Source organism: Methylobacterium terricola, from assembly GCF_006151805.1.
Taxonomy (GTDB): Bacteria; Pseudomonadota; Alphaproteobacteria; order Rhizobiales; family Beijerinckiaceae; genus Methylobacterium; species Methylobacterium terricola.
In genome coordinates, this window is record NZ_VDDA01000029.1 from 1 (window position 1) to 52,650 (window position 52,650).

Consider the following 52,650-nt stretch of genomic DNA (forward strand, 5'->3'; position numbering starts at 1 on the left):
GCGGCGCCACCGCGGCCGCCAGCGCGGCGCGGCACGACGCGGCCGCCGCCGCCCGGGGCGTGCCCGGCCGCGGCCGCGTCGCCGGGGCGATCGGAGGAAAGACCAGAACCAGGGCGGTCTCGGGCGGCAGGCGCTCGGCGAGGGCGCGCAGGCGGGTGCTCGCGGGAAAGCCGGGACCGCCCTCCCCCGGATCGGGCCCGTCTGGGGCGGCCTTCGCCCGGGAGGCGACGCGGGCCGGCATGTCGGGATCGCCGAGGCGCAGGTAATCCGGCTCGTAGTCCCAGTAGCCGTCGGGCGCCGCCCGGCGCGGGGCGGAGCGCAGGGCCCAGCCGATCCGGTTGACCACCTCCTGGGCGACGGTGATGCGCAGGAGGCCGCGCAGGTAGCTCGGCCAGTCCGCGGCCAGCAGCCAGGACGGGAACGGCCGCTGCGGCGGCAGGGCGGGGTCGCCGGTGCACCAGAACGCATCGGCCCCGATCACCAGGGCCCGCGCCTGCGGGTGGTGGCGCAGGAAGTAATCGGCGACGAGCAGTTGCTCGCCCGGTCCGGTACCCGGCACCGCGAGCTGCACGAACGGGATCCCGGTCGCCGCCCGCAGGCGCTCCGGCGCGATCAGCTGGATGTGCGAGTTGCCGACGATCGCCGCCGTGAAGGCGGGATCGCGGCCCCGGCTCGCCGTCGCGGTGCGGGGTCCCTGCGGGCGGACGCCGTCGCGGGCGAGGAGCCGCGGCCGGCCGGTATCGTAGGGATCGACCGCGAGCGCCAGCGCCAGGTAGCCGGCGAGCAGCCCGGCCGCCGCGGCCACGAGACGGACGGCGAAACGCCGCCACGCGGCGTCCGAGCTCGGGGGGTCGGCGCGCATCGATCGGCTCCCCTCAGAACTGGAAGTAGATGAACTCGTAATTGGCGTCGTCGCCGATGCGCAGCAGCACCGCCACGAGGAGCACCGCGAAGGCGATCGCCAGGGCCGGCCGCGGCGGCAGGCGGTGGACCGCGCCCCAAGCGGTCGGGCCGACCAAAGCCACCAGGGCGGCGGGCACGAAGGCCCGCCACTTGAAGCCGTGGCCCACCGGCGCGAGGCCGGCGAGCCCCTTGAACACGGTCAGCGCCGCCTCGAAGCTGGTGGCGCGGAACAGCACCCAGGTCAGGGCCACGAAGGCGAAGGTGAGGGCCCAGCCGACGAGCGCCGGCATCGGCAGCCCGGCCCGGCGCCACAGCAATCCGGCCCCGAGCCCGGCGCCATGCGCCGCCCCCCAGGCGACGAAGGTGAGGCCGGCCCCGTGCCACAGGCCGCCGAGGGTCATGGTGGCGAAGAGCGCGGCGAGCTGGACGCTCAAGCCCCGACGGTTGCCGCCGAACGGGATGTAGAGGTAGTCGCGCAGGAACCGCGACAGGGTCATGTGCCAGCGCCGCCAGAAATCCTGCAGCGAGGTGGCGCGGTAGGGCACGTCGAAGTTCTGCGGCAGCACGATCCCGAACAGGAGCGCGAGGCCGAGCGCCATGTCGGTGTAGCCCGAGAAGTCGAAGTAGATCTGGAACGTGAAGGCGAGCGTACCCTGCCAGGCCTCGACGACGCTGACGACCTTGCCCTCCGCGGCGGCCTGGAACACCGGGTTGGCGTAGGCCGCCAGCGGATCGCCGAGGAAGACCTTCTTGGCGAGCCCGAGGCAGAGCAGCATCAGGCCCCGCCCGATCCGCTCGGCGGCGTCGGGCCGGGCATAGGGCTTCTCGTCGAACTGGTGGAGGATCTCGCTCCAGCGCACCAGCGGGCCGGCGAGCACCTGGGGGAAGAACGCGATGTAGAGGGCGTAGCGCGTCAGGTCCATCTGCGGCGCCCGGCCGGCGCGCAGGTCGGTCAGGTACATCACGTGATGGAAGGTGAAGAACGAGATGCCGAGCGGCAGCGCGAGGCTCGGCTGCGGCAGGTCGGCGAGCCCCGGCAGGAACGAAGCGAGGCCGGCGAGGAACCCGGCATACTTGAACAGCGCCAGCACCGCGAGGTTCGCCGCGATGGCGAGCGGGATGAGGAGTGCCGCACGGCTCCGCCCGAACCACCGGGCGACGAGCCAGTTCAGCCCGATCGAGGCCGCGAGCAGCGGCACGAAGCGCGGGTCCCACCAGCCGTAGAAGACGAGCGAGAGCCCGACCAGCAGCGGCAGCCGCCAGCCCGGCCGGTGCAGGGCCACGACGGCGTGGAGGACGAGGGCGACCGGCAGGAAGCCGAGGAGGAACGGGAAGGAGTTGAACAGCATCGAGGCCGGGGTGACGCGGGTCTTGCGGCGACACCAGGGCCGCCCGTCTTCGAACGGGCGCCGTTGTGGGGGAGCGAGGGTGACGCGTCAACGGCCGAGGGTGGCGCCCCTGTCAGCCCCCCGCCATCCCGAGCTTGGCCAGCTCCACCTGCGCCCGCAGCTCGATATGGCCGATCAGGTCGTCGAGGCGCGGGTCGCCGGTGCTGCCGTTGCGCTCGGCGAGGCGGCCGGCGATGGCCTTCAGCTCGCTCGCGGCGACGCGGCCGCCGAGCAGGGCGGCCTTGAGGCGGTCGAGGGCATCGAGGAGGTCGTGGCCGCGCTTCGTCGCCCGGCGGCGGCGGTCGGCGGAGATCTCGTCCTGGCTCTGGAGGGTCAGGATCGCGCTCAGGCTCGCGAGCGGCATCGCGCTGCCGGCGCTCACCGGCCCGCGCGCCGCCTCCATCCCGAGGGTGAACACGCCGCCTGCCGGCAGGGTGCGCGATCCGGCCCCCGACAGGGGGGTAGCCGCGAGGCGGGTGTCGACACGCATGGGATCGGGTCCGGGTCACGGGGTTCGCTGGTCTCGGCCCAAACCTCGCCCGGGTATGGTGAATGCGCCGTAAACAGGGCGGCAGAACTTGCCGCGGGGCGAAAACGACCGGGCCCGGATCGTCCGCCCGCGCTCCGGCGCCGAAACGAAGCGGTAACCTTACCAGACACTTACGCTCGTCGGACGGGCTGGCACGGTCCTGGCAGTCCTGTGTCTCGAGTTTCGGGACCCCGTCATGCGCCTCCGCCTCCTCGTCCTCGCCTGCTGCACGGCCTTTCTCCTGGCCCTCCTCCCGGCCCATCCCGCCCTTGCCCTGTCGCGGGTGAAGGACCTCGCCAGCGTCGAGGGGATGCGGAGCAACCAGCTCATCGGCTACGGCATCGTGGTCGGGCTCAACGGCACCGGCGATACGCTGAACAACGCGCCCTTCACCAAGCAGTCGGTGCAGGCGATGCTGGAGCGGCTCGGGGTCAACACCCGCGGCGCGACCATGCGCACCGCCAACCTCGCCGCCGTGATGGTGACGGCGAACCTCCCGCCCTTCGCGGCGCAGGGCACGCGGATCGACGTCACGGTCTCGTCGCTCGGCGACGCCAAGTCGCTCCAGGGCGGCACGCTGCTCGTCACGCCGCTGCTCGGCGCCGACGGCGAGGCCTACGCGGTCGCGCAGGGCTCGCTCGCCATCGCGGGCTTCCAGGCCGAGGGCGACGCCGCCAAGATCACCCGCGGCGTGCCGACCAACGGCCGCATCGCCAACGGCGCGGTGATCGAGCGCGAGATCGCCTTCAAGCTCAACGAGCAGAAGTGCCTGCGCCTGTCCCTGCGCAACCCGGACTTCACCACCTCGAAGCGGATCGCCGCGGCGATCAACGACTTCATGGGCGCCGACACCGCCGAGCCGACCGATCCCTCCACCGTCACCCTGCAGGTGCCGCCGCGCTACCAGGGCAACATGATCCGGCTGCTCACCGAGATCGAGCAGCTCAAGGTCGAGCCCGACCAGACCGCCCGGGTGGTGATCGACGAGCGCTCCGGCATCATCGTGATGGGCCGCGACGTGCGGGTCTCCACCGTGGCGGTGGCGCAGGGCAATCTCACCGTCACCATCACCGAGCAGCCGCAGGTCAGCCAGCCGGCGCCGTTCTCCAACGGCGAGACCGTGGTGGTGCCGCGCACCGCCCTCAAGGTCGATGCCGGCGAGAAGAACAAGCTCGCCCTGGTCAAGGAGGGCGTGACCCTGCGCGAGCTGGTCGACGGGCTCAACGCGCTGGGCATCGGCCCGCGCGACCTGATCTCGATCCTCCAGGCGATCAAGACCGCCGGCGCGCTCCAGGCCGACATCGAGGTGATGTGAGGCCGCCCTCCCCCCTTCGCTCAACTCCCGACGAGGTTCACGCCGATGTTTCCCCTCGCTTCCCTCGCGGCCTCCGCCGGCCTGGCGGTCGGCCAGGCCCTCGCCGGGGCCGTCGGCTCCAGCCTGTCGGCGGCAGCCGACAAGACCGCCCCCGCGGCGGCAGCCGACAAGACCAAGATGCAGAAGACCGCCAGGGACTTCGAGTCGATGTTCCTGGAGCAGAGCCTCGACGTGCTCAACCGCTCGCAAGGCACCGACGGGCCGCTCGGCGAGAACGGCACCGGCGGCGGCGTCTATCGGTCGATGCTCAACAAGGAATACGCCCAGTCGATCGTGCAGAGCGGCGGCGTCGGCATCGGCGACCAGGTGATGCGCGAGATGCTGCGGCTGCAGGGTGGCGCCCATGGCTGAGGTCGCCCGCCCCGCCCCGGTCGCCGATGCCGGCGCCGCCGAGCGCCTGATCGCCGACACGCTGTCGACGATGCGCGACCTCGAGGCCCTGCTCATGCGCGAGAGCGACCACGTCCGGGTCGGGCGCCTCGCCGAGGGCCTGTCCGAGGCGCCGCAGAAGACCGCGCTCGCCGGCGCCTACCTTCAGGGTTTGCAGGCGGTGAAGGCCAACGCCGTGGCGCTCGCCCGCTTCGCCCCCGAGGGGATCGCGGCGCTCCGCGAGGCGCATGGCCGCTTCTCGCACGCCGTCGCGGCCAACCAGGCGGTGCTGGCGACCGCCCGCTCGGTCTCGGAAGGATTGCTGCGCAGTCTCTCGGCAGAGATCACCCGCAGCGGCGAGCCCAAGGGCTACGGCACCGGCTATGGCGGCCGCCCGGCCCCCTCGCCCTACGGCCGGACGCGCAGCGCGCCGCTGGTGCTGTCGCGCAGCCTGTGAGACGCGTCAGTGCCCGGTGCCAAGCCGGATATAGGCCCGGGCCGGGCCGTACTCGGTCTGCGTCCGCGTATCGATCGCGACCCGGCCGGAGCCGCTGACCACGCCCCGCGCCGCCCCGTCGAGCCCCGCGCCGGGCCGGGCGGGGACCGGCGTGCCGGCCTCGGCCCGCACCCGGCCGCTGATCCGCGTGCAGGGTCCGCCGGGCGTGAAGCGGACGAAGCCCGGCCCCTCGTGCGGGCAGGTTTCGGGCGCCTTGGCGATGGGGAGGTCGCGCACGTCGAGGGCGTGGGCCGGCAGGGAAGCGGCGAGGGCGGCGGCCGCCAGGATGATCGATGTGGTGCGCAATGGCCTGCCCTCTCGTTCGGGGTGGAGAGAAGCATGGCGGGGGCTGGTGCGCCAGGGCGTGGGGGACACGGCCTCCGGCGCGGGGTCGTGCGGGATGCGCGGACAGGGGTCGAAACCGATCGAATCGGCGATACGGGCGGCGGCTTGCGCCGCTCATAGCCATTTTGGGTATACGCTCGGATGTCGGGAAACAGGTGAGAGCGGCGTTCCAAATGAGGCATCATGCATGAATGAAGCTATCGGCACCTTTGAGCAGATCATCGGGCTAGAGCCCCAGCATGGTGTGCTTCTTCGCGCGTTGAGGGCGCTGGCCCTAGAACTGCATCCCGGCCTTGTGGAGGTTGCACGGCCGGGTGATCGGGCGGTGAGCTGGGGTTGGGGTCCGAAGAAGATGAGCGAGGCTTATGCTTGTGCGCTACCCTATAAGTATCATGTAAATCTCGCATTCTACCAAGGTGCAAATCTAGGCGATTTAACCCGCCTGCTCCAAGGTACAGGCAAGGCTATGCGCCATCTGCCGCTGATGCAATTAGAACAGCTTGTCGATCCGGCCGTCCGCGAACTGCTGGTAGCGGCACGTATCGAGCGACGGCGAGCCCTGAGGCTGCCGGCCTGACGTTTTCCCGGAATTCGATCCCGATCGAGACGGGACCGCATACCTTGGGGTGTCATTCCGCCCCAAACCGCACCGGCCACCAGCGGTGCATTTTTCAATAGCCCCATGTGTTTGCCGTCAGGCGCCGCGCCCATCCAGCCGCGCGCCAGACTTCGACGTGGAAACCGCGCGACAAGCCCTATCGGATTGACGCTGTGTGCGGAAACGGCGCCTGGAGGGTTTTCCGTAAAGGCTGATCGGGTTCCAGCAACGCATCGGTCCACCCGTCACTGAAGACCACTCGCTTGACGCTGAACGATCCGCTCGAGCAGATCGGCCGGCAGCAGCCCGCGAGGGAAGCGGGAGAGCCCGACAAGGCCGCTCTCCGCCAAGCGAGGACAATGGGAACCGAGGTCCGTGATGCTCAAGCCCGGGACCTGCTTTCCACCCTGAGCACGCCTCGACTCCGCCGGATGAAGCGCCGGCCGTCTGCCGCGGGTGCGTTGAGCAGGCGCACCCGCTTCGGGGCAGTCCCGGTCTCACGGCGGAAAGCTCACCCCACGCAAAGCTCGAAGATCTCCTCCGCCTGCTTCACCGTCATCTTGCGCGCCGCCGGGCTCGCGATGATCGTGCGGTCGTGGGCGCTCGCCGGATCGAAATCCTTGGCGGCGATGCCGGCATAGAGGCCCGGCACGGCGCGCAACGCCATCTCGCGCACCCGCTCGCGGGGCAGTTGCTCGGGCGTGAAGCGGGTGGGAAAGCCGATATCGGCGTAGAGCGCCCGGATCGCCTCGGCGCAAGCCGCGATCGTCTCCGGGCGCGACAGGCCCGCGGTCTCGACCTCCAGCGCCTCGGCGAGGGGACGCACCTTGGTGGGCAGCACCGCGAGGTTGAAGGTGACGACGTGCGGCAGCAGCACGCCGACGCCGTAGGGATGGGGCAGGTCGAGATGGCCTTCCAGCGGCAGCGACAGGGCGTGGCCATGGCCGAGCCGGGCGTTGCCGCAGGCGATGTTGGCCATGCAGGAGGCCACCAGGTTGTCCTCCCGGGCGCGGTCGTCGTCGGCATTGATCGAGGCGCGCAGGGACGCCGCCTGGAGCCGGACCGCGGCCAGCGCCACCGCGTCGGTGAGCGGCGAGGCGATGCCGCTGAGATACGCCTCGACGCCGTGGGTCAGCGCGTCGACCGCCGGCAGGGCGGCGACGTGCATCGGCAGCGAGCGGAGGGTGACGGGGTCGAGGATCGCGGCGTCGGGGAAGCTCAAGGGCCCGCCGCCGAGGAGCTTCAGGTGGCGCACCTCGTCCTTGACGATGGTCCATTGCGACACCTCCGAGCCGGAGCCGGCGGTGGTCGGCACCATGATCATCGGCAGCGCCTTGCGGTCGAACTGCCCGACGCCGGTGCACTCGGCCATCGGCTTGTGGTTGGTCGCCACGATGGCGATGCCCTTGCCGGTGCACATCACCGAGCCGCCGCCGATGCAGACGACGCCGTCGATCCCCTCGCGGCGCACCCGCTCGCCCTGGTCGTCGATATGCGAGCAGCGGGCGTCGATCCCGCACTCGTCGAAGCGCGCGACCGCAATTCCCGCATCAGTGAGGGCCGCGAGCGCATCGGCGTGGAACCCTTGCGCCGAGATCACCGGGTCGGACACGACCAGGACCCGGGTCATCCCGAGGTCGCGGGCGAGCGTGCCGATCGTGGCGAGCGCCCCGCGTCCGGAGACGATCCGGGTCGGCATGTAGAAGCTGGTGATCATGCGGGCATCTCCTCGGGAAGCGGGGCGCCTGTCTCGCCGGGCCCTCGCGATCGTGCCGGCGGTGTCGCCCGGGCAGGGGGGCGCCGTCCAATACAAAGATCGGGCGCGAGCCATAGCCGGCGACGATGACGGCGCGCCGCACCGCGCATCACGCCCTGCCATATCGGGAAACGATGACGGGGTGGTGCGCAAACTATTGGACGGCGATCGAAGGGCCCCGCAATACCCTCGGCAGCCATCCCGCATCGCCCCGACGCCCGAGAACGGGCGCGAGACCGGCCGATGCCCGCTTCGAGGAAACGCCCATGTCCTGCACGTCCTGGACGCGACGCGCCGCCGTCGCCGGCCTGCTCGCCACGACGCTCAGCGCACCCGCGCTCGCTGCCGAGACGCCGCTGCGCATCGGCGTGATCGAGGACCTGTCGGGGATGTATTCCGGCAATGGCGGGCCGAACATGGTGCTGGCCGCCACGATGGCGGCGGAGGAGTTCGGCGGCAAGGTGCTGGGACGGCCGATCGAGGTGATCGGCGTCGACCACCAGAACAAGCCCGACATCGGCTCGGGCCTCGCCCGCCAGCTCGTCGACCAGCGCGGCGTCACCGCCTTCGTGCTCGGCGGCGCCAGCTCGGTCGGTCTCGGCGTGCAGGCCTACGCCCGGGAGCGCAAGATCACCACGATGGTGACCGGCGGCTACGCCTCACAATTCTCCGGCCCCGGCTGCTCGCCCTACGGCACGCAATGGGTGCCCTCGACCGGCGAGCTCGCCAATGCCGTCGCGGGCGCCGTGGTGCAGAGCGGCGGCAAGAAGTGGTATTTCATCACCGCCGACTACGTGTTCGGTCACGGCCTCGCGGCGGATGCCGGCAAGGCCGTGAAGGCGGCGGGCGGCACCGTCGTCGGCGAGATCCGCCATCCGCTCGGGGCCACCGACCTGTCGTCGCAGCTGATCCAGGCGCAGTCGTCGGGCGCCGACGTGATCGGGCTCGCCAATGCCGGGCCGGACCTCGTCAACACCATCAAGCAGGCGCGGGAATTCGGCATCACCTCGAAGGTGGTGGCGATGCTGGTCTTCACCAACAACACCGTGGCGCTCGGGCTCGACGTGGCGCAAGGGATCCGCATGGCGGTGAACTTCTACTGGGATGCCAACGACGCCAGCCGCGCCTGGGCCAAGCGCCTGATGGCCCGCAACGGCAACGTCGTGCCGACCATGGGCCACGCCGCCGCCTACTCGTCGGTGAGGCATTACCTGAGAGCCGTCGAGAAGGCCGGCACCGACGAGGCCGGCGCCGTCAACAAGGCGATGAAGGACCTGCCGATCGACGACGGCTTCTACGGCAACCCGCGCATCCAGGCGAACGGCCGGGTGGTGATGGACATGATGCTGGTCGAGGTGAAGAGCCCCAAGGAAGCGAAGAGCAAGGCCGACCTCTATCGCGTCATCGAGACGATCCCGGGCGACAAACTGTTCACCCCCGCCGACAAGAGCGGCTGCCCCCTGACCACCGCCGGCTGACCGGAGCCCGCCCGATGAAGCTCTTCGCCAACCCGACCTCGCCCTTCGTGCGCATCGTCCGCATGGCCCTGATCGAGAAGGGCCTGAACGAGACGGTCGACACCACCTTCGTCGACGCCTGGGCCGACGACCCGGCCTTCCTCGACGCCAACCCGGCCGGCCGCGTGCCGACGCTGGTCACCGACGATGGCACGCGGCTGACCGAGGCGCTCCTGATCCTCGCCCATCTCGACGCGACAGGATCGAAGCCGGCCGTGCTGGCGGGCGGAGCCGCCGCGCTCTCGGCGGCCGGGGTCGCGATCGGGGTGTTCGACGCCGCGGTCGCGGTCATCATCGGCCGCAAGTCGGCACCGGATTTCGATAGCGGCCTCGTCGGCACCAAGCGCTTCCGCACCATGCGGGAGGGCCTGCGCCGCCTCGATGCGGCGTTCGAGACGGTGCAAGAGCCGTTCGGCCTGCCGGCGATCGCGGCGATCACGGCTTTGGACTACCTGGTGTTCCGCTTCCCCGACCACGACTGGCGCGGGCTCTGCCCGACGGTCGCGGCCTTCCGGGATGCGCAAGCCGACCGGCCGTCGGTGCGGGACACCGTGCCGCGCGGATAAGCGGGCATTCCCTCGCGCCCCATGCGCTCCCCCCGAACCTCGGCTATCGTAGGGCAGACGGACGTGAATCCGGCGGTCGCGGCGAAGGCCGGGGATCAGGGGGGAACCGGCGCGATGGAGCTTCGCCATCTTCGCTACTTCGTCGCGGTGGCCGACGATCTCAGCATCACCCGGGCGGCGGAGCGGCTCAACATCGCGCAGCCGGCGCTCAGCCACCAGATCAAGAGCCTCGAGACCGAGGTCGGCACCGCCCTGCTCCAGCGCCTGTCGCGGGGAGTGGCGCTGACCGAGCCGGGTCGCGCCTTCGCGGACGATGCCCGGGCGGTGCTCGCCGCCGTCGATGCCGCCAAGACCCGGGCTCTGCGCATCGCCACCGGCGATGTCGGCCAGATCCGCATCGGCTTCACCTCGTCCGCCTCGTTCCATCCCCTGGTGACCGGGGCGATCCGCGACTACCGCAGCGCCTACCCGGACGTGCAGGTCGAGCTTCTGGAGGAGACGACCGCGAGCCTGCTCGCCGCGTTCCGGTCCGGCCGGGTCGACGTCGCCTTCATGCGCCCGGACGAGGGCGAGGTCGACGACCTGTGGGCCCGCCACCTGTTCGACGAGCCGATGGTGGTGGCGTTGCCGGCGACCCACTGGCTGGCCGCCGAGCCCGGCCCGATCGGCCTCGCCGACCTCTCGGACGAGGGCTTCATCGTCTATCCGCGCCGCAACGGCCGGGCGCTCTATGACGGCATCATGGCGGCCTGCGCGGCGGCCGGGTTCTCGCCCCACATCGCCCAGAACGCGCCGCAGCTCGCCTCGGTGGTCAACCTCGTCGCCACCGGCATCGCGCTCGCCATCGTGCCGCGCTCGATGGCGCGGCTCGCCACCGAAGGCGTGCGCTACCGCGAGATCGCCGGCCCGGCCCCGGTCGCCCCGATGACCCTGGTGCGCCAGCCGGCGCCGGAGATGCCGCATGCGCGGACCTTCACGGATCTGGTGCTGGCGCGGGTGCGGGGCGGCGGGGAGTGATCGGCACCCGGCTCGGCGCGTGACCGGGTGCGCTCAGGCTTCCTCGTCCATCGACCGCGGCCTCTCGTCTCCGGCGGGAGAACGCCGCCTTCTCGCCGGAAGAGGCGGAAGGAACTGGCCGCCGCGATCTCCACCGCCGTCCAGGACAACGTTCCGGCGACATCCGCGACGGCGGCCGGGTCCACGTCCGCGTGTTCCGCGATCGCGATATCCGCCCGGACATGAAGCTGGAATCCGCCGTCCGAGCGGAGAGGAGGCTGCTGGAGCACCCGACCAGGCTCGGGGCGATGCTCGCGGCCTTGGCCGGCATCCTGATCGCTGCGATGCGGCTCCTCATCCACCGACGATCGGCACCGCAGAGCTGATGTGAGGAGACCGTCCGAATTCGGGGTCTCATACTCTCGCGCCTCGGCATCGACACGGCGATGCCGAGGCATCCAGCGCATCAGCACCGACGCCCGTTCGGGCTTGCCTTGCGCCGTCGAACGGATCCGTTCGACGGCGCGGCGGCATGAGACCGGGACGACGCCATATCCTTCAGCTCCCGGTCCGTCGGCTTACATGTAATTCGTCAATGACAGCTTCGACAGCATCGAGGTCGTCTGGTAGCTCGCCTGCAACTGATTCTGCAGCGTCAGGAGCTTGGCCGCCGCCTCCTCGGTCGAGACCGTTTCGACGCCGTCGACCGTCTTCTGCAGCATGGCCTTGGTGGCGGTGTTCTGGTCCTTCTGGGTGGCGATCTGGGCCGAGGCCAGGCTCAGCTCCGCGGCGACGCCCTGCACCGAGGGCTGGCCGTCGCCGGGCTTGAGCAGGGTCTGGATCCGGCTCGAATAGGCGTCGAAGCGGGTGCCGTCGGCATCCGTCGCGTCGAACGGCGTCGTGGCGAGGACGGCGAGGCCGCTCAGCACCGCCCGGAACGGCGCCTCGTTGGCCTGGACGCCGATCGCCACCGACTGGTCGCGGGAGACCGGGACGGTCGCGGTCCGGCGCGGGTCGGCGGACGTGTCGTCGCCCTTGTACCAGATCAGGGTACGGCCGCTCGGATCGGCGACGTAGCCGGTGGCATTGCTTGCGGCGTCGGTGGCGACCCGGCGCGGGCTCAGGCCCGGCGAGGACGAACCGGCAAAGAAGTCGCTCGCCGCCCGCGTGGCGGAACTCGCCGCGAGGTCGGTGGCGGCGGTGGTATCGAGCGCCGTCGCCAGGGCGGCCCGCAGGTTGGCGGCGGTCTCGGCCGGGCTCGCGCCGATCGCAAAGGTGCCGGCGGTGCCGCCATCCGCGGCGGCCTTCAGGCTCAGGGTCTTGCTGGTGCCGTCGCGCAGGCCGACCGTCACCTGGACGCTGTCGCCGGCGGCGAGGCCCGTCCCGACCGTCACGGTCATCGAGGCCGGGGTACCGCCGGCGAGCACGGCCGTCGCGCCGGGCGCGCCCGCGCTCTGGACGCCGAGCACGGTCTTGCCCGCGAGCGCCGCGGCGAGGTTCCGGGCGCTCGCCTCCGCATCGGCACCGATCGCGAAGCTGCCCTCCCCGCCGGTCCCGGCAGTCCGGGCGGTGACGTCGACGAAGCCCTGGCTGCCATCGGCATTCTGCACCGTCACCCGCACGATGTCGCCGTCCTTCGGCTGGCTGGCGAAGGACAGGGTGGCGTCAGGCGGCGTGCCGGCCTGGACCGCGACCGCGAGGCCGGCCGGGTTCGAGCTGACCGCATGGGCGAGGGTGAAGCCGAAATTTGCCCGCACGTCGGGCGACGCGCTCTCCGACAGGCTGACGCCCGCGCCCACGCCCGCGAGGTCGAGCCGCCCGGTCTTCGGCGTGCCGAGGCCGAGATCGGCCGACTGGCGCTCGGCGATCACGCTGCGCACCCCGTCGAGACCCGCGGCGGGATCGCCATCGAGGATGCGGTCGATGCTCTCCACCGGCGCCCGGTCGGTGACCCGGCCGCCCAGGACGTACTGGCCGCCGGTGCTCTGGTTGAGGGCGTCGAGGGCGCCGCCGAGCTGGCCCGAGGCGCCCTGCTGCAGGGTCGAGCGGGACGAGGTGCCGGTGCCGGTGCGGGCGCTGACGAGGCTGCTCCACGCCGCCGAGGACAGGGTCGCGACCTGCTGCACGCTCGCCGAGGCGAGCGCCACCCGGGTCGTGCCGGTGCCGGCCGCCGCGATGTAGCCGTCGAGCGCAGAGATCTGGGCATGCGCCGCGAGGCTCTGGGTGCGCCCGCTGCCGAGGCCGCCATAGGTGTCGGCGGTGCGGCCGCTGGCGATCTGGTTCGAGAGCGTGCCGAGCGTCGCCTTCATGTCGACGAGGCGGCGGGTGTTGAGGTCGGCGGCGGCGGTTCCGGCCGCGAAGGGGGCGATGGTCATCGCGGGCGGTCCTCTTAGAGCCTGAGCAGGGTATCGAGCATGTCGCGGGCGGCGGTCAGCACCCGGGCATTGGCGCTGTAGGCGGTCTGGAGCTGGATCAGCTTGGACATTTCCTCGTCGACGCTGACGCCGGATTCCTTGCCGAAGCGGCTCTGGGCCGAGGACAGGGCGATCCCCTGGCCCTCGTCGAGCTGCTGCGCCTCGGCGCTCGCGGCGCCGCGCGCGTCGATCACCGACTGGGCAAAGCCGATCACCGTGGCGGAACGGGGCGCGCTGACGCCGCCGATGCCGCTGCCCGCCGAGAAGGTCAGGTTGCGGCCGGTGAGCGCGTCGACGAGGTATTGCGGCCGCGCCGTGTCACCGGAGGTCGTGGTCCCGGCGTAATTCACCAGGGCCGAGGTGTCGGCGACCACCGCCGGGTTGACGGCGAGGCGCTGGGACAGGCCCGTCAGGTGCGAGCCGCCCTCGAACGAGCCGGTGAACACCGTGTTGCCGTTGCCGCCATCGACGAACAGCGCGAGCTGGCCGCTCCCGGTCTTTGTGTCGGCGGCGCTCGTCGGCACGGTGACCGAGGCGGCGGCGCCGGTGAGCGCGAGGGTCGCGGGGTCGGTCAGGAGGCGCACCGAGCCCGCGGCCCCGTCGGGCGTCGCCGACACGGTGAAGCCGGGGCCGAGCGCCGCGCCGATCGCGCCCGCGAAGGTCGCGGGCCCACCGGAGATGTCGACCGGCACCACGAGGGCGGTCGGATCGTCGGTGAGCCTCGGGTCGATCGGGTCGGGCGCCGCCCCGTTCGTCGGCATCAGGATCAGGTTGCGCCCGGCGCCCGCGGCGTTGCGCACGCCGAGGGTCACGGCATTGCCGGCCTGGAGCCCGGTGAGGTCGATGTCGAAGCCGGTGAGCCCGTTGGCCGCGGCCGCCGTTCCGGTCGCCGGACGGTCGCTGATCGCCCGCGACAGGCCGCCGGCCAGGTCGTCGAGCTGGCGCTGGGCCTGGACCAGGGTGTCGTCGCGCAGCGAGACCGCGGCGGCGATCGAGCCGGAGCGGATCGCCCCGGTGGCGATCAGGTCGATCCTGGCGCCGGCCGGCGTCGTCGCCGTCACCGTGCCGACGCCGCGTGTGTCCGGGTCGGTCGTGTACTGCACCGCGGCGTTCAAGCTGCCGCGGCCGTCGAAGGCGAGGGTCGCCGCCGCGCCGTGATCGACGAGCGTCGCGCCCGAGGCGGTGAGCAGGGTCGCCGAGCCGTCATGCTGCTCGCTCACCTGGACGTCGAGATACTGCGACAGCGTGTTGATCGCCTGGTCGCGCTGGTCGAGGAGTTCGGCCACGCTGGTATCGCCGCTCGAATTGCCGGTGGCGCCGACGACCTTGGTGTTGAGCGCGGCGATCTGCGACAGCAGCGTGCTGGCCGACGCGACGTCGGCGCCGAGCTGCGCTTCGAGGCCGCTGCGCAGATCCTGCACGCCGTTCGCGATGCCGGAGATCGTCGTGGCGACGGTCCGGGCCGCGCCCACCGCCGCCGCCCGCGAGGCGGCGGAGGTCGGATCGGTCGTCAGCCCCTGCAGCGCCTGGGTGAAGCCGTTCATCACCCCGTCGAGCGCCGCGGAGCTGCCGGGCGTGCCGTAGAGCGCGTCGAGCTGGCCCTGCACCTTGGCGGTGAGCCCGGTATAGGACGCGCCGGCGGTCTCGAGCCGCAACTGCTTGAGCGAGACCGCGTCGAGGGTCCGGGTGATCGTGCCCGTCGCGACGCCCGAATTGCCGAGCTGCGCCACCGGGGTGAGGACGCGCTTGACGTAGCCGGCGCTGCCCGCATTGGCGACGTTCTGCGAGACGAGGCCGATCGCCGCCTGCGTCACCTGCAGGCCGGCAGTCGCGGTGTTGAGGGCGTTGAGGGACATCGGGCGGATCCGGGTGAGCGGGTGAGGGCCGGGCCGTGCCGCCGCGTCCCTTCGGGCCGCGCCGCGCTCCGGCGTCTCGGGATGGGCCGGGTCCGGGACCGCCGCGTGCGGCCGACCGGGTCCGGTGGAAGCGGCGGGGCGGTCCGCGCCGGCGCCGGGGCGCCCGGCGGGGTCCCGCTCAGCGGATCACGTTGATGAGGTCGGACATCATCTGCTGGGCGGTCGACATCACCCGCGTGTTGGCCGAGTAGGCCTGCTGGGTGACGATGAGCTTCGAGAACTCGCCCGCCGTGTCGGTGTTCGACTGCTCGACGTTGCCGCCGATGATCGTGCCGCCGGAGAGGCCGGCGAGCGGCTCGCCGGATTCCGCCGTCTGGGCGTAGTTGCCGCCCGAGACCGCCTTGAGCGCGTCGGGCGCGTTGAACCGCGCCACCCCGACCTGGGCCAGGGCCACGCTGTTGCCGTTGGAATAGGTGCCGGTGAGCTTGCCGTCATTCGTCACGGCGAGCGAGTTGAGGGTGCCGGCGGCGTAGCCGTTCTGCTGCAGGGTGGTGGTGGTGACCTGGCCGCCGGACGAGCCGTACTGGGTCAGGCCGCCGGTGCCGAAATTCACCGCGAGCGCACCGAGGCTGGTGCCGTTCACCGTCAGGTCGGGCAGGGTAAGGCTGTTGATGCTGGGCGAGGTAAGCTGGCCGCTGCCGTTGAAGGTGAAGGCCACCCCGACATTCTTCCAGGTGGCGGCCGTCGTGCCGGAGCCGGTCTGGTTGGCGTAGTACAGGTTCCAGGTGTCGCTGGTGCCGGCGGCGGCATCGGCATTCGCCACCTTGGCCCAGCGCAGCTGCACGCTCACCGGCGTGCCGGTGCCCGAATAGGCCGTGAGCTCGCCGCCGGCGAGGCTGGCCGCGGTGAAGGCGGCGGTATCCGCGGCAGCCACCGCTGGCGGGGCCGCCGCAACGCCGGACAGCACCCGGGCATCGCCCCCGGGGAGCGCCGCCAGCAGCGCCGTGCCGGACGCCGTGGTCGGGCTGCTCGGCAGGTTCGCCTCGTAGGAGAGGCTGGTCGTGGGCTTCGCCGGCAGAGCCGCGTCGGAGACCTTGATCGGCCCGGAGCCGGTCGGCTGGCCGGTGGCCGGATCGAGGCTCTGCCCGGTGAGGTAGGCGCCGGCGCCGTTGACGAGGTAGCCGTCCCGGTCGACCGAGAAGTCGCCGCGGCGGGTATAGAGGTTGGTGCTCGAGAAGACCGGCGCGCCGGCGGCGTCGCCCCCCTTGGTCTGCACCGTGAAGAAGCCGTTGCCGCTCAGCGCCATGTTGGTGGCGATGCCGGTCGCCGCCACGTTGCCCTGCAGGCTGTTGGTCAGCTGCGAGAAGGCCGCGACCGAGCCGGCGGTCTGCTGCTTGGCCGGCTGCTCGGCCAGCATGTCGACGAAGTCGGTGTCGATCCGCTTGTAGCCGACGGTCTGCGAGTTCGCGATGTTGCCCGAAATGTTCTCGAGGCTGAAGGCCTGGGCCTTGAGACCCGAGACCGAGGTCTGCAGAGCGCTGAAAACGTCCATCTTTCCTGGGACTCCATCTCGAACCCGATCACCCGGGACAGGGGTCCGCAAGCCGTGTGCCAGGGCCAAGCCCTTGATTTCATTGAATGCTGCGCGGCCGGAGCGGCAATTCCCGCCGGGCGCGGGCCGCCGCGCGCGGCAAAATCTGCCGGATGCGGCCGGACGCCGTTTACGCGGTGTTGAACCTCTTGCCCTTAGCTGCACTCCTGGACCGGCGCTGGACCCAGGGATATGCGCACGAGCAAGCGAAGCAGCCTCATCCACTTGATCTACTTCTCGCGGGCGCAGCTCTCCGCCGAGCCGATGGTCCGCATGCAGCAGATCAACGACATCGCCCGGCACGCGCAGAAGAAGAACGAGTTCTCGGTGATCACCAGCCTGCTGATCGTCGATCAGGGCTATTTCATCCAGATCCTCGAAGGGGAGCGGATGTCGGTGCAGGAGACGTTCCAGCGGATCTCCGGGGATCCCCGGCACCGCGACGTGCACATCGTCGAGTGGCGGGAAATCGCGAAGCGCGAGTTCGTGACCTCGTTCGCCGCGGTCCTGCGCACGCCGACCAACGACCCGCTGTTTCAGAAGGCCAATCTGGGGCCGATGCTCCAGCGCGGCACCCCGAAGGCCAGCACGGTCTATGCGCTCGCCCAGGCGCTCCAGGCCGACACGATGGCCAAGCAGGGCATCGACCACCTGTTCGTCTAGCGCATCGCCCGATCGCGCGGCGATCGATCGAGGCGCTAGGCTCTTGAATGTGCCGCATTTTCCACGGCGAACCGGCATCCGCCGCGTCGGAAAATGCCGTGGGAACCGCCGGGAGCCCCCGGTGATCCGTCACGAAACTTGAAACCCCTGGCTGGTTCCGATGAGCGAAGCACCTCCGATCCTGATCGTCGACGACCAGGTCAAACTCGTCCGCCTGGTGACCGAGCTGATGAACCGCCTCGGCTTCCCGGAGGTCGAGGGCGTGACCGACGGGCCGCAGGCGCTCGAGCAGCTGCGCGCCAGGCGCTACGGCCTCGTGATCTCCGACCTCGACATGGAGCCGATGGACGGCATCCAGCTCCTGCGCGAGATCCGCGCCGACGACGCGCTGATGAACACCCCGTTCATCCTGACCGAGACCTCGTTCAGCTTCGAGGACATCAACGTCGCGCACCTGGCCGGGGCCGACGCCTTCATCCTCAAGCCGTTCGACCTGTCGCTGCTGAAGACCAAGCTGAAGCAGGTGCTGAACGGCCGGCCGCGCAAGCGCGAGACCCCGGTCGGCCCGGTCTCGAGCCTCAGCGTCGACTTCCCGCTGCTCGGCAAGTTCTAGCTCCCGGCGCCGGTCCCGGCGCCGGGCATCCCCGCGGCCTCACGCCCGCCGCTTCTGGTAGTCCTTGACGTCGGTGAAGCGGATCGCCGGCGCCCGTTCCTCCTCGTAGCGCAGCGAGAAGCCGGTCGTCGCCATGTAGACCGGCGCACCGTCGAGGTCGCTCGCCATCGACGAGCCGTGCGAGCCGATGAACTTGTCGAGCTCGACCTGGTCCTCCGACTCGATCCAGCGGCAGATCGTGAAGCGGGTCGGCTCGTAGTCGATCGGCAGGCCGTACTCGGCCTGGAGCCGCTCCTTGAGCACGTCGAGCTGCAGCGCGCCGACGACGCCGACGATCGCGCCCGAGCCGTCCTGCGGCAGGAAGAGCTGCACCACCCCCTCCTCGGCCATCTGCTGCAAGGCCTCGCGCAGCTTCTTGGCCTTCATCGCGTCGGTGAGCTTGATCCGGCGCAGGATCTCGGGCGCGAAGCTCGGCACCCCGCGGAAGACCAGCTCCTCGCCCTCGGTGAGCGTGTCGCCGATGCGCAGTGTCCCGTGGTTGGGGATGCCGACCACGTCGCCCGCATAGGCCTCGTCGGCGATGGCGCGGTCCTGGGCGAAGAAGAATTGCGGCGCCGAGAGCGAGATCGGCTTGCCGGTCCGCACCAGCCGGGCCTTCATGCCGCGGCTGAGCTTGCCGGAGCAGACCCGCATGAAGGCGATGCGGTCCCGATGGTTCGGGTCCATGTTCGCCTGGATCTTGAACACGAAGCCGGTCATCTTCGGCTCGGTCGGCGAGACGGCGCGGATGTCGGCGTCCTGGCCCCGCGGCGGCGGCGCCACCTCGGCGAGTCCGTCGATCAGGTCGCGCACGCCGAAATTGCGCAGGGCGCTGCCGAAGAAGACCGGGGTGAGGTGCCCCTCGCGGAAGGCCTCGAGGTCGAACGGCTTGCAGCCGCCTTCCGCCAGCTCCGCCTCCTCGCGCCAGGTCGCGGCGTCGCCGGCCTCCGGCAGCAGGGTGTCGAAGAGCGGATCGTCGAGGCCCGACACCGGCACCGTGCCGGCATCGTCCGCCGCGTCGAGCCGGCGGACGCGCCGCCGCAGCAGGTCGTAGGTGCCGGCGAAGCTCCGGCCGCGCCCGATCGGCCAGGTCACCGGCGCGACGTCGAGGGCGAGCGTCTTCTCGATCTCGTCGAGGAGGTCGAAGGGATCGCGGGATTCCCGGTCGAGCTTGTTGACGAAGGTGACGATCGGGATGTCGCGCAGGCGGCAGACCTCGAACAGCTTGCGGGTGCGCGCCTCGATGCCCTTGGCCGCGTCGATCACCATCACGGCGGAATCGACCGCGGTCAACGTCCGGTAGGTGTCCTCCGAGAAGTCCTCGTGGCCCGGCGTGTCGAGCAGGTTGAACACGCAGTCGCCGTACTCGAAGGTCATCACCGAGGTGACGACCGAGATGCCGCGCTCCTTCTCGATGCCCATCCAGTCCGAGCGGGTCGAGACGCGGTTGCGCTTGGCCTTGACCTCGCCGGCGAGCTGGATCGCGCCGCCGAACAGCAGCAGCTTCTCGGTCAGCGTGGTCTTGCCGGCATCCGGGTGCGAGATGATCGCGAAGGTGCGGCGCCGGGCGACCGGATCGGCGGGGGCGCGCGGGGCGTCTGTCTGCATCAGCATGGGAGGTGTCTAGCCCGGACCCGGGTTTCTGTCTCGGGTCCGTCGGGGCCCGGTCGTCGGTTGGGACATGCGGAGATCCCCACACGGGGAGGCGCGGGCACCGCGTCGGCGCCCGCGCCGCCTCTCTACCCCATGCCGGCGCCCGAGGGCCAGAGGCCGCTTGGAACGAGCCAGGGCCGGAAGGGCGCCCCTGGACGACCCCGGGGCCTGGAGGCTCCCTGGACGGCCGAAGGCCGGAGGCCCCGGATAGTCCGGGGGCCCCTCCCCTCTCAGCCGCGGCCGATGAACGGCATCTTGGTCGCCATCACGGTCATGAACTGCACGTTGGCATCGAGCGGCAGGCTCGCCATGTAGACCACCGCGTCGGCGACGTGCTTGGCGTCCATGGTCGGCTCGGGCCGGGTCGAGCCGTCGGGCTGGGGCACGCCGGCTTGCATGCGCACCGTCATGTCGGTGGCGGCGTTGCCGATATCGACCTGGCCGCAGGCGATGTCGTGGGCGCGCCCGTCGAGCGAGGTCGAGCGGGTGAGGCCCGTGATGGCGTGCTTGGTGGCGGTGTAGGGCGCCGAGAACGGCCGCGGCACGTGCGCCGAGATCGAGCCGTTGTTGATGATGCGCCCGCCGCGCGGCTGCTGCGTCTTCATCAGCCGGAACGCCCCCTGGGTGCACAGGAAGGCACCGGTGAGGTTGGTGTCGACCACGGCCTTCCAGGTCGCGACGGGCAATTCGTCGAGCTCGACCGGCGGCGCGCCGATGCCGGCATTGTTGAACAGCACGTCGAGGCGGCCGAACTCCTCCCCGACGCGGCGGAACAGCTCGGCCACCGAGGCCTCGTCGCCGATATCGGTCGGCTGCGCCAGCGCCCGCCGGCCCTTGGCCTCGATCTCGCCCGCGACCGCCTGCAGCGGCTCGGGACGCCGCCCCGACAGCACCACGTCGTACCCGGCATCCGCGAGCCCGAGCGCCACCGCGCGCCCCACCCCCGAGCCGGCCCCGGTCACCAGCGCGACCTTCTGCGTGCTCATCTCGCCTCTCCTCCCCGTCTCTTTTGAATCGTTGCCGTCGGCGCGCTCCGGCATACACGAGCCCGAAAGGCGCTCCAACCATCGCGTCAGGCCGATGCCCCGGTTGCCAGCGCGGGTTCGCCCGGCTATGGAAGCGCCAGCCGCGCGTTGGGGCGTCGCCAAGCGGTAAGGCAGCGGTTTTTGGTACCGCCATTCCCAGGTTCGAATCCTGGCGCCCCAGCCATTTTTTACTGTCCCTATCAAATTCAGGCACCTATGGCGTTTCTCGGGATCGCTTGACCTGCCGAGTCGCAACATTCAGGCGCGTGCCACGGCTGGAGCTCCACGACTGCACTGCCGAGGTTGAACGCGGCTTCGCTTAAGCTTGGGAACGATGCTCAACCGAGACAGCCAGCATGCCTCGGATGATGCTGGCCGATGGGGCGAGCGTAGCGCTAAAGGCGCCACCCATCATGATGCCGGGAGCGAGTCATCATCGAGTTCGATCCGCAACGCATGCTCCAAATCCTAACCAGGCAGGGCTAACGTTCAGGACTGCGATCGGCCATGCCGAGGCTGATCGGGAGCACACCATGCCGCTGACCATCTCCGTGTTCTCCGACGTGATCTGCCCGTGGTGCTATGTCGGTAAGCGCCGGCTCGAACGCGCCCTCGACCAGCTCGGTCTGCGCGAGAGCACGACGGTCGAATGGCTGCCGTTCGAGCTGAACCCCGCCATGCCGGCCGAGGGCATGGTGCGCGCGCTCTACCGCGCCCGCAAGTTCGGGGCCGAGCGCGCCGCGCAGCTCGACGCGCAGATGACCGAACTCGGGCACCAGGAGGGCATCGGTTTCGCGTTCGGGCGGATGACGCGCACGCCGAGCACGCGGAGCGCCCACATGCTGATCGCGGCAGCGACCCGGCACGGACGGGCCGATCCGGTCGTCGACGCCCTGTTCCGCGCCTATTTCGAGGAGGGCCGGGACGTCGGCGATCCCTGCGTTCTGCGCGAGATCTGCGTCGCGGCAGGGCTGGAGCGGCATGTCGTCGAGGATGCAATGGGCGACGCACAGCTGAGGCAGTGGGTCGAATCCATCGAGCGGCAGGCGACCGAGATGCAGGTCGCCGGCGTGCCGTTCTTCATCGTCGACCGCAAATGGGCGGTCTCGGGAGCACAGCCGACCGAGCAGTGGCTCGCGGCCCTGACCGCGGCCTGAGATGCTGCCACGGAGCCTCGCGCGAGGGCTGCAACCAAACACGCTATCTACGATCAACAGTCACGCGGCCTTTGCGGGTCTGGCCTCGCTCGAAGCTGAGCCTTACGGCTTGCGACAGTGCCGGCACGGTAAGGTTGCCGCGGGGAGGGGCGCGTGGCGAAGCCGTTCTTCGAGCAGCCGCTTCTCAACTCTCCCGACGACGCCCCGACACGTCATCACGCGCTCGACAAGGACGGCCAGCCGCTCGAGCGGCCGCCCATTCAGGGCCGTCGCTGATCGGAGTTGCTTACACCTGCCGTCCCGAAGCCGGAGAAGCAATCAGGCAAGGCCAAGCAGGGCGATCGGACGCTGGGGGACGAGTCCGGCCTTTCCTCCGCGGAGCAGGCCTCTACGCCGGATCAACGGGATCCGCGGCCACGTCGCGTCCCGGCGCGCTGCCCAACCCGGCGGATTGGGGCGTCACCCCGGCGACCCAGCGACTGCCCCGGCACTGGCGCCGCGACTGCGACTGCGATTGCGACTGGCATCGGCTCCGGCCGTTCTTCTGGCTGTCGAGGCGGTCGAGACCGCGATCTGGCTAACCGAGGGCGCGGGCCGGCAGCGGCATGCCGCCGGTCTTCATCGTGGTGTGCAGCAACACCGCAACCTCGACGCTCGTCTACGGCGCATCACGGACGCCGTCGGCTGAGCTTGCAGGCAGGAGAAGATTGAGACGCCGAGACCGGGGTTTTTGCCCGATAATGAGACTGAAGATCTGCTACGATATCATCCAGCCCTGCGCGCGATAAAGCCATCGCATGGCAAATCGATCTCGCTTCAGTCAGTATATTGACCGATAGTCGACATATACGTCAGTATATACAAGTGATAAGCATCTGACTGCACACTTGTCCAAATCATTACCCCATGTTACTGCCAACACATTTAGCTGCAAAACAAGGCGATCGCCTTCGCAAGACGCCCGTCATCGCCATCAAGGCAGGAGGAGTGGAGTGAACCACGCCCCCGCTGAGGATCCTAGATCGAGGCATGAGGACCGGCGCGGGCACAGCAAGCTCAAGACCCAGCCGCAGCGCGAGCCCGCCCTCCAAAGCGCCACCTCCCCCGTGACGAGCCCGGCCGCGCTCGCCCTCCTTCAGCCCCCCTTCAGCGCCAGGGCGGTGCCATCCTCATCCCCGACAGAGACAGGGGCCGGACGCGCCACCCGGCGCAGAGAACCTCTCCGTCCGACGCCTCGACGTCCAGGGCGGCCTGCCGGCGCTCGCCCGCCTCTCCGGACGCGCCGTCTCCGCCGCCGAGATCTTCGCCGCCGCCCGCGAGCTCGAACAGGCCTACGCCGCCGCCGGCTTCGCCCGCGTGGTGACCTATGGTGCCCGGGTGCGGGGCGAGGCAATCGTGACGCGGCAGGCCGGCTTCATGACCGGATCGGCGATCGTGGCGCTCAGCAACGGCCAGCGCGGGCAGTTCGTGTTCGGGGATCTCGCCGACGAGCAGGCCTTTGGCCAGGGACGCGCGAGGACGCGGTGAGAATGGGGCGATACCCCGGGCGCTCCCGCCGTCAGCCCGTCCCGTCCTGAAGGTAGAACCGCATCAGCGGCTTGAATCTCTGGGCGGACGGGTCCTCGACCTCGTTGCGGTCGTGGGCCTCGAACATCGCCCTGATCTTCTCCTCGGTGTCGAGCTTGCCGTCGTCGATGCCGAAATAGCCGCGCGTCGCCTTGCTCCAATAATAACTCTTCGACCGGACGTGATAGTGATTGATCCTCAGGCGCGCGTAGGTCGGCAGCTTATCCATGAAGAGGCCGTAGGGCGGGATCATCGGCAGTTCCTGGCCGGCATCGTCGACGATGCCGCCCTCGACCTCGAAGAGATGGGACGTTCTCGCCCGGTGCGCGTGCTTGAGGTTGACGATGGACTTGACGTGTCGGTTGTAGACGAAATCGTCCGGGGCACGGCGCGTGAAGCTGTCGATCGTCAGTCCGTCGGGATGGGCGAGATGCCCGTTCGATCCGTAGACGTGCCAATGGACCGCGATCGCGCCGACCTCGCCGAAGCTCGCGATCGTGTGGCGGATGTCGGTGCCGTCGACCGGGTAGAGGAACTCGTCGGCATCGATGAACGCGATCCATTCGACCGCGCCGGCGTAGCGGGCGAGCACGCCGTCGTAGAGCGCGATCTGGCTGCTGCGGTCCGGCCGGTCGATGAGGTCGACGCTCGCCCGGTCGCGGAACGAGGCGACGATCTCCGCCGTCGCGTCGGTGCTGCCGTTGTCGATGAGGATGATCTTCTCGAAGCCGACGGCGCGGTGGAACGCCATCCATTCCCGCAGGATCGGCGCCTCGTCCCGGGCCGTGCAACAGACCGCGGCGTAGATCATCGCTGCTCCTCTCGCGCCCCGGGACCCACGAACGGCGCCGTGCGGCCCTCCGCGGCAACCGGCAGGCCCCGCCGGGGGCCGGACGGCGCTGTCCCGCCGCCCGGCACCGACCGCCCCAGACTGCACGGAATCGGGCCGCGAACGCAACTTCAGGATGCGCCGACCAAGCGGATCTATGGCGGGATCGGCTGCCCGTCCCAGGCGAAGACGCGGCCGGAATCGCCGGTCTGCACGCCGGCCAGGACCCGCAGCAGGTGGTCCGCGCTCTCCTCCGGCGAGAACAGGCCGGGGCCCGGATCGGGACGGAACGGCCGGGACAGGGTCGTCTGCACGGTGCCGGGATGGAGGCCCGCGACGATCAGGTCGGGATGGGTGCGGGCGGTCTCGACGGCGAGGGTGCGCAGGATCTGGTTCAGCGCCGCCTTCGAGGCCCGGTAGGCGTATCAGCCGCCGAGGCGGTTGTCGCCGATCGAGCCGACCCGGGCCGAGAGGGCGGCGAAAACCGACCGCCCCTTGCGCGGCATCAGCGGCAGGAGGTGCTTGGCGACGAGCGCCGGGCCGAGGGCGTTGACGGCGAAGACGGCGGCCATCGCGGCCGGGTCGAGCGTCCGCAGCGCCTTCTCCGGGGCGATGCCCGGCCCGTGCAGGATGCCGCTGGCGACGATGACCAGCCCGACCGGCCCCGCCTCCCCGACGCGCTGCGCCGCCGCCGCGACGGTGGCCTCGTCGGTGACGTCGATGGCGACGGCGCGCACGCCGTCGGGCTGGGGAGACCGCGAGCGCGACAGGGCGAAGACCGTGTCGTGCGCGCCCCGGGCCGCGAGCGCGGTCACGAGGGCGCGTCCCACCCCGCCCGAGGCCCCGATGACGACCGCGCTGCTCATGTCTCTCCTCGCTGGACGGGGGCGGGCTCCGAGGCGTGATCGCGGCAACCCGCGACGGGGCGCCCGCTCAGCGGCGGGAGCCGGACAGGCGCAGCAGCCGTACCAGCCGCGGCCGGAGCGGCAGCGACAGGCGGTAGGCGGCATCGGCCAGGGGCAGGACGGGCTGCCGGCCGAACACCCGCCATTCGACGAGGCGGGCGAGCCAGCGCCAGCCCGGCAGCCGGCGCCAGAGCCGCGCGAAGGCGGCGGCCCCGGAGACGAGGCGTCCATCGGTCTCGCGGACGTGGAACCGGGCCCTCGCCGCCGGCAGGTCGAGCCCCGGCCCCAGGGCGGCCTCCGTCTCGACCGCGGCGAGATCGACGAAGCGGACGCGCTCCGCGCCGGCCCGGCCGCGGTAATGCGCGATCTCGGTGCGGCAGAGCGGGCAGGCCCCATCGTAGTAGACGGTCAGATCCTCCCGCATCCGGCTTCCCCCGCGATCGTGCCCGACATTTCCGCGCTTCGCCGTCTCAGCTATGCGCACGGGGGCGTTCGTCACCGTGGGGGCGCACGCGCGATAAGGTCGCGCCTCGCAGGATCATCGGAAGGGCGGCGGGCCTCCCGGCGGCGCCCGCCGCCCTTCCATCACGCCGCGCCGGGCAGCCGGTAGTCCCGGAACTGGTCGCGCAAAGCCGTCTTCTGGATCTTGCCGGTGGCGGTGTGGGGGATCGCCGGCACCACCACCACGTCGTCGGGCATCCACCACTTGGCGATGCGCGGCGCCATGAAGGCCAGGATGTCGGCCTTGTCGGGGGTGCGGCCCTCCTTCGGCACCACGATCAGCAGCGGGCGCTCGTCCCATTTCGGGTGCTGCACGCCGATCACCGCGGCCTCCGCGACGTCCGGATGGCCGACCGCCAGATTCTCGAGGTCGATCGAGGAGATCCACTCGCCGCCGGACTTGATCACGTCCTTCGAGCGGTCGGTGATCGCCATGTAGCCGTTGGGATCGATGGTGGCGACGTCGCCGGTATCGAAGAAGCCGCGATCGTCGAGGATCGGCTCGTCGCTCTTGAAGTAGGCCTTGGCCACCGCGAGCCCCGCGACCTTGAGGCGCCCGAAGGTGGTGCCGTCCCAGGGCAGGTCGCGGCCGTCGTCGTCGGTCAGGCGGAACTCGACGCCGAACGGGGCATAGCCCTGCTTCATCTTGAGGTCGAGGCGGGCCTCGCCCTCGAGATCGGCGACCTCGGGCTTGAGCGAGCAGTAGGAGCCGATCGGGCTCATCTCGGTCATGCCCCAGGCGTGGTCGACGGTGACGCCGTAGTCGCGCTCGAAGCGCTCGGTCATCGCCCGCGGGCAGGCCGAGCCGCCGATCACCACCCGCTCGAGGTGGCTCAGGCGCTTGCCCGTCGCGTCGAGGTGCTGGAGCAGGCCGAGCCAGACGGTCGGCACCGCCGCGGTCACGGTGACGCCGGTCGTCTCCAGGATCTCCAGCACCGAGGCGCCGTCGAGCTTCGCCCCCGGCATGACGAGGCCGGCGCCCGACATCGGCGCCGCGAAGCTGAAGCCCCAGGCATTGGCGTGGAACAGCGGCACCACCGGCATCGCCATGTCGGTCGGCTTGAGCGCGATGAAGGCCGGGTTGTTGACCATCAGGCCGAGCAGCACGTTCGAGCGGTGCGAGTAGAGCACGCCCTTCGGCAGGCCGGTGGTGCCCGAGGTATAGCAGAGGCCCGCCGCGGTGTTCTCCTCGAAGCGCGCCCAGGCGAAGTCGTCGTCGGCTTCCGACAGCCACGCCTCGTAGGCGACGGCGTTGCGCAAGCTCGTCTGCGGCATGTGGGCGCCGTCGGTCAGGACGACGTAGCGCTCGATCGTCGGCAGCTTGTCGGCCAGGCGCTCGACCAGCGGCACGAAGGTCAGGTCGAGGAAGAGGATCCGGTCCTCGGCGTGGTTGATGATGTAGGCGATCTGGTCCTCGAACAACCGCGGGTTGACCGTGTGGTAGATCGCCCCGATGCCGGTGATGCCGTACCAGGTCTCGAGGTGGCGCCAGGTGTTCCAGGCCAGCGTCGCGATCCGGTCGCCGAGGCGGATGCCGTCGGCGGCGAGGCGCTTCGACAGGCGCAGCGAGCGCTGCCGCACCTCGGCATAGGTGGTCCGGTGCATCGGCCCCTCGACCGAGCGCGAGATCACCGGGCGGGCGCCGTGCTGCACGGCGGCGTAGTCGATGATGCGGTGGATCAGCAGGGGCCAGTCCTGCATCAGGCCGAGCATGGCGTGTCGTCCTTCCCTTGGTGGAGCGCGCTTATCCACGCGCCCTCGCTCGCCGGGGCCTCGCGGGCCCGCGGTCTGAGGCGCCAGCTTATGGCAGCGGTGCCGGGGCGGCTAGAGCGGTGCCTTCACGCATCCCGCGAGCCTGGAGGCGGGGATCGAAGAGCGGGGATCGGCGGCGGCTAGGCGTGGCACCGAGATGGTTCTGATGTAAACTATTGCCATGACGGCATCCTCGCGCCCCCACCCTTCGGCTGAGGCGGACGCCCCGGCCGAGGCCGACCCGCTGCGGGTCTGGTTCCGCTTCCTGCGCCTGCACCGGCGCGTCTCGGCCGCGGTGGCGGCGGAGCTGAAGGCCGTCGGGCTGTCGATCCCGCAATTCGACGTGCTCTCGACCTTGTCCGAGCGCGAGGGCCTGACCCAGCAGGACCTCGCCGAGCGGCTCTACGTCACCAAGGGCAACGTCTCGGGCCTGATCGACCGGCTGGTCGAGGCGGGAATGGTCGAGCGCCGCCCGATTCCCGGCGACCGGCGCTCGCATGCGCTCCACCTGACCGAGGCCGGGCTGGCGCTGGCCGGCTCGGGCATCGCGGCGCAGCAGGCCTACGTCGCCCGCACCCTCGGCCGGCTGCCCCCCGGCGACGTCGCCGCGCTGGAGCGGGTGGTGCTGGCCTGGCGCGACGCCGCCCGGGCCGATGGCGGCTGACGCGCGCCCCTCACGTCACCGCCCGCTTCTCGACGTCGAGGACGACGCCGTTCGGCGTCATTCGCTCGCGGGCGACGAGCCGGTCGCCGGGCAGGAAGACGCCGAGCGGCACGTCCCGGTCGGGCAGCACCACGGTGGCGCTGTGGTTGACGAAGACCAGCACGTGCCGGCGCTGCGGGAGCGACGCCACGGCCCAGCGCTTGAGCTGGCCGTAATAGGGCTCGCGCCGCCACACGGCAGGCTGGCTCGGATCGACCTGGACGTGGAGGAAGCGCGTCGTCGGATCGAGGCTCAGCACCATCTTGGCCTTGTCGGGCTTCCATTCCGGGCCGAGCCAGGATTCGGTCATCCAGAGGCAATGGAAGGCGCGGCAATGGCCGGGCCGGGTCGCGTGGATGCCGCAGCCGCGGCCGGGCTTGGCGTGGCGGCACCACTCGCCGGCGACGCTCTCGACGGCCGGCACGTCGTAGACCTTGCAGCACAGGGTGCAGGCGCCGCAGGCGCGGCCGGGCGCGGGCGTCGAGACGAGTTCGGCGGGGTCGAGCATGCGCGTCGGTCTGACCAGGATTGTGCGGGCGGCCCGCGAGAGCGGCCCGGGTTGTGCGTCGGCATCGCGCCGCTAGTGTGACGGTGCAAGCGAATTCTGCTCCGCCAGTCGGGAGCCGCCTCGAGCTCCCCCGTGAAGAAAGCGATCGCGACGATGCTCTCGAACCTCGCCACCCGCGACGTCGAAACCCTGATCCACCCCTATACCAACCTGGCGGCCTTCCGGCAGACCGGGCCGCTGGTCCTGGAGCGCGGCCACGGCGTCTGGGTCTACGACACCGACGGACGGCCCTATCTCGAAGGCATGGCCGGCCTGTGGTGCACGGCGCTCGGCTATTCCAACGAGGAGCTGGTCGAGGCCGCCCGCGAGCAGATGGCGCGGCTGCCCTTCACCCACCTGTTCTCCGGCCGCAGCCACGACCCGGCGATCGAGCTCGCCGAGACCCTGAAGGAACTGGCGCCGATCCCGGTCTCGAAGGTGTTCTTCACCTCCTCGGGCTCGGAGGCCAACGACACCCAGGTCAAGCTGACCTGGTACCTCAACAACGCGCTCGGCCGGCCGCAGAAGAAGAAGATCATCGGCCGGCACAAGGGCTATCACGGCGTCACCGTCGCGTCGGCCTCGCTGACCGGGCTGACCGCCAACCACGCCGATTGGGACCTGCCGCTGCCGGGCTTCCTGCACGCCGCCTGCCCGCACCATTACCGCGGCGCCGAACCCGGCGAGAGCGAGGAGGCCTATTCGGCGCGGCTGGCGGCCGAGTTGGAGGAGATGATCCTGCGCGAGGGGCCCGAGACCGTCGCGGCCTTCATCGCCGAACCGGTGATGGGCGCGGGCGGCGCCATCGTGCCGCCGAAGGGCTATTTCGCGGCGGTCGAGCCGGTGCTCGCCCGCTACGACGTGCGGCTGATCGCCGACGAGGTGATCTGCGGCTTCGGCCGGCTCGGCACCTGGTTCGGCACCGAGACGGTCGGCATGCATCCCCACAGCCTGTCCTTCGCCAAGGCGCTGACCTCGGCCTACATGCCGCTCGGCGGCGTCACGGTCGACGAAACCCTGTACCAGGCGATGCAGGACCAGAGCCGCAAGATCGGCACGTTTGGCCACGGCACCACCTATTCGGGCCATCCGGTGGCGAGCGCGGTGGCGCTGAAGACCATCGAGATCTACAAGCGCGACCGCATCATCGAGGGCGCGGCCGAGAAGGCGCCGCACTTCCAGCGCCGCCTCTCGGCCCTGGAGGAGCATCCGCTCGTCGGCGAGGCCAAGGGGCTCGGCCTGATCGGCGGCCTCGAGATCGTGGCCGACAAGGCGACGAAGCGGCAATATGACCCGAAGGCCGGCGTCGCCGCCCGTTGCGTCGCCTTCGCGCAGGAGGAGGGCCTGATCGTCCGCTTCCTCACCGGCGACCGCGTCGCGGTCTGCCCGCCGCTGGTGATCCGCCCGGACGAGATCGACACCCTGTTCGACCGTCTCGTCACCGCGCTGGACCGCACCCATGCCTGGATCCGCGAGCAGGGTCTGACAGCAGCATAAAAACTGCTCGAACGCGGGAGAGGCCGCCGCCAGGCGGCCTCGATCTAACAGTCTCTGCCGGCTCAAGCCGAATATCCGCTCATTCGGCGCGCCGATCCGCAAGTTACCTTCTGGGCATGCACTGCACAGCACTGCGATACCGACCACGGCGACGCGGTGCGGCGGGGCGACCGACCTAACGGTAAAACTGCAGCGTCGCGGGCGCGGGCGCGGGCGCGCCGGCAGAGCGTTGGGATCGCAGCAATCCCTTGTTTTGCCATCCAGATTTCATCAGTCAGGCACGCCGCAGGCCTGTCGGGCCCGGTCCGGACCGGCCTGCCGGCCCTCGCCGCTGCCGTCGGAAAACTGGTATTGCGCAGCATTCTTTTAGCGGATTTTAAGCCTGCCGGCCCAAGTTTGAACAAGTTTCGACCAAAAAGGAACCGGCGGCATGTTTCGGAAACGGCGCGAGAATGTCTCGGACGCGACATTGAGTGCCCTCAACAAGTCCCTCGCCATCATCGAGTTCGACCTTGACGGCACCGTGATCGGAGCCAACGCCAACTTCCTCAACCTGCTCGACTACCGGCTCGACGAGATCATCGGGAAACATCATCGGATGTTCCTCGATCCAGAGGCCGCCGCCTCGCCCGACTACGCGGTGTTCTGGGACAAGCTGCGGGCGGGTCAGTTCTTCGCCGACGAGTTCCTGCGCTTCGGCAAGAACGCCAAGCGAGTCTGGCTCGAGGCGACCTACAACCCGGTGCTCGACGCCGCCGGCAAGCCGGTCAAGGTGGTCAAGCTCGCCGCCGACATCACTCGGAAGAAGAACGAGATCAGCCGTCTCATGACGATGATCGAGGGCATGCCGGTCGCCGTGATGACCGCCGACCCGCATAACGACTTCCGCATCGACTACATGAACGGCGCCTCGCGCCGGACCCTCGGCCCGCTGGCGCAGTACCTGCCGGTCGCGGCGGAGCTGATGGTCGGCACCTCGATCGACGTATTCCACAAGAACCCGTCGCACCAGCGCCGGATGCTGGCCGATGCGAGCCGGCTGCCGCACCGGACCAAGATCAAGCTCGGCCCGGAGGTGCTCGACCTGCAGGTCTCGGCGATCATGGGGCCGGACGGGTCCTATGTCGGGCCGATGCTGACCTGGGCGGTGGTGACCGCGCAGGCGATCATGGCCTCCGACGTGTCGCAGGTGGTCGGCGCCATGAGCGGTGCGGTCGAGGAGATGCAGCGTTCCGCCATCGGTCTCGGCCAGTCGGCCGATGCGGCCCGCGAGCGCGCCGCCACGGTGGCGGCGGGCTCCGAGGAGATGACCGCCTCGATCCGGGAGATCTCGGATCAGGTCGGCCGGGTCTCCGAGCGCGCCCAGCAGATCGCCGCACAGGCCGAGGCGACCGACGCGACGGTGCGCACCCTCTCGGCCAAGGCGCGCGAGGTCGATTCGGTGGTCGGCATGATCTCGACCATCGCCGACCAGACCAACCTGCTCGCGCTCAACGCCACCATCGAGGCGGCCCGGGCGGGGGCGGCAGGGCGCGGCTTCGCGGTGGTGGCCGCCGAGGTCAAGGAACTCGCCGGCCAGACGGCACGAGCGACCGGCGAGATCACCCAGCGCATCGGGGACATCCAGGGGGCGACCGGCGAGGCGGTGGCGGCGATCGCCACGATCAACAACGCCGTGGCCGAGCTGTCGCGGCTGACACTCGCCATTGCCAGCGCCGTTGAGCAGCAGGCGGCCTCGACGCAGGAGGTGTCGTCGAACATCGTGGCGGTGTCGGACGCCGCCAGCGCCACCGGCCGGATCGCCGAGACCGTGCGGGCGGTGTCGGAGAGCCTCGCCGGGCATTCGAGCGGACTGACCGGGAGCGTCGAGAAGTTCCTGAAGGCGGGGTGAGGCCTGTCCCCTTGTGGGAGCAGTGGAAGAAGCCCCGTCATCCGTCATCCTCCGCGTCATCCCGGGACCGTGCAGCGGAGCCCGGGATGACCAAGAGGGTGTCAGTCCCGCGGTGAGAGCGAGACGGCCCTCACAGCGGGATGTTGTCGTGCTTCTTCCAGGGCTGCTCGCTCTCCTTGGTGCGCAGCATGGCGAGCGCCCGGGCGATGCGGCGGCGCGTCGAGTGCGGCATGATCACCTCGTCGATGTAGCCGCGCTCGGCGGCGACGAACGGCGACATGAAGCGCTCCTCGTACTCGCTGGTGCGGGCGGCGATCTTGTCCGGGTCGCCGAGGTCCTGGCGGAAGATGATCTCGACCGCGCCCTTGGCGCCCATCACGGCGATCTGGGCGGTCGGCCAGGCGTAGTTCACGTCGCCGCCGACGTGCTTCGAGGCCATCACGTCGTAGGCGCCGCCGAAGGCCTTGCGGGTGATGACGGTGACGAGCGGCACCGTCGCCTGGCTGTAGGCGAAGAGCAGCTTCGCGCCGTGCTTGATCAGGCCGCCGTATTCCTGCGCGGTGCCCGGCAGGAAGCCCGGCACGTCGACGAAGGTGACGATCGGGATCGAGAAGGCGTCGCAGAAGCGCACGAAGCGGGCGGCCTTGCGCGAGGCGTCCGAATCGAGCACGCCGGCCAGCACCATCGGCTGGTTGGCGACGAAGCCGACGGTGCGGCCCTCGACCCGGGCGAAGCCCGTGATGATGTTGCGGGCATAGGCCGCCTGGATCTCGAAGAAGTCGCCCTCGTCGACCACCCGCCGGATCAGCTCCCCCATGTCGTAGGGCTTGTTCGGGTTGTCGGGGATCAGGGTGTCGAGGCTGCGGTCGAGGCGCGCCGGATCGTCGAAGCTCTCGAGCTCCGGCACGCCGGCCTGGTTGTTGGCCGGCAGGAAGTCCATCAGGCGCCGGATCTGCAGCAGCGCCTCGACGTCGTTCTCGTAGGAGCCGTCGGCGATCGACGACTTCGAGGTGTGGACCTTGGCGCCGCCGAGTTCCTCGGCGGTGACCACCTCGTTAGTCACGGTCTTCACCACGTCCGGCCCGGTCACGAACATGTAGCTCGTGTCGCGCACCATGAAGATGAAGTCGGTCATCGCCGGCGAGTAGACGTCGCCGCCGGCGCACGGCCCCATGATCACCGAGATCTGCGGGATCACGCCGGACGCCGTGACGTTGCGCTTGAACACCTCGCCGTAGCCGCCGAGCGCCGCGACGCCTTCCTGGATGCGGGCACCGCCGGCATCGAAGATGCCGATGATCGGGGCGCGCATCTTGAGCGCCATGTCCTGGACCTTGATGATCTTCTGGGCGTGCGCCTCGGACAGCGAGCCGCCGAAGACCGTGAAGTCCTTGGAGAACACGAACACGGCGCGGCCGTTGATGGTCCCCCAGCCGGTGATGACGCCGTCGCCCGGGATCTTCTGCTTCTCCATCCCGAAATCGTTCGAGCGGTGCTGCACGAACATGTCGAATTCCTCGAACGACCCGGAATCGAGGAGGAGCTCGATGCGCTCGCGCGCCGTGAGCTTGCCGCGCTTGTGCTGCGCCGCCACCCGGCTCTCGCCGCCGCCGACCCGGGCCTGCGCACGCCGCTGGTCGAGCCGTTCGAGGATGTCCTTCATGCTGTCGCCCATTCCTGAAGAAGAGTCCGCGCCCGCCGGGAGGCTTGACCGTGCCTGCGGCCTTAGCATGCGCCGGGGCGGGGCGAAAACTCGGTCTTTTTGGGCGAGACCGGACCGGGAACGGGACGCGGCATGCGAAGGGCCGCGCCCGTCGACGCGGGCTCCGTGAGCCGGCTCAGAGCGCGACCTGGCCGGGCTCCTCCTCGCGGGCGAGGCGCAGCAGGCTCTGGCCGTAATTGGTCTTGGCGAAGAGCTGGCCGCGGGCCAGCACCTGCTCCCGGGTGATGAAGCCCTGCAGGTAGGCGATCTCCTCCAGGCAGGCGACCTGCATGCCCTGGCGGTGCTGGATCACGCGGACGAACTCGCCGGCCTCGAGCAGGTTGTCGTGGGTGCCGGTGTCGAGCCAGGCATAGCCGCGGGACATGCACTCGACGTGGAGCTGGCCGCGGTCGAGATAGGCCTGGTTGACGTCGGTGATCTCCAGCTCGCCGCGGGGCGAGGGCTTCACCGCCGCCGCGATGTCGAGCACCTGGTTGTCGTAGAAGTAGAGGCCGGTCACCGCCCAGGGCGATTCCGGGTTCTTCGGCTTCTCGACCAGCTTGGTCGCCCGGCCCTGCTTGTCGAGGGTGACGACGCCGTAGGCCTCCGGCTGGTCGACGTGGTAGGCGAACACGGTGGCGCCCGTCTCGCGCGACTTCGCCTTGGCGAGGAGCTGGCGCATGCCGGCGCCGAAGAACAGGTTGTCGCCGAGCACCAGCGCCACCGAATCGTCGCCGACGAACTCGCGGCCGATGATGAAGGCCTGGGCCAGGCCCTCGGGCTTGGGCTGCAGCGCGTAGGAAATGGTGATGCCGAACTGCTCGCCGGTGCCGAACAGCCGCTTGTAGTTGTCGATATGCTCCGGCGACGAGATCAGCAGGATGTCGCGGATGCCGGCCAGCATCAGCACCGACACCGGGTAGTAGATCATCGGCTTGTCGTAGACCGGCAGCAGCTGCTTGTTGATCGCCAGCGTGGCCGGATGCAGCCGCGTGCCGGATCCGCCGGCGAGCACGATGCCCTTCATGGTCTGTTACTCCTTCAGGCGCGGTTCGCCGCGGGACCGATGAGCTGGTCCAGGATGTCGTCGAGAGCCGCGTCCCACGGGCGCGGCGTGAGGCCGAAGGCGCGGGTGAGGGTCTCGGTCGAGAGCTCGGAATTGGCCGGCCGGGTGACCGGGGTCTTGAAGGCCGTGCTGGGGATCGGCTCGACCGGCACCGAGCGGGCACCCCGCGCCGCCGCGCCGGCCATGATGGCCCGCGCGAAATCGTACCAGGTCGTCGCGCCGGCATTGACGCAGTGATAAGTGCCGGCAGGCGCCGCCGTGTCCTCGGCGAAGCGCAGCGCGACGGCGACGAGCGCCGCCGCGAGGTCGCCGGCCGAGGTCGGGCAGCCGCGCTGGTCGTCGACCACCGTCAGCTTGTCGCGCTCGCCCGCGAGCCGCAGCATCGTCTTGACGAAGTTCGCCCGGTGCGGGCTCACCACCCAGGCGGTACGCAGGATCGCGTGGCGCGGGTTGCCGGTGCGGACGGCCATCTCGCCGGCGGCCTTGCTGGCGCCGTAGACGCTGACCGGCCGCACCGGGGCATCGGCCGCGTAGGCGCCGGCGCCGGTGCCGTCGAAGACGTAGTCGGTCGAGACGTGGATCAGCGGGATGCCGGCCTTCGCGGTCTCCGCCGCGAGATACGCGGGGGCGAGCGCGTTGAGCCGCCAGGCCGCCGCCACGTCGCTCTCGGCCTTGTCGACCGCCGTGTAGGCGGCGGTGTTGATCACCGCCGCCCACGGCCGCTCGGCGACCGCGCGGGCGACCGCCGCCTCGTCGGTGATGTCGAGGGCATCCCGGGCGGGAGCGCGGATGACCGCGTCCGCCCCGAAGCTTTGCCGCTGCAATTCGGTGCCGACCTGGCCGCCACCGCCGAGGACGAGGATCTCCCGCGCCATCCGCCTCACTCCGCCGTCAGGCCGAGGCGCTCGCCGGAATAGCGGCCCTCGCGGATCGGGCGCCACCACGACTCGTTGTCGAGGTACCAGCGCACGGTGTCCTCGAGCGCCTGCTCGAAGGTGCGGGTCGGCGCATAGCCGACCTCCTTCTCCGCCTTGCTCGGGTCGATGGCGTAGCGCCGGTCGTGGCCCGGCCGGTCGGTGACGAACTTGATCAGGCGCTCGTGCGGGCCGGCCTCGGGACGGAGACGGTCGAAGATCGCGCAGAGCGTTTTCACCACGTCGAGGTTGTTGCGCACCGAGCGGCCGCCGAGCAGGTAGGTCTCGCCGATCCGGCCCTTCTCCAGCACCGCGACGAGGCCGCGGGCGTGGTCCTCGACGTGGATCCAGTCGCGCTCGTTCTGGCCGTCGCCGTAGACCGGCAGGTCCTTGCCGTCGAGGGCGTTGAGGATCATCAGCGGGATCAGCTTCTCGGGGAAGTGCCGCGGCCCGTAATTGTTCGAGCAGTTGGTCACCAGCACCGGCAGGCCGTAGGTCTCGTGCCAGGCCCGGGCCAGGTGGTCGGAGGCCGCCTTCGAGGCCGAGTAGGGCGAGCGCGGATCGTAGCGGCTGTCCTCGGTGAAGAAGGCGCCCGGGGGCAGCGAGCCGTAGACCTCGTCGGTCGAGACGTGGAGGAAGCGGAAGGCGTCGCGCTCCGCGCCCGACAGGGTGCTGTAGTAGCCGCGGGCGGCTTCCAGCATCACCTGGGTGCCGACGACGTTGGTGCGGATGAAGGCGCCCGGCCCGGTGATCGAGCGGTCGACATGGCTCTCGGCGGCGAGATGCATCACGGCTTGCGGGCGGAACTCGGCGAAGAGGCCGGACACCCTGTCATGGTCGCAGATGTCGGCTTCCGCGAAGCGGTGGCGGTTGTTGCCCTTGAGCGGCATCAGCGAGATCGGGTTCGCCGCGTAGGTCAGCGCGTCGAGGGTCAGGACCTCGTGGCCGAGATCTTGGACGAGGTGCAGGACCAGGGCCGAGCCGATGAAGCCGCAGCCGCCCGTGACGAGGATGCGCATGGGGTGAATGATCTCCTGAAAGGATGACGCTCGTCGGCGCAAAGCGGGTCGCGGCGAATCAACTCGCGCCCTGATTGTAACTCCGGATGCCGGCGTCATAGGAATGCGCCGGCACGACCCTCAGAACAGCGTGGGCAGATCGGCGAAGCGGGGCGCCACCTTGTCCTTGGCCGAGAGCTGGGCCTCGGCCTCGCTGACCGGCCAGTCGATGCCGAGATCGGGGTCGTTCCACAACAGGTTGCCGTCATGCTCCGGGCTGTAGACGCCGCCGGCGACCTTGTAGGCCACCATGGTGTCCGGCTCGAGAGTGCAGAAACCGTGCCCGAAGCCGATCGGCACGTAGAGCTGGTGGCCGTTCGCGGCGTCGAGCCGGGCGGCGACGTGCCGGCCGTAGGTCGGCGAGTCGCGCCGCAGATCCACGGCCACGTCGAGGATCGCACCGGCGAGCACCCGGATCAGCTTGGCCTGGGCGAAGGGGTGGCGCTGGAAGTGCAGGCCGCGGACGGTGCCCTGTTGCGCCGAGAAGGACTGGTTGTCCTGGATGAAGTGGTCCTCGACGCCGTACGCGGCCAGGATGTCGGCCCGGTAGGTCTCCGAGAACCAGCCGCGGGCATCGCCGTGCCGCTTCGGGATCACCAGCTTCACCGCCGGTATCGCCTGATCGATGACCTGCATCCCGCCCACCTTCCGATCTCGCGCGGCTTGACAAGCCTGGGCTCATGCCCGGCGATCGTGGCACAACCGCGTCGGCCGGACCGGCCAGGACCGCATTCCCGCAGCCTCTACTTCGACGTTACCGGGCGAGCAAGACGGACCGCCGATCGCGGGCGGCGGGACGGGACGAGCCGCAATCGCCCCCCGTACAGCACGGCCGATCGAGGCCGCCCTGGATCGGTCACGGTCGGACGCGATTGCAGGATCGCGCGCGAAGGTGTCGATCCAGGCCATTTTCGACCCGGCAAACCTTCGACACAGCCTGGGGTCTTCGATACGCCCGAACGGCCGGCCGGTGGTCGCGGGGCGTCAGCCGTGACGCCCCCGCTGGCGGCGCGGGATCACGCGCCCGCAACAGCCGCCGCGATCGCCTCCAGGGCAGCCTCGGCTGCCGCACCGTCGGGGCCGCCGGCCTGGGCCATGTCGCGGCGCCCGCCGCCGCCCTTGCCGCCGAGCCGCTCCGAGCCGGCCCGCACCAGGGCGACGGCGTCGAACCGGCCGGTCAGGTCCTCGGTCACGCCGACGACGAGTCCGGCCTTGCCGTCCGGCGCCACGCCGACGATCGCCACGATCCCGGAGCCGAGCCGCTTCTTGCCCTCGTCGGCGAGGCTCTTGAGGTCGCGCATCTCGACCCCCTGCACGACCCGGGCCATCAGCTTGGTGCCGGCGACCTCGCGCACGCCGTCATCGCCGCCGCCGCTGCCTCCCCCGCCCATGGCGAGCTTGCGGCGGGCCTCCGCCAGTTCCCGCTCCATCCGGCGGCGCTCCTCGAGGAGGCTCGCCAAGCGCTCGGGCGCCTCGGCCACCGGCACCTTGAGCAGGCCGGCCAACGCCGCGAGCTGGCGGCTCTCGCCGGCGAGGTGGCGGCGGGCGGCGTCGCCCGTCATCGCCTCGATCCGGCGCACGCCGGCGCCGACCGCGCTCTCGGCCAGAACCGTCACCAGGCCGATATCGCCGGTGCGGCCGACATGGGTGCCGCCGCACAGTTCGACCGAGAAGGTCTTGGGCCGGCCGTCGGCGGCGCTGTCGCGGCCCATCGAGACGACCCGGACCTCTTCGCCGTACTTCTCGCCGAACAGCGCGCGGGCGCCCGACGCGATGGCGTCGTCGACCGCCATCAGCTTGGTCACCACCGGCTCGTTCTGGAGCAGCACCCGATTGGCGATCGCCTCGACCCGGGCCAGCTCCTCGGCCTCGATCGGCTTCGGATGGCTGATGTCGAAGCGCAGGCGCTCGGGGGCGACGAGCGAGCCCTTCTGGGCGACGTGGTCGCCGAGCACCTGGCGCAGGGCCTCGTGCAGCAGGTGGGTGGCGGAGTGGTTGGCGCGGATCGCCGAGCGGCGGGCGTGGTCGACCTTCAGCTCGACCGGCTGGCTGAGGGTCAGGGCGCCCTCCTCCACCGCGACGTGATGGACGAAGAGGTCGCCGAGCTTCTTCTCGGTCGCGGTCACCCGGGCCTTGAGACCCTGGCCGGTCACCGTGCCGGTATCGCCGACCTGGCCGCCGGACTCGGCATAGAACGGCGTCTGGGTGACGACGAGCAGGCCCTCCTCGCCGGCCCGGATCGTCTCGACCTCGGCCCCGCCGCGCACGAGGGCGGTGACCACGGCCTCGGCCTCTTCCGTGTCGTAGCCGAGAAACTCGGTGGCGCCGGTGCGCTCGCGCAAACCGTACCACAGGGTCTCGGTCGCGGCCTCGCCGGAGCCCGACCACGCCGCGCGGGCGGCGGCGCGCTGGCGCTGCATCGCGGCCGAGAAGCCATCCGTATCGACCGTGATGCCACGGGACTTCAGCGCGTCCTGGGTCAGGTCGAGGGGGAAGCCGTAGGTGTCGTAGAGGGTGAAGGCGGTCTCGCCCGACAGGCTCTGGCCGTCCGAGAGGTCGCGGGTCTCGGCGTCGAGGATCGACAGGCCGCGCTCCAGGGTGCGGCGGAAGCGGGTTTCCTCCAGACGCAGGGTCTCGACGATCAGGCTCTCGGCCCGCACCAGCTCGGGGTAGGCCTGGCCCATCTCGCGCACCAGCGTCGGCACGAGGCGGAACATCATCGGGTCGCGGGCGCCGAGCAACTGGGCGTGGCGCATGGCGCGACGCATGATCCGGCGCAGCACGTAGCCGCGGCCCTCGTTGCTCGGCAGCACCCCATCGGCGACGAGGAAGGACGAGGCGCGCAGATGGTCGGCGATCACCCGGTAGGAAGCGGTCTGCTTGCCCTCGGGCGCCCGGCCGACCTGATGCGCGACGGCGTCGATCAGGCTGCGGAACAGGTCGGTGTCGTAGTTGCTCTTCACGCCCTGGAGGATCGCCGCCATGCGCTCGAGGCCCATGCCGGTATCGATCGAGGGCCGCGGCAGGCCGACCCGGTTGCCCGGCTCGATCTGCTCGTACTGCATGAACACGAGGTTCCAGAATTCGAGGAAGCGGTCGCCGTCCTCCTCCGGGCTGCCGGGCGGACCGCCCCACAGCTCCGGGCCCTGGTCGATGAAGATCTCCGAGCACGGGCCGCACGGGCCGGTATCGCCCATCTGCCAGAAATTGTCGGAGGTCGGGATGCGGATGATGCGGTCGTCGGAGAAGCCGGCGATCTTGCGCCACAGGGCGGCGGCATCGTCGTCGTCGGCATAGACGGTCACGAGCAGGCGCTCGGGCGAGAGCCCGAATTCCTTGGTGACGAGGTTCCAGGCCAGCTCGATCGCCAACGGCTTGAAATAGTCGCCGAACGAGAAATTGCCCAGCATCTCGAAGAAGGTATGGTGGCGCGCGGTATACCCGACATTGTCGAGGTCGTTGTGCTTGCCACCGGCGCGCACGCATTTCTGGGCCGTGGTGGCGCGCTGGTAGGGCCGCTTCTCGACGCCGGTGAAGACGTTCTTGAACTGCACCATGCCGGCGTTGGTGAACATCAACGTCGGGTCGTTGCGCGGCACCAGCGGCGAGGACGGCACCACCTCGTGACCGTGCTTGGCGAAGTAGTCCAGGAAGGTGGACCGGATCTCGTTGACGCCACTCATGGGAAGAATCGTCTCTGCGGAAGGCGGGCCGGGCGAAGGGCGGGTGAGAAACCTGGGCGCACCGGCGGGCGGCCCGCGGATGCATCCGCGTGTCTTTAGTCACGCGCTCCCCCCGTGTCGAGGCGGGGCGGCGCCGCTATGTGACGGTGGGCAAGCGCGGCCGCCGGCCCGCCCGGCAGGACTCAAGCCCCGATGACCGAAGAAATCCGCCTCCTCGCCTTCTCGGCGGCCCTGGGACTCGCCCACGTCATGGCGGCCTCGACCGCCGGGCTCTCCCAGCGCGGCGGGCTCGCCTGGGCGGCGGGCAACCGCGAGAGCGAAGGCGAGGTCACCGGTGCCGCCGCCCGGCTGAAGCGGGCCTCGGCCAACTTCTTCGAGACCTTCCCGCTCTTTGCCGCCCTGGCGCTGGCGGCCGCGGTCTCGGGCAAGCAGGGCGGCGCGGTGACGTGGGGGGCGGAGCTCTATTTCTGGGCCCGGCTCCTCTACCTGCCGATCTACGGCTTCGGCATCCCGTGGATCCGCACGCTCGTCTGGGGTGTCGCGATGGTCGGCATCGGCTTCGTGTTCGCCGGTCTGTTCGGCTGGTCCGGGCCGGGCGCCCCGTAACGCGAAAAGGGCCGCCGCGCTCGTCGCGCGGCGGCCCCTCATGACGTCCCGGGCCGATCCGTCGAGATCAGGCCGACCCCTCGTCGAGGTCGTCGGCCGTCGGGGTGGCGTTCTCGAGGATCTTGTCGGCGACCAGCCCCGAATTCTGCCGGATCGAGGCTTCGATCTTGTTGGCGATGTCGGGATTGTCGCGCAGGAAACCCTTCGAGTTCTCGCGCCCCTGGCCGAGGCGCTGGCTGTCGTAGGAGAACCACGCGCCCGACTTCTCGACGATGCCGGCCTTGACGCCGAGGTCGATCAGCTCGCCGACCTTCGACACGCCCTCGCCGAACATGATGTCGAACTCGACCTGCTTGAACGGCGGCGCCACCTTGTTCTTGACCACCTTGACCCGGACGCTGTTGCCGATCGGCTGGTCGCGGTCCTTGAGGGTCGAGATGCGGCGGATGTCGAGGCGCACCGAGGCGTAGAACTTCAGCGCGTTGCCGCCCGTCGTGGTCTCGGGGCTGCCATACATCACGCCGATCTTCATCCGGATCTGGTTGATGAAGATGACCATGCAGTTCGAGCGCGAGATCGAGCCGGTGAGCTTGCGCAGGGCCTGGCTCATCAGGCGGGCCTGGAGGCCCGGCTGCTGGTCGCCCATCTCACCCTCGATCTCGGCGCGCGGGGTCAGCGCGGCCACCGAATCGACCACCAGGATGTCGATGGCGCCGGAGCGCACCAGGGTGTCGGTGATCTCGAGGGCCTGCTCGCCGGTATCGGGCTGCGAGATCAGCAGGTCGTCGAGGTTGACGCCGAGCTTGCGGGCATAGACCGGATCGAGGGCGTGCTCGGCATCCACGAAGGCGCAGACGCCGCCCTTCTTCTGGGCCTCGGCGATGGTGTGCAGGGCGAGCGTCGTCTTACCCGAGGATTCCGGGCCGTAGATCTCGATCACGCGCCCGCGCGGCAGGCCGCCGACGCCGAGCGCGATGTCGAGGCCGAGCGACCCGGTCGAGACGACCTCGACCTCCTGCACCTTGTCGCCCTTGCCGAGCCGCATGATCGAGCCCTTGCCGAAGGCGCGCTCGATCTGGGCGAGGGCGGCGTCGATCGCCTTCGACTTGTCTTTGTCCATGGTCGGGTTTTCCACCAGTCGCATCTGGGGCTGAGCCATCTCGGCGGGTCCTTATGGCAGGAGGGGCGGCAAGTCTCAATCGCGCGGCTGGGTTTTATGTACTCGTTTTGTTCTCGTTCGACAAGGGCGAACGGAGGATTTGCCGTGGGATGGGAGTCGGCTCACGGGTGGCCGAGGGCGCGCAGCAGGCCGGCGTTCGACCAGGACGGCCAGCCGGTGCCGGCGCGGTCGCGGCTCCGGATGTCAGCGTCGCGAAGCCGGGCGCAGGCGAGGACGTGCGCATCGGACGGTCGAGCCGTCGCGGGAGGCGACGGTGTCGGAGAGGACGCCGGCCGCCTCGGGTGGGAAGCTCGGCCTCGATCACCCTGAGACGGCTCAGAAGCGTGCCCGCCTGCGCGGACGTCGCCTGTCGCGACCCAATCGCATGGCAGGCGCCGCACCGATGTCGGCCAGCGCCGTGCGCATGGGTTCCGGAGACAGATTCCGGACCGGCAGCAGCCCACCGACCGCCGCGGTGCCATTCTTGACCGGCACCGCGTGCGGCAGCGCCCGAATGGCGCCAGCCGCCATCGTCCGCATCTGGCGCATGCCACGCGCGCTCGTCAGCGCCGCCTGCCGCGTTCCTCACAGGCATGCAAGTCCGGCGAGGCGGTCACCAGGATGCGATCCGTGCCCCCTCACCCGGCCATCGTGGTCTTCACCGTCTCGACGAGCTGCTTCAAGCTGAAAGGCTTGGGCAGGAAGTTGAACTCCTCGCCGTCGGGCAGGTTCTTGCGGAAGGCATCCTCGGCATAGCCGGAGACGAAGATCACCTTCAGGCCCGGATGGGCCTTGCGCAGCTCGCGCAGCAGGGTCGGGCCGTCCATCTCGGGCATCACCACGTCGGAGACGACGAGGTCGACCGGCACGTCGCGCTCCTGCATGATCTGCAGGGCCTCGAGGCCCGAGGCGGCCTCGAGCACGGTGTAGCCGCGGGCGGTGAGCGCCCGGCCGTTGACCGCGCGGACCGGATCCTCGTCCTCGACGAGCAGGATCGTGCCGACGCCGGTGAGGTCGCGGGCCGGCGGCTTCGGGGCTTCCGCCGCGGGTGCGGCCGCCGCGGCGCCCTTCGCCGGCGGGGCGATCTCAGCCGGCGCGTCGGGAGCCTCCACCTCCGGCACCGGCACGTGGCGCGGCAGGTAGATGGCGAAGACCGTGCCCTGGCCGACGGTCGAGCGCACGTCGATGTAGCCGCCGGACTGCTTGACGATGCCGAACACCGTCGAGAGGCCCAGCCCCGTGCCCTTGTTGACCTCCTTGGTGGTGAAGAAGGGCTCGAAGATCTTCTCCATCACCTCGGGCGTCATGCCGGTGCCGGTGTCGCTGACCTCGATGAGCACGTGGTCGGCACCCGGCAGGCCGTTGAGGCGCAAGGCGCCGACGGCCTCGGCGGTCATGTTGGCGGTGCGGATCAGCAGGCGCCCGCCCTCCGGCATCGCGTCGCGGGCATTGACCGCGAGGTTCACGATCACCTGCTCGAACTGGTTGACGTCGGCCTTGACCGGCCAGAGGTCGCGGCCGTGCTTGAGGTCGAGCTCGACCCGCTCGCCGAGCAGGCGCTTCAGGAGCAGGGTGAGGTCGGACAGCGCCTCGCCGAGATGGATCACCTCCGGCCGCAGGGTCTGGCGGCGCGAGAAGGCCAGCAGCTGCCGCACCAGGCTGGCGGCCCGGTTGGCGTTCTGCTTGATCTGCATGATGTCCTGGAAGGCCGGGTCGGTCGGCCGGTGGCTCGCCAGCAGCAGGTCCGAGTAGCCGATGATCGCCTGCAGCACGTTGTTGAAGTCGTGCGCGATGCCGCCGGCGAGCTGGCCGACCATCTCCATCTTCTGGGCCTGGTTGACCTGCTGCTGGAGCTGGTGCTGGGCCGTGGTGTCGAGGGCGTAGAGGATCACCGCCCCTTCCGCGCCGCCCGCCGTGCCGGCCGGGCTGAGCCAGATCCGGGCCGAGCGGTTGACCGGCGCCGAGACGCCGATCTCGACCGGCGGCACGTCGCCGCGGCCCTCCGCCGCCGCCCGCGCGGCGGCATCGACGATGTGGCGGTCGCGCTCGACGATGAAGTCGCGCACCGGCGGCCCGACCTCGCTGCCGTCGCCGGTGCGCGGCAGGGTGCCGAACAGGCGCGCGAACGAGGCGTTGGCGCGCACCAGCCGCCCGTCCTCCGCCAGTGTCGCCACGGCGACCGGGCTGGTGTTGAAGAAGCGGTCGAAGCGGAGTTCCGCCGCCTGCTGGGGATCGTCGCTCTCCCCGCCGGCGGAGCGGTTGAGCACCAGCGTGCGCGAATCGCCCGGCCGGCCATCCTGGCCGTAGGCGACGCGGTGGTAGAGCCGGGCCGAGAGCGGGTGGCCGTTGCGCCGGCGCAGATCCAGGTCGAACCGGTCGGTACGGACCTCGCCGGGCTGGCCGTTGCCGCCGATCAGCACCGGCCCGAGATCGTCGGGCAGGATCTCGGAAAGGCGCAGGCCCCCCGAGCCGACCTGCGCCAGGTCGTGGCCGAGCCAGGCGGCGAGCGTCGCGTTCATGTAGACGACCGACCCCTTGGGATCGACCGCCATGAAGCCCGCCGGGGCGTGGTCGAGGTAGTCGATCGCGTGCTGGAGCTCCTGGAAGACGTTCTCCTGGCGCTCGCGCTCGTGGGTGATGTCGGCGACGCTCCACAAGGCCACCGGCCGGCGCGGCAGCGGCAGCGGCCGCACGCCGATGCGGAACCAGGCGAAGTCGCGCTCCGCCGCACCGCCGGGAGGCGGCGCCATGCGGATCTCCTCCGACAGGGAGCGGCCCTCGCGCGCGGCTTGCGCCAGGCGATAGACCGCCTCCGACACCTCGGGCGAGCCGACGAAGACCCGCTCGACCGGGCGCAGATTGGTGAAGGTGTCGCTGCCGGCGAGCTTCAGGTAGGCGGCGTTGGCGTAGATCGGCCGGCCGCCCTCCTCCATGGCGATCATGCCGTCGGGCGCGGCGTCGACCACCGCCTTGGTGACGTCGTTGCGGGTGCCCTGGCCGGTGAGCTGGATCGCCCCGATGGCGAAGGCGAACAGGCAGAACACGCCCGCCATGGCGAGCAGCGCCAGCAGGCCGAGGATGATCGGCTGCGCCTGCTCGTTGGCGACGAAGCTCAGGCCGACCGCCGCGCCGACGAGGAGGCCGGCGAGCAGCAGGAGCAGGCTGACCCGGCCGGGCCGCTCGGAGCGGTCGAGGGCGGCCTCCGCCGCGGATGGGCTCAACTCCGGCATGTCGCCTCGACACTCCCCGTGGGCCCGGACCACGCGTCCGGACCCTTGATCCGTTCTCCGGGGCCTGAACCGGCCCCTCCCACGTTCCCTAGCAGGCTCGGCGTTTCCGTGGAATGAACCCGGTTCGTTCCGGCGCGCCTCAATGACGGCGGCGCAGGCGCAGGACGTAGCCGATCACCTCGGCCACCGCCCGGTAATGCTCGGGCGGCACCGCGGCGTCGATCTCGACGGTGGCGTGGAGCGCCCGCGCCAGCGGCGGGTTCTCGACCACCGGCACGCCGTGCTCGCGCGCCACCTCGCGGATGCGGAGCGCCAGGGCGTCGACGCCCTTGGCGACGCAGACCGGCGCGGCCATGCCGGCCTCGTAGCGGAGCGCGACCGCGTAGTGGGTCGGGTTGGTGACGATCACGCTCGCGCTCGGCACCGCGGCCATCATGCGCTTCTTGACCCGCTGCATGCGGATCTGGCGCATCCGCCCCTTCACCTCCGGGTTGCCGTCCTGCTCCTTCATCTCCTCCTTCTGCTCCTGCTTCGTCATGCGAAGCTTGGCCCGCCAGCGGAAGCGCTGGTAGAGCGCGTCGCCGAGGGTGACGACGAGGTAGGCCGCCAGCACCGCGCCCATCAGCCGCAGGCAGAGCGCGAGGGTGCCCTGGAGCACGGCCGGCGGCTCGAGCCGCGCGAAGGCCTCGAGCCGGTCGCGGTCGCCCCACAGCACCAGGCCGGCGGCGATCCCGACGAGCAGGATCTTGACGAGGCCCTTGCCGAACTGGAACCAGGCCTCGGGCCCGAACAGCCGCTTGAGGCCGGCCATCGGCGAGACCCGGTTCCACTTCATCCCCAGGGTCTCGGTGGTCCAGACCAGGGGATGCTGGACGAGGCCGCCGACGACGCCCGCCGCCGCCACCGCGCCCATCGGGATCGCGAGGGCGAGGAGCGCCGCGATCAGGGCGCGGCGGCCGAAGGCCAGGTAGCCGGCCGGATCGGAGGGGACCTGGTGCACGTGGGCGAGCAGGCCCCGCAGGTCGGCGAGCAGCCCGCGGGCCAGCGGCGCGGCGGCGACCATCAGCACCAGCGTGAACACGCCGAGCATCAGGAAGGTGTTGACCTCCTGGCTGGTGGCGACGTCGCCGCGCTCGACCGCATCGTCGAGCCGTCGTTGGCTCGGGTCTTCGGTGCGGTCTTCCTGGTCGGCCTCGTCCGACATGCGCTCACGACCTCCCGAGATCGGCCAGGAAGCGGCCGAGATCGTCGACGAACACCCCCATCATCACCCCGATCGTCGCCAGGAAGACCAGCATGCCGATCAGGATCGAGGCTGGGGCGGCGACGAAGAACACCTGCATCTGCGGCATCATCCGCGACAGCACGCCGAGGCCGAGGTTGAACAGGATGCCGAAGGCGATGAACGGCGCCGAGATCTGCACCGCCAGGGTGAAGCCGCGGGCCACCGCCCGCACCGCGAAGGCGGCGGCGTCGCCGGTCGCCGGCATGCCGACCGGCGGCATCAGCCCGTAGGAATCGCGGATGCCCTCGATCGCGAGGTGGTGCAGGTCGGCGGCGAGGACCAGCGTGAGGCCGAGAAGGCTCAAGAAGCTGCCGAGCGTCGCCTGCTGGTTGCCGAGGGAGGGATCGACGGTCATCGCGTAGGCGAGGCCGAGCTGCTGGGCCACGATGGTGCCGGCGGTCTGGAGCGCCGCGATCACCGCCCGCACGCTCAGGCCCAGAATCAGGCCGACCGCGATCTCGCCGATCAGCACGCCGATCAGCGCCGTGCCGGGCCCGCCGGGCTCCGGTCCGGTGCCGCCGGGCAGGAGCGGGCGGGCGACCGGGAACAGGACGAGGGAGAGCAGCAGCGCGAAGGCGAGGCGGAGCCGCGGCGTCACGAACGCCTCGCCGAGGCCCGGCATCAGCATCACCATTGTGCCGATCCGCGCGAAGGTGAGGAGGTAGGCCGAGGCGAGGCCGGGCAGGAGGAGGTTCACGTCCGGCCGATTCGGGAGCGAGGGAGGATCTCGACGCGTCTCGGACGGATTTCCCGCCCGCTCAACCCCCCGAGGCGATCCGGGCGGCGATGCGGGTCATGTAGCCGGCCAGCGCGTCGCCCATGAAGGGCAGCATCAGCAGCATCGCGGCGAAGACCGCGACGATCTTCGGCACGTAGATCAGGGTCTGTTCCTGGATCTGGGTCAGGGCCTGGAACAGCGACACGACGAGGCCGACCACGAGGGCGACGACCATCAGGGGACCGGCGACCTTGAGAAAGGTGAAGATGCCGTCGCGGGCGACGTCGAGGATGGCGAGGCCGGTCATGAGTGGCAACGATCCCTTAAATCTGCATCCGCATGATGTCCTCGTAGGCCGAGATCACCCGGTCGCGCACCGCCACCAGGGTCTGGAGCGCGGTCTCGCTCTCGGCCACCGCCGTCACCACGTCGACGACGTTGGCCTTGCCGGCGGCGACCGCCAGGGCCTGGCCGTCGGCGCGCTTGCCGGCCTCCGCGACCCCGTCGAGGGCCGAGGAGAGGAGCTGGGTGAAGCCGGCCTCTCCCGGAGCGGCCGTGCCGGCCGCCTGCGGGCGGCCCATGTTCTGGATGGCGGCGTAGGCGCCGGCCGCGAAGGCATTGGTGGGCATGGTCAGGCCTTCAGGATGTCGATGGTGCGGGACACCATGCGGTTGGTGAGCGTGACCATGTTGAGGTTCGCCTCGTAGGAGCGCTGGGCCTCACGCATGTCGACGGTCTCGACGAGGACGTTGACGTTGGGCATCCGCACCTCGCCGTTGGCGTCGGCGGCGGGGTTGCCCGGGTCCTGCTTGGAGCGGAACGGGCTCTGGTCGCGCCGGACGCGCCCGAGATCCACCACCGTCGCGTCGAGCGCGCGGTCGACGTGGTTGGTGAAGGTCGGGATCTTGCGCCGGTAGGGCTCGGCGGTGGCGCTGGTCGGCGCCGAATCCGCGTTGGCGATGTTCTCCGAGATCACCCGCATCCGGCCCGACTGGGCCTTGAGCCCCGAGGCCGCGATGCCAATCGCCTTGCTGAAATCCATGGAAGCCACCTTGCGGCCGGTGTGACGATCGAGCGGGGATGAGGGAGCGGAGCGGTGCGGTGCGGTGCGACGGACGAGCGACCCGGCAGGAACGGCCTGCCTCGGCTGGGACTTATTTGCCGACCGCGGTGCGCAGGGTCTGCAGGCTCTTGCGGTAGAGGAGGCTCGCGAGCTGGTAGTCGCCCTGGTTGTCGGCGGCCTTCAGCATCTCGTCCTCGAGGCTCACCGCGTTGCCGCTCGGCGTCATCTCGAAGCGGGTGCCGGCGCGCTCCTCCGAGGGCCCGCCCCCGCTGCTCCCGGCGAGGTGCAGGCCGCTGGTGCGCTCGACGCCGAGACCCGGCAGCCCCGCGGCCGCGAGGGCGCCGTCCGGCTCGAAGCGCGGCGCCTTGAGGTCGCGGGCGCGGAACCCCGGCGTGTCGGCATTGGCGACGTTCTCCGCCAGAACCTTCTGGCGCGTCTGCTGCCACTGCATCCGGTTGCGCAACATCGCGACGACGGGGAGATCGGTGACCGACACGGGCGGGCCTTCCGGTTTAGACCGGCACAATCTGCCTAGCGCATGGTTAAAGCCTGGTTAAGACGAGCCCGGCCCGTCCATCCCGTTCCGCCCCACCCATCCCGCGCCGACACCGCACCGCTAAAGCTGTTAACGATATGTTAAGGTCCCCTGCGCAGGCCCGTCACAGCCGTGCTAGAAGGCATCACATCGTCGGCGTGCCCCGCGCGCGCCTCACTTGAGAGACCGTGCTTTGCTCTCCTCGATCCTCGGGACGGACGGTTCGCCCTTGCTCTCCTACCTGATCGTCTTCCTGATCATGGTCGTGCTGCTCAGCCTGTTCGCCCTTGGGGCGAAGCGGTTCGCCCGCGGCCGCCTGAGCCTTGGGAGCAACGGGAGCACCAGCCGCAGCCGGCAGCCGCGGCTCGGCATCGTCGACATCTACGAACTGGACCGCCAGCGCCAGCTGATCCTTTTGCGCCGCGACAACACCGAGCATCTGCTGCTGGTCGGCGGGCCCAACGACGTCGTGGTCGAGCGCAACATCGTGCGGGCCGGCGGCAACCGGGTCTCGGCCGAGCTGGCCGACCGGTCGGAGCCGGAGGCACCGGAGGTTCCGCTCACCCTGCCGCCCGGGTCCGAGCCCGCGCCCCTGCCGCCGCCCTTCCCGGAGCCCGAGACGCCGGTGCGGGTGCCCGAGCCCGCGCGGGCCGCCCCGGTCTTCCCGCCGCCTCCGGAGGCTCCGCCCGAGCCGGCACGGCCGGCCTCGCGCTTCAACGCCTCGCGCCGGGTCGAGCCACCGAGCCTGCGCGCCGCCCGCCAGACGCCCCCGCCGCTCGAGACGCCCGAGGCGCCTCCCTTCGCGGTCCCTGTCCCGCCGGTCGTGGCGGCGCCCCCGCCGATGCCGGAACCGGTCCTGCCGCCCGAGCCGGCGCCCGCTCCCGCCGGCACCCGCGGGGCCGAGCCGCGGACGGTGGATGCGGCGATCCTCAACGACATGGCCCGCCAGCTCGAAGAGGCCCTGAGGCGGCCATCCTCGGCGGTCGCGCCGGCCCGCCCGGCCGCCCCGGTGATGAGCGCTCCGCCGGAGCCGGTGCAGCCCTTGCCCGAGCCCGAGCCCGAACCACCCCCCCCTCCTCCGCCCCCTCCCCCGGAGCCCGCGCCTGAGCCGGAGCCGGAGCCTACGCCCGAACCCGAACCGGCGCCCCCGCCCCCGCCGGCGCCGGAACCGGCCCCCGAGCCGCCCCCGCCCCCGCCTCCGCCGCCCCCGCCGGAGGAGCCGGCCCCGGCCTCCAAGCCGCCCTCGGTCCAGAACCCGTTCTCGGTCGAGGAGATCGAGGCCGAGTTCGCCCGCCTCCTCGGCCGGCCGCTCGACAAGCGCTGAGGCTCTCGCACCGACGATCCGGCCCCGGGGCACTCGGACGACAGCTGTTGCATCGGAACCGCGCCCGCCCGCCCTCGACAGGGTGCGGCGGGCGCGGCGCTTGCGGGCCACGGGACCGGGCCCCAAGGGTGATGCCGCCATGGCACGCCCGAATCGCCCGTCCCGACTTCCCCTCCTCTGCCGCGCCGCTTTGGCCCTGCTGCTCCTCCCGGGCGGCACGGCGCTGGCGCAGAGCCTGACGGTCGATCTCGGCCCGAGCGGCGGCGTCACCGAGCGGGCGCTGCAGCTCGTCGCCCTGATCACCGTGCTGGCGCTGGCGCCCTCGGTGCTGGTGATGGCGACCTCGTTCACCCGCATCGTGGTGGTGCTGTCGATCCTGCGCTCGGCGCTGGGCACCCAGACGGCGCCGCCGAACGCGGTGATCGTCAGCCTGTCCCTGTTCCTCACCGCCTTCGTGATGGCGCCGACGGCGCGGGAGGCCTACCGCACCGGCATCGAGCCGCTGCTCGCCGGGCAGATCCAGCAGGGCCAGGCCTTCGAGCGGGCGAGCCAGCCGTTCAAGGCGTTCATGCTGCGCAGCGTGCGCGAGAAGGACCTGAAGCTCTTCCTCGACCTCGCCCGCGCCGGCACGCCGGCGACGCCGGAGGCGGTGGGCCTCGAGGTGCTGACCCCCGCCTTCATGATCTCGGAGCTGCGGCGCGCCTTCGAGATCGGCTTCCTGCTGTTCATCCCGTTCCTGATCATCGACCTCGTGGTCGCGTCGATCCTGATGTCGGTCGGCATGATGATGCTGCCGCCCGCCACCGTGGCGCTGCCGTTCAAGCTGATCTTCTTCGTGCTGGTCGATGGCTGGACCCTGGTGGCCGGGTCCCTGGTGCAGAGCTACGGCGGTTGATCTCTCGGCCGCCGCCGTCACGGCACCAGGCTGAGGGCCCGGCCGGCGAGGTGGGCCGGCACGCCGCGGCGCATCAGCCGGTCGCGGCGGGACCGCTGCGCGAGACCGGCCGACCGCGCCTCCGCCGCATCGATGACCGGCTGCGTCCAGGCCTCGAACCAGGCGATCTGCACCGCGAGACCGAGCAGGATCATCTCGCCGGCGAGGCGCTGCGAGGCGAGCGCGACCCGCCGCAGCTGCGCGTCCAGGGGAATGAGGGGCGGCGTGGTCATGGCTTCCGAACCGCCCGACCGGTCATCGCAGGACGGCCTCCGGCCGCGCGGAGTCGGGGCGGGGGTGGACGGCATCGATCACGTGGGCCGGGGGGAGCCCGTCCGTGGGGATGCCCGCGGCCTCGGCCGATGCTGTCTCGGGCGGATTGTACGGCCGGTTGTAGCAGCGGCCGATCGCGAGCCAGAACGCCGCGCGCTCCGCGGGGGCGAGCCGGCGCAGGCAGGCCTCCAGAGCCTCCTGGCCGGCCTGGGCGAGCTCTGCGCGCGTGCCGTCGTCGAGGCATTCGGGACCAGCCGCAGCGGAGGCGAGGTCGATGGCGCGCAGGTCCGGCGCGGACGGGATCGCTGGATGATCCGGCGAGAGGACGATCGAAGCGGGCACGGTCGGCTCGGTCACGGCTCGGCTCCCTGACGGTTTCCACGCCAAGTCTAACGCCGGAAGCTCTGCTTCGATCCGGGCCGCGGCCGTCAGGCCCGTCCGAGGCCGGAACGGATCACTGCCTCACCCGTCGTCATCGCCCGCGGTGGGACCGGCGACGGCTCCCGGGTCTCGCCGGAGGAACCGACGGATCCAGCGGGTCCCATCGGAGCCCGTGCGCGCTGAGAGGATCTCAGTCTTCCGGGAAGTACGGCGGCGGGATGTTGTAGATCGGCAGGTTGGTGTTGCGCGGCAGCCAGGCGTGGAAGACCGGCCCGTCGCGCTCGCCGTAGGTGACCGGCTGGACCGGAACGCCGTGCACGCCGGCACGCGCAGAGGCCTGGACCTGATGCCGGTGGATGCGGGCGTGGACCGGCCGGCGCCCGGGTCCGGCGCCCGCGGGAGCCGGGCCGTATCCCGTGGCGCGGTGCGGCGAACCGTCGGCCGCCGCGGGGGCGTCAAGCGCCAGGATCATCAGGCCAGCGGTCAGGACGGGGCGCAGCATGCAGGCGGTCTCCGAGTTGCCGCGAGCGTAAGGCGTGAATCCCACCAGGGACTTAGAGCGCCTAACAGAACCGCCTGATCTGGCGGAGGGTGATGAGGCTTGCCTGCAGGAACGTGAAGGCCTCGTAGATGTCGGCGCGGCGTTCGTAGCGGACGGGCAAGCGGCGGGCGCGGTTGA

50 protein-coding genes, 1 tRNA gene and 3 pseudogenes are annotated in these 52,650 nt (G+C 70.8%); 20 read left to right on the top strand and 34 right to left on the bottom strand.

Annotation, left to right across the window (positions count from 1 at the left end):
• From FF100_RS30865 to FF100_RS30875, 3 genes are all read right to left on the bottom strand, one after another.
• A partial coding sequence (locus FF100_RS30865; protein WP_205825097.1) for a hypothetical protein occupies nucleotides 1-862 on the bottom strand: 862 nt, incomplete at its 3' end.
• 13 nt (nucleotides 863-875) lie between these two features.
• Nucleotides 876-2,252 (bottom strand): MBOAT family O-acyltransferase, encoded by a 1,377-nt coding sequence (locus FF100_RS30870; protein WP_139039869.1) that lies wholly within the window; start codon nucleotides 2,250-2,252, stop codon nucleotides 876-878.
• 112 nt (nucleotides 2,253-2,364) lie between these two features.
• Complete coding sequence (locus tag FF100_RS30875; protein WP_139039870.1) at nucleotides 2,365-2,781, bottom strand: flagellar assembly protein FliX; 417 nt, start codon at nucleotides 2,779-2,781, stop codon at nucleotides 2,365-2,367.
• A 235-nt stretch (nucleotides 2,782-3,016) separates the two neighbouring features.
• On the opposite strand from FF100_RS30875, the gene FF100_RS30880 reads away from it, so the two are divergent.
• The 3 genes from FF100_RS30880 to FF100_RS30890 are packed head-to-tail and all read left to right on the top strand — an operon-like array spanning nucleotide 3,017 to nucleotide 5,021.
• Nucleotides 3,017-4,135 carry a flagellar basal body P-ring protein FlgI gene (locus FF100_RS30880; RefSeq protein ID WP_139039871.1) on the top strand — a complete coding sequence of 373 codons (1,119 nt, stop codon included), beginning with the start codon at nucleotides 3,017-3,019 and terminating at the stop codon, nucleotides 4,133-4,135.
• A 45-nt stretch (nucleotides 4,136-4,180) separates the two neighbouring features.
• Complete coding sequence (locus tag FF100_RS30885) at nucleotides 4,181-4,546, top strand: rod-binding protein (RefSeq protein WP_139039872.1); 366 nt, start codon at nucleotides 4,181-4,183, stop codon at nucleotides 4,544-4,546.
• Nucleotides 4,539-5,021, top strand: coding sequence for a hypothetical protein (locus FF100_RS30890; protein WP_139039873.1), 483 nt, complete (start codon nucleotides 4,539-4,541; stop codon nucleotides 5,019-5,021). The genes FF100_RS30885 and FF100_RS30890 overlap by 8 nt, the downstream gene beginning before the upstream one ends.
• A gap of 6 nt (nucleotides 5,022-5,027) precedes the next feature.
• Here the strand turns inward: FF100_RS30890 and FF100_RS30895 are convergent, their stop codons facing one another.
• Nucleotides 5,028-5,366 (bottom strand): porin family protein, encoded by a 339-nt coding sequence (locus FF100_RS30895; RefSeq protein ID WP_246102582.1) that lies wholly within the window; start codon nucleotides 5,364-5,366, stop codon nucleotides 5,028-5,030.
• A 226-nt stretch (nucleotides 5,367-5,592) separates the two neighbouring features.
• Between FF100_RS30895 and FF100_RS30900 the strand changes: the two genes are divergently transcribed.
• Nucleotides 5,593-5,982 (top strand): DUF1801 domain-containing protein, encoded by a 390-nt coding sequence (locus tag FF100_RS30900; RefSeq protein ID WP_139039874.1) that lies wholly within the window; start codon nucleotides 5,593-5,595, stop codon nucleotides 5,980-5,982.
• 532 nt (nucleotides 5,983-6,514) lie between these two features.
• On the opposite strand, the gene FF100_RS30905 is transcribed toward FF100_RS30900, so the two are convergent.
• Nucleotides 6,515-7,720, bottom strand: a complete 1,206-nt coding sequence (locus FF100_RS30905; protein ID WP_139039875.1) for an iron-containing alcohol dehydrogenase — start codon at nucleotides 7,718-7,720, stop codon at nucleotides 6,515-6,517.
• Nucleotides 7,721-8,025: 305 nt separating this feature from the next.
• Between FF100_RS30905 and FF100_RS30910 the strand changes: the two genes are divergently transcribed.
• The 4 genes from FF100_RS30910 (at nucleotide 8,026) to FF100_RS37400 (ending at nucleotide 11,224) form a co-directional block, all read left to right on the top strand.
• Nucleotides 8,026-9,237, top strand: coding sequence for an ABC transporter substrate-binding protein (locus FF100_RS30910; protein ID WP_139039876.1), 1,212 nt, complete (start codon nucleotides 8,026-8,028; stop codon nucleotides 9,235-9,237).
• Between the two features lie 14 nt (nucleotides 9,238-9,251).
• Nucleotides 9,252-9,842, top strand: a complete 591-nt coding sequence (locus FF100_RS30915; protein ID WP_139039877.1) for a glutathione S-transferase family protein — start codon at nucleotides 9,252-9,254, stop codon at nucleotides 9,840-9,842.
• Between the two features lie 114 nt (nucleotides 9,843-9,956).
• The gene (locus tag FF100_RS30920; protein ID WP_139039878.1) at nucleotides 9,957-10,859 is read left to right on the top strand and encodes a LysR substrate-binding domain-containing protein; all 903 of its coding nucleotides are present in this window, start codon (nucleotides 9,957-9,959) and stop codon (nucleotides 10,857-10,859) included.
• Nucleotides 10,860-11,080: 221 nt separating this feature from the next.
• Entirely contained in the window at nucleotides 11,081-11,224 is a 144-nt protein-coding gene (locus FF100_RS37400) for a hypothetical protein (protein ID WP_171070401.1), read from the top strand.
• A gap of 192 nt (nucleotides 11,225-11,416) precedes the next feature.
• Here FF100_RS37400 and FF100_RS30925 read toward each other — a convergent pair whose 3' ends face one another.
• From FF100_RS30925 to FF100_RS30935, 3 genes are all read right to left on the bottom strand, one after another.
• Complete coding sequence (locus tag FF100_RS30925; protein WP_139039879.1) at nucleotides 11,417-13,213, bottom strand: hypothetical protein; 1,797 nt, start codon at nucleotides 13,211-13,213, stop codon at nucleotides 11,417-11,419.
• A 14-nt stretch (nucleotides 13,214-13,227) separates the two neighbouring features.
• Nucleotides 13,228-15,108 carry a flagellar hook-associated protein FlgK gene (gene flgK / locus FF100_RS30930; RefSeq protein ID WP_139039880.1) on the bottom strand — a complete coding sequence of 627 codons (1,881 nt, stop codon included), beginning with the start codon at nucleotides 15,106-15,108 and terminating at the stop codon, nucleotides 13,228-13,230.
• A gap of 178 nt (nucleotides 15,109-15,286) precedes the next feature.
• Nucleotides 15,287-16,660 carry a flagellar hook protein FlgE gene (locus FF100_RS30935; protein WP_139039881.1) on the bottom strand — a complete coding sequence of 458 codons (1,374 nt, stop codon included), beginning with the start codon at nucleotides 16,658-16,660 and terminating at the stop codon, nucleotides 15,287-15,289.
• Between the two features lie 231 nt (nucleotides 16,661-16,891).
• On the opposite strand from FF100_RS30935, the gene FF100_RS30940 reads away from it, so the two are divergent.
• Nucleotides 16,892-17,362: a BLUF domain-containing protein gene (locus FF100_RS30940; RefSeq protein ID WP_139039882.1), complete on the top strand. Its 471-nt coding sequence runs from the start codon at nucleotides 16,892-16,894 to the stop codon at nucleotides 17,360-17,362.
• 160 nt (nucleotides 17,363-17,522) lie between these two features.
• Nucleotides 17,523-17,975 carry a response regulator gene (locus FF100_RS30945; RefSeq protein ID WP_139039883.1) on the top strand — a complete coding sequence of 151 codons (453 nt, stop codon included), beginning with the start codon at nucleotides 17,523-17,525 and terminating at the stop codon, nucleotides 17,973-17,975.
• A gap of 39 nt (nucleotides 17,976-18,014) precedes the next feature.
• Here FF100_RS30945 and FF100_RS30950 read toward each other — a convergent pair whose 3' ends face one another.
• Together FF100_RS30950 and FF100_RS30955 are read right to left on the bottom strand one after the other, a co-directional pair.
• A complete protein-coding gene (locus tag FF100_RS30950; protein ID WP_139039884.1) occupies nucleotides 18,015-19,628 on the bottom strand; it encodes a peptide chain release factor 3 in 1,614 nt (537 codons plus the stop codon).
• A 269-nt stretch (nucleotides 19,629-19,897) separates the two neighbouring features.
• A complete protein-coding gene (locus FF100_RS30955; RefSeq protein WP_139039885.1) occupies nucleotides 19,898-20,653 on the bottom strand; it encodes an SDR family oxidoreductase in 756 nt (251 codons plus the stop codon).
• A gap of 148 nt (nucleotides 20,654-20,801) precedes the next feature.
• Between FF100_RS30955 and FF100_RS30960 the strand changes: the two genes are divergently transcribed.
• The 4 genes and pseudogenes from FF100_RS30960 (at nucleotide 20,802) to FF100_RS38455 (ending at nucleotide 23,376) form a co-directional block, all read left to right on the top strand.
• Nucleotides 20,802-20,876, top strand: a tRNA-Gln gene (locus FF100_RS30960).
• A gap of 349 nt (nucleotides 20,877-21,225) precedes the next feature.
• Nucleotides 21,226-21,849 (top strand): DsbA family oxidoreductase, encoded by a 624-nt coding sequence (locus FF100_RS30965; RefSeq protein ID WP_139039886.1) that lies wholly within the window; start codon nucleotides 21,226-21,228, stop codon nucleotides 21,847-21,849.
• 153 nt (nucleotides 21,850-22,002) lie between these two features.
• Nucleotides 22,003-22,483 (top strand): annotated as a pseudogene (locus FF100_RS38720) (restriction endonuclease); the annotation flags it as partial.
• 761 nt (nucleotides 22,484-23,244) lie between these two features.
• Nucleotides 23,245-23,376 (top strand): hypothetical protein, encoded by a 132-nt coding sequence (locus FF100_RS38455; RefSeq protein WP_281287344.1) that lies wholly within the window; start codon nucleotides 23,245-23,247, stop codon nucleotides 23,374-23,376.
• Nucleotides 23,377-23,407: 31 nt separating this feature from the next.
• Here FF100_RS38455 and FF100_RS30970 read toward each other — a convergent pair whose 3' ends face one another.
• The 4 genes and pseudogenes from FF100_RS30970 to FF100_RS30985 all read right to left on the bottom strand — a co-directional run bounded on the left by FF100_RS30970 (nucleotide 23,408) and on the right by FF100_RS30985 (nucleotide 27,363).
• A complete protein-coding gene (locus tag FF100_RS30970; RefSeq protein ID WP_139039887.1) occupies nucleotides 23,408-24,226 on the bottom strand; it encodes a glycosyltransferase family 2 protein in 819 nt (272 codons plus the stop codon).
• Between the two features lie 173 nt (nucleotides 24,227-24,399).
• Nucleotides 24,400-25,110, bottom strand: a pseudogene (locus tag FF100_RS38725) (SDR family NAD(P)-dependent oxidoreductase).
• A gap of 67 nt (nucleotides 25,111-25,177) precedes the next feature.
• The gene (locus FF100_RS30980) at nucleotides 25,178-25,573 is read right to left on the bottom strand and encodes a thiol-disulfide oxidoreductase DCC family protein (RefSeq protein WP_139039888.1); all 396 of its coding nucleotides are present in this window, start codon (nucleotides 25,571-25,573) and stop codon (nucleotides 25,178-25,180) included.
• Between the two features lie 161 nt (nucleotides 25,574-25,734).
• Nucleotides 25,735-27,363: a long-chain-fatty-acid--CoA ligase gene (locus FF100_RS30985; protein ID WP_139039889.1), complete on the bottom strand. Its 1,629-nt coding sequence runs from the start codon at nucleotides 27,361-27,363 to the stop codon at nucleotides 25,735-25,737.
• A gap of 220 nt (nucleotides 27,364-27,583) precedes the next feature.
• Between FF100_RS30985 and FF100_RS30990 the strand changes: the two genes are divergently transcribed.
• Nucleotides 27,584-28,066, top strand: a complete 483-nt coding sequence (locus FF100_RS30990; protein ID WP_139039890.1) for a MarR family winged helix-turn-helix transcriptional regulator — start codon at nucleotides 27,584-27,586, stop codon at nucleotides 28,064-28,066.
• Between the two features lie 10 nt (nucleotides 28,067-28,076).
• On the opposite strand, the gene FF100_RS30995 is transcribed toward FF100_RS30990, so the two are convergent.
• Nucleotides 28,077-28,613 (bottom strand): hypothetical protein, encoded by a 537-nt coding sequence (locus FF100_RS30995; RefSeq protein WP_139039891.1) that lies wholly within the window; start codon nucleotides 28,611-28,613, stop codon nucleotides 28,077-28,079.
• A gap of 153 nt (nucleotides 28,614-28,766) precedes the next feature.
• Here FF100_RS30995 and FF100_RS31000 point away from each other — a divergent pair, with 153 nt between their 5' ends.
• Together FF100_RS31000 and FF100_RS31005 are read left to right on the top strand one after the other, a co-directional pair.
• On the top strand, nucleotides 28,767-30,149 hold the full coding sequence (locus FF100_RS31000; protein WP_139039913.1) for an aminotransferase: 1,383 nt from the start codon (nucleotides 28,767-28,769) through the stop codon (nucleotides 30,147-30,149).
• 430 nt (nucleotides 30,150-30,579) lie between these two features.
• Nucleotides 30,580-32,040, top strand: coding sequence for a methyl-accepting chemotaxis protein (locus FF100_RS31005; protein ID WP_139039892.1), 1,461 nt, complete (start codon nucleotides 30,580-30,582; stop codon nucleotides 32,038-32,040).
• Nucleotides 32,041-32,170: 130 nt separating this feature from the next.
• Here FF100_RS31005 and FF100_RS31010 read toward each other — a convergent pair whose 3' ends face one another.
• The 6 genes from FF100_RS31010 to alaS all read right to left on the bottom strand — a co-directional run bounded on the left by FF100_RS31010 (nucleotide 32,171) and on the right by alaS (nucleotide 40,463).
• Nucleotides 32,171-33,703 carry an acyl-CoA carboxylase subunit beta gene (locus tag FF100_RS31010; protein WP_139039893.1) on the bottom strand — a complete coding sequence of 511 codons (1,533 nt, stop codon included), beginning with the start codon at nucleotides 33,701-33,703 and terminating at the stop codon, nucleotides 32,171-32,173.
• A 175-nt stretch (nucleotides 33,704-33,878) separates the two neighbouring features.
• Entirely contained in the window at nucleotides 33,879-34,769 is an 891-nt protein-coding gene (gene rfbA / locus FF100_RS31015) for a glucose-1-phosphate thymidylyltransferase RfbA (RefSeq protein WP_139039894.1), read from the bottom strand.
• A 14-nt stretch (nucleotides 34,770-34,783) separates the two neighbouring features.
• Nucleotides 34,784-35,683 carry a dTDP-4-dehydrorhamnose reductase gene (gene rfbD, locus FF100_RS31020; RefSeq protein WP_139039895.1) on the bottom strand — a complete coding sequence of 300 codons (900 nt, stop codon included), beginning with the start codon at nucleotides 35,681-35,683 and terminating at the stop codon, nucleotides 34,784-34,786.
• 5 nt (nucleotides 35,684-35,688) lie between these two features.
• Nucleotides 35,689-36,741, bottom strand: coding sequence for a dTDP-glucose 4,6-dehydratase (gene rfbB / locus FF100_RS31025; protein ID WP_139039896.1), 1,053 nt, complete (start codon nucleotides 36,739-36,741; stop codon nucleotides 35,689-35,691).
• Between the two features lie 120 nt (nucleotides 36,742-36,861).
• Nucleotides 36,862-37,416, bottom strand: a complete 555-nt coding sequence (gene rfbC / locus FF100_RS31030) for a dTDP-4-dehydrorhamnose 3,5-epimerase (protein WP_139039897.1) — start codon at nucleotides 37,414-37,416, stop codon at nucleotides 36,862-36,864.
• Between the two features lie 380 nt (nucleotides 37,417-37,796).
• Nucleotides 37,797-40,463, bottom strand: a complete 2,667-nt coding sequence (alaS, locus tag FF100_RS31035) for an alanine--tRNA ligase (RefSeq protein WP_139039898.1) — start codon at nucleotides 40,461-40,463, stop codon at nucleotides 37,797-37,799.
• Between the two features lie 192 nt (nucleotides 40,464-40,655).
• Between alaS and FF100_RS31040 the strand changes: the two genes are divergently transcribed.
• A complete protein-coding gene (locus tag FF100_RS31040) occupies nucleotides 40,656-41,069 on the top strand; it encodes an MAPEG family protein (protein ID WP_139039899.1) in 414 nt (137 codons plus the stop codon).
• Between the two features lie 67 nt (nucleotides 41,070-41,136).
• Here the strand turns inward: FF100_RS31040 and recA are convergent, their stop codons facing one another.
• From recA to flgB, 9 genes are all read right to left on the bottom strand, one after another.
• The gene (recA, locus tag FF100_RS31045) at nucleotides 41,137-42,228 is read right to left on the bottom strand and encodes a recombinase RecA (RefSeq protein ID WP_048426181.1); all 1,092 of its coding nucleotides are present in this window, start codon (nucleotides 42,226-42,228) and stop codon (nucleotides 41,137-41,139) included.
• Between the two features lie 336 nt (nucleotides 42,229-42,564).
• Nucleotides 42,565-42,777, bottom strand: a complete 213-nt coding sequence (locus tag FF100_RS31050; RefSeq protein ID WP_139039900.1) for a hypothetical protein — start codon at nucleotides 42,775-42,777, stop codon at nucleotides 42,565-42,567.
• Nucleotides 42,778-42,866: 89 nt separating this feature from the next.
• Nucleotides 42,867-45,458, bottom strand: coding sequence for a cell cycle histidine kinase CckA (gene cckA / locus FF100_RS31055; protein ID WP_139039901.1), 2,592 nt, complete (start codon nucleotides 45,456-45,458; stop codon nucleotides 42,867-42,869).
• Between the two features lie 139 nt (nucleotides 45,459-45,597).
• Nucleotides 45,598-46,662: a flagellar biosynthesis protein FlhB gene (gene flhB / locus FF100_RS31060; RefSeq protein WP_139039902.1), complete on the bottom strand. Its 1,065-nt coding sequence runs from the start codon at nucleotides 46,660-46,662 to the stop codon at nucleotides 45,598-45,600.
• 4 nt (nucleotides 46,663-46,666) lie between these two features.
• A complete protein-coding gene (gene fliR, locus FF100_RS31065) occupies nucleotides 46,667-47,440 on the bottom strand; it encodes a flagellar biosynthetic protein FliR (protein WP_139039903.1) in 774 nt (257 codons plus the stop codon).
• Nucleotides 47,441-47,501: 61 nt separating this feature from the next.
• Nucleotides 47,502-47,768 (bottom strand): flagellar biosynthesis protein FliQ, encoded by a 267-nt coding sequence (fliQ, locus tag FF100_RS31070; RefSeq protein ID WP_139039904.1) that lies wholly within the window; start codon nucleotides 47,766-47,768, stop codon nucleotides 47,502-47,504.
• 16 nt (nucleotides 47,769-47,784) lie between these two features.
• The gene (fliE, locus tag FF100_RS31075) at nucleotides 47,785-48,090 is read right to left on the bottom strand and encodes a flagellar hook-basal body complex protein FliE (protein WP_139039905.1); all 306 of its coding nucleotides are present in this window, start codon (nucleotides 48,088-48,090) and stop codon (nucleotides 47,785-47,787) included.
• A 2-nt stretch (nucleotides 48,091-48,092) separates the two neighbouring features.
• On the bottom strand, nucleotides 48,093-48,503 hold the full coding sequence (gene flgC / locus FF100_RS31080) for a flagellar basal body rod protein FlgC (protein ID WP_139039906.1): 411 nt from the start codon (nucleotides 48,501-48,503) through the stop codon (nucleotides 48,093-48,095).
• 112 nt (nucleotides 48,504-48,615) lie between these two features.
• Complete coding sequence (gene flgB / locus FF100_RS31085) at nucleotides 48,616-49,020, bottom strand: flagellar basal body rod protein FlgB (protein WP_139039907.1); 405 nt, start codon at nucleotides 49,018-49,020, stop codon at nucleotides 48,616-48,618.
• Nucleotides 49,021-49,288: 268 nt separating this feature from the next.
• Between flgB and FF100_RS31090 the strand changes: the two genes are divergently transcribed.
• Together FF100_RS31090 and fliP are read left to right on the top strand one after the other, a co-directional pair.
• Nucleotides 49,289-50,383: a hypothetical protein gene (locus FF100_RS31090; RefSeq protein ID WP_139039908.1), complete on the top strand. Its 1,095-nt coding sequence runs from the start codon at nucleotides 49,289-49,291 to the stop codon at nucleotides 50,381-50,383.
• Nucleotides 50,384-50,522: 139 nt separating this feature from the next.
• A complete protein-coding gene (gene fliP / locus FF100_RS31095; RefSeq protein ID WP_139039909.1) occupies nucleotides 50,523-51,278 on the top strand; it encodes a flagellar type III secretion system pore protein FliP in 756 nt (251 codons plus the stop codon).
• 17 nt (nucleotides 51,279-51,295) lie between these two features.
• On the opposite strand, the gene FF100_RS31100 is transcribed toward fliP, so the two are convergent.
• The 4 genes and pseudogenes from FF100_RS31100 to FF100_RS31115 all read right to left on the bottom strand — a co-directional run.
• Nucleotides 51,296-51,550, bottom strand: coding sequence for a hypothetical protein (locus FF100_RS31100; RefSeq protein ID WP_139039910.1), 255 nt, complete (start codon nucleotides 51,548-51,550; stop codon nucleotides 51,296-51,298).
• A gap of 22 nt (nucleotides 51,551-51,572) precedes the next feature.
• Nucleotides 51,573-51,947 (bottom strand): hypothetical protein, encoded by a 375-nt coding sequence (locus FF100_RS37635; RefSeq protein WP_205825099.1) that lies wholly within the window; start codon nucleotides 51,945-51,947, stop codon nucleotides 51,573-51,575.
• A gap of 214 nt (nucleotides 51,948-52,161) precedes the next feature.
• Complete coding sequence (locus tag FF100_RS31110; protein WP_139039911.1) at nucleotides 52,162-52,473, bottom strand: hypothetical protein; 312 nt, start codon at nucleotides 52,471-52,473, stop codon at nucleotides 52,162-52,164.
• A 61-nt stretch (nucleotides 52,474-52,534) separates the two neighbouring features.
• A pseudogene (locus tag FF100_RS31115) lies at nucleotides 52,535-52,650 on the bottom strand (IS5/IS1182 family transposase); the annotation flags it as partial.

What these genes read in the sequence shown, in the direction of transcription:
- FF100_RS30870 (WP_139039869.1), bottom strand. Translation starts at nt 2,252, where the DNA reads ATGCTGTTCAACTCCTTCCCGTTCCTCCTCGGCTTCCTGCCGGTCGCC.
- FF100_RS30875 (WP_139039870.1), bottom strand. Translation starts at nt 2,781, where the DNA reads ATGCGTGTCGACACCCGCCTCGCGGCTACCCCCCTGTCGGGGGCCGGA.
- FF100_RS30880 (WP_139039871.1), top strand. Translation starts at nt 3,017, where the DNA reads ATGCGCCTCCGCCTCCTCGTCCTCGCCTGCTGCACGGCCTTTCTCCTG.
- FF100_RS30885 (WP_139039872.1), top strand. Translation starts at nt 4,181, where the DNA reads ATGTTTCCCCTCGCTTCCCTCGCGGCCTCCGCCGGCCTGGCGGTCGGC.
- FF100_RS30890 (WP_139039873.1), top strand. Translation starts at nt 4,539, where the DNA reads ATGGCTGAGGTCGCCCGCCCCGCCCCGGTCGCCGATGCCGGCGCCGCC.
- FF100_RS30900 (WP_139039874.1), top strand. Translation starts at nt 5,593, where the DNA reads ATGAATGAAGCTATCGGCACCTTTGAGCAGATCATCGGGCTAGAGCCC.
- FF100_RS30905 (WP_139039875.1), bottom strand. Translation starts at nt 7,720, where the DNA reads ATGATCACCAGCTTCTACATGCCGACCCGGATCGTCTCCGGACGCGGG.
- FF100_RS30910 (WP_139039876.1), top strand. Translation starts at nt 8,026, where the DNA reads ATGTCCTGCACGTCCTGGACGCGACGCGCCGCCGTCGCCGGCCTGCTC.
- FF100_RS30915 (WP_139039877.1), top strand. Translation starts at nt 9,252, where the DNA reads ATGAAGCTCTTCGCCAACCCGACCTCGCCCTTCGTGCGCATCGTCCGC.
- FF100_RS30920 (WP_139039878.1), top strand. Translation starts at nt 9,957, where the DNA reads ATGGAGCTTCGCCATCTTCGCTACTTCGTCGCGGTGGCCGACGATCTC.
- FF100_RS37400 (WP_171070401.1), top strand. Translation starts at nt 11,081, where the DNA reads ATGAAGCTGGAATCCGCCGTCCGAGCGGAGAGGAGGCTGCTGGAGCAC.
- FF100_RS30925 (WP_139039879.1), bottom strand. Translation starts at nt 13,213, where the DNA reads ATGACCATCGCCCCCTTCGCGGCCGGAACCGCCGCCGCCGACCTCAAC.
- flgK (WP_139039880.1), bottom strand. Translation starts at nt 15,108, where the DNA reads ATGTCCCTCAACGCCCTCAACACCGCGACTGCCGGCCTGCAGGTGACG.
- FF100_RS30935 (WP_139039881.1), bottom strand. Translation starts at nt 16,660, where the DNA reads ATGGACGTTTTCAGCGCTCTGCAGACCTCGGTCTCGGGTCTCAAGGCC.
- FF100_RS30940 (WP_139039882.1), top strand. Translation starts at nt 16,892, where the DNA reads ATGCGCACGAGCAAGCGAAGCAGCCTCATCCACTTGATCTACTTCTCG.
- FF100_RS30945 (WP_139039883.1), top strand. Translation starts at nt 17,523, where the DNA reads ATGAGCGAAGCACCTCCGATCCTGATCGTCGACGACCAGGTCAAACTC.
- FF100_RS30950 (WP_139039884.1), bottom strand. Translation starts at nt 19,628, where the DNA reads ATGCTGATGCAGACAGACGCCCCGCGCGCCCCCGCCGATCCGGTCGCC.
- FF100_RS30955 (WP_139039885.1), bottom strand. Translation starts at nt 20,653, where the DNA reads ATGAGCACGCAGAAGGTCGCGCTGGTGACCGGGGCCGGCTCGGGGGTG.
- FF100_RS30965 (WP_139039886.1), top strand. Translation starts at nt 21,226, where the DNA reads ATGCCGCTGACCATCTCCGTGTTCTCCGACGTGATCTGCCCGTGGTGC.
- FF100_RS30970 (WP_139039887.1), bottom strand. Translation starts at nt 24,226, where the DNA reads ATGATCTACGCCGCGGTCTGTTGCACGGCCCGGGACGAGGCGCCGATC.
- FF100_RS30980 (WP_139039888.1), bottom strand. Translation starts at nt 25,573, where the DNA reads ATGCGGGAGGATCTGACCGTCTACTACGATGGGGCCTGCCCGCTCTGC.
- FF100_RS30985 (WP_139039889.1), bottom strand. Translation starts at nt 27,363, where the DNA reads ATGCTCGGCCTGATGCAGGACTGGCCCCTGCTGATCCACCGCATCATC.
- FF100_RS30990 (WP_139039890.1), top strand. Translation starts at nt 27,584, where the DNA reads ATGACGGCATCCTCGCGCCCCCACCCTTCGGCTGAGGCGGACGCCCCG.
- FF100_RS30995 (WP_139039891.1), bottom strand. Translation starts at nt 28,613, where the DNA reads ATGCTCGACCCCGCCGAACTCGTCTCGACGCCCGCGCCCGGCCGCGCC.
- FF100_RS31000 (WP_139039913.1), top strand. Translation starts at nt 28,767, where the DNA reads ATGCTCTCGAACCTCGCCACCCGCGACGTCGAAACCCTGATCCACCCC.
- FF100_RS31005 (WP_139039892.1), top strand. Translation starts at nt 30,580, where the DNA reads ATGTTTCGGAAACGGCGCGAGAATGTCTCGGACGCGACATTGAGTGCC.
- FF100_RS31010 (WP_139039893.1), bottom strand. Translation starts at nt 33,703, where the DNA reads ATGAAGGACATCCTCGAACGGCTCGACCAGCGGCGTGCGCAGGCCCGG.
- rfbA (WP_139039894.1), bottom strand. Translation starts at nt 34,769, where the DNA reads ATGAAGGGCATCGTGCTCGCCGGCGGATCCGGCACGCGGCTGCATCCG.
- rfbD (WP_139039895.1), bottom strand. Translation starts at nt 35,683, where the DNA reads ATGGCGCGGGAGATCCTCGTCCTCGGCGGTGGCGGCCAGGTCGGCACC.
- rfbB (WP_139039896.1), bottom strand. Translation starts at nt 36,741, where the DNA reads ATGCGCATCCTCGTCACGGGCGGCTGCGGCTTCATCGGCTCGGCCCTG.
- rfbC (WP_139039897.1), bottom strand. Translation starts at nt 37,416, where the DNA reads ATGCAGGTCATCGATCAGGCGATACCGGCGGTGAAGCTGGTGATCCCG.
- alaS (WP_139039898.1), bottom strand. Translation starts at nt 40,463, where the DNA reads ATGAGTGGCGTCAACGAGATCCGGTCCACCTTCCTGGACTACTTCGCC.
- FF100_RS31040 (WP_139039899.1), top strand. Translation starts at nt 40,656, where the DNA reads ATGACCGAAGAAATCCGCCTCCTCGCCTTCTCGGCGGCCCTGGGACTC.
- recA (WP_048426181.1), bottom strand. Translation starts at nt 42,228, where the DNA reads ATGGCTCAGCCCCAGATGCGACTGGTGGAAAACCCGACCATGGACAAA.
- FF100_RS31050 (WP_139039900.1), bottom strand. Translation starts at nt 42,777, where the DNA reads ATGCGCCAGATGCGGACGATGGCGGCTGGCGCCATTCGGGCGCTGCCG.
- cckA (WP_139039901.1), bottom strand. Translation starts at nt 45,458, where the DNA reads ATGCCGGAGTTGAGCCCATCCGCGGCGGAGGCCGCCCTCGACCGCTCC.
- flhB (WP_139039902.1), bottom strand. Translation starts at nt 46,662, where the DNA reads ATGTCGGACGAGGCCGACCAGGAAGACCGCACCGAAGACCCGAGCCAA.
- fliQ (WP_139039904.1), bottom strand. Translation starts at nt 47,768, where the DNA reads ATGACCGGCCTCGCCATCCTCGACGTCGCCCGCGACGGCATCTTCACC.
- fliE (WP_139039905.1), bottom strand. Translation starts at nt 48,090, where the DNA reads ATGCCCACCAATGCCTTCGCGGCCGGCGCCTACGCCGCCATCCAGAAC.
- flgC (WP_139039906.1), bottom strand. Translation starts at nt 48,503, where the DNA reads ATGGATTTCAGCAAGGCGATTGGCATCGCGGCCTCGGGGCTCAAGGCC.
- fliP (WP_139039909.1), top strand. Translation starts at nt 50,523, where the DNA reads ATGGCACGCCCGAATCGCCCGTCCCGACTTCCCCTCCTCTGCCGCGCC.
- FF100_RS31100 (WP_139039910.1), bottom strand. Translation starts at nt 51,550, where the DNA reads ATGACCACGCCGCCCCTCATTCCCCTGGACGCGCAGCTGCGGCGGGTC.
- FF100_RS31110 (WP_139039911.1), bottom strand. Translation starts at nt 52,473, where the DNA reads ATGCTGCGCCCCGTCCTGACCGCTGGCCTGATGATCCTGGCGCTTGAC.